General features: G+C 25.8%; 73 protein-coding genes and 2 pseudogenes (1 of these 75 only partly in view). 23 read left to right on the top strand and 52 right to left on the bottom strand.

The window, feature by feature from the left end; all coding sequences use genetic code 4:
- Positions 1-68: 68 nt before the first annotated feature.
- From AAHM98_RS07865 to AAHM98_RS07790, 16 genes are all read right to left on the bottom strand, one after another.
- Positions 69-866, bottom strand: a complete 798-nt coding sequence (locus AAHM98_RS07865; RefSeq protein ID WP_342276283.1) for a hypothetical protein — start codon at positions 864-866, stop codon at positions 69-71.
- A 24-nt stretch (positions 867-890) separates the two neighbouring features.
- Entirely contained in the window at positions 891-1538 is a 648-nt protein-coding gene (locus AAHM98_RS07860) for a nitroreductase family protein (protein ID WP_342276282.1), read from the bottom strand.
- A gap of 116 nt (positions 1539-1654) precedes the next feature.
- Entirely contained in the window at positions 1655-2899 is a 1245-nt protein-coding gene (gene tuf / locus AAHM98_RS07855) for an elongation factor Tu (protein ID WP_342276281.1), read from the bottom strand.
- A gap of 119 nt (positions 2900-3018) precedes the next feature.
- The gene (fusA, locus tag AAHM98_RS07850; protein ID WP_342276280.1) at positions 3019-5115 is read right to left on the bottom strand and encodes an elongation factor G; all 2097 of its coding nucleotides are present in this window, start codon (positions 5113-5115) and stop codon (positions 3019-3021) included.
- A gap of 21 nt (positions 5116-5136) precedes the next feature.
- Positions 5137-5604 carry a 30S ribosomal protein S7 gene (rpsG, locus tag AAHM98_RS07845; RefSeq protein WP_342276279.1) on the bottom strand — a complete coding sequence of 156 codons (468 nt, stop codon included), beginning with the start codon at positions 5602-5604 and terminating at the stop codon, positions 5137-5139.
- A 14-nt stretch (positions 5605-5618) separates the two neighbouring features.
- Entirely contained in the window at positions 5619-6038 is a 420-nt protein-coding gene (gene rpsL / locus AAHM98_RS07840) for a 30S ribosomal protein S12 (RefSeq protein WP_308150210.1), read from the bottom strand.
- Positions 6039-6342: 304 nt separating this feature from the next.
- On the bottom strand, positions 6343-6654 hold the full coding sequence (locus AAHM98_RS07835) for a hypothetical protein (RefSeq protein WP_342276278.1): 312 nt from the start codon (positions 6652-6654) through the stop codon (positions 6343-6345).
- A gap of 479 nt (positions 6655-7133) precedes the next feature.
- The gene (locus AAHM98_RS07830; RefSeq protein ID WP_342276277.1) at positions 7134-7643 is read right to left on the bottom strand and encodes a hypothetical protein; all 510 of its coding nucleotides are present in this window, start codon (positions 7641-7643) and stop codon (positions 7134-7136) included.
- 608 nt (positions 7644-8251) lie between these two features.
- Positions 8252-8494 carry a hypothetical protein gene (locus tag AAHM98_RS07825; protein ID WP_342276276.1) on the bottom strand — a complete coding sequence of 81 codons (243 nt, stop codon included), beginning with the start codon at positions 8492-8494 and terminating at the stop codon, positions 8252-8254.
- A gap of 210 nt (positions 8495-8704) precedes the next feature.
- A complete protein-coding gene (locus tag AAHM98_RS07820) occupies positions 8705-9478 on the bottom strand; it encodes a Dam family site-specific DNA-(adenine-N6)-methyltransferase (protein ID WP_342276275.1) in 774 nt (257 codons plus the stop codon).
- Positions 9479-9783: 305 nt separating this feature from the next.
- Entirely contained in the window at positions 9784-10041 is a 258-nt protein-coding gene (locus AAHM98_RS07815; RefSeq protein WP_342276274.1) for a DNA adenine methylase, read from the bottom strand.
- Positions 10034-10489: a DNA adenine methylase gene (locus AAHM98_RS07810; RefSeq protein WP_342276273.1), complete on the bottom strand. Its 456-nt coding sequence runs from the start codon at positions 10487-10489 to the stop codon at positions 10034-10036. The genes AAHM98_RS07815 and AAHM98_RS07810 overlap by 8 nt, the downstream gene beginning before the upstream one ends.
- The gene (locus AAHM98_RS07805) at positions 10473-11465 is read right to left on the bottom strand and encodes an AlwI family type II restriction endonuclease (RefSeq protein WP_342277260.1); all 993 of its coding nucleotides are present in this window, start codon (positions 11463-11465) and stop codon (positions 10473-10475) included. Before AAHM98_RS07805 ends, AAHM98_RS07810 begins: the two co-directional genes overlap by 17 nt.
- A 1493-nt stretch (positions 11466-12958) precedes the next feature.
- The gene (locus AAHM98_RS07800; RefSeq protein WP_342276272.1) at positions 12959-13099 is read right to left on the bottom strand and encodes a hypothetical protein; all 141 of its coding nucleotides are present in this window, start codon (positions 13097-13099) and stop codon (positions 12959-12961) included.
- 41 nt (positions 13100-13140) lie between these two features.
- Entirely contained in the window at positions 13141-13509 is a 369-nt protein-coding gene (locus AAHM98_RS07795; RefSeq protein ID WP_342276271.1) for a hypothetical protein, read from the bottom strand.
- Positions 13484-13729, bottom strand: coding sequence for a hypothetical protein (locus AAHM98_RS07790; protein WP_342276270.1), 246 nt, complete (start codon positions 13727-13729; stop codon positions 13484-13486). Before AAHM98_RS07790 ends, AAHM98_RS07795 begins: the two co-directional genes overlap by 26 nt.
- A 150-nt stretch (positions 13730-13879) precedes the next feature.
- On the opposite strand from AAHM98_RS07790, the gene AAHM98_RS07785 reads away from it, so the two are divergent.
- A complete protein-coding gene (locus tag AAHM98_RS07785) occupies positions 13880-14167 on the top strand; it encodes an HU family DNA-binding protein (RefSeq protein WP_342276269.1) in 288 nt (95 codons plus the stop codon).
- 64 nt (positions 14168-14231) lie between these two features.
- Here AAHM98_RS07785 and AAHM98_RS07780 read toward each other — a convergent pair whose 3' ends face one another.
- The 14 genes from AAHM98_RS07780 to AAHM98_RS07715 all read right to left on the bottom strand — a co-directional run bounded on the left by AAHM98_RS07780 (position 14232) and on the right by AAHM98_RS07715 (position 23009).
- Complete coding sequence (locus AAHM98_RS07780; protein ID WP_342276268.1) at positions 14232-15857, bottom strand: MATE family efflux transporter; 1626 nt, start codon at positions 15855-15857, stop codon at positions 14232-14234.
- A gap of 195 nt (positions 15858-16052) precedes the next feature.
- A complete protein-coding gene (locus tag AAHM98_RS07775; RefSeq protein WP_342276267.1) occupies positions 16053-16196 on the bottom strand; it encodes a hypothetical protein in 144 nt (47 codons plus the stop codon).
- Between the two features lie 117 nt (positions 16197-16313).
- Positions 16314-17210 carry a hypothetical protein gene (locus AAHM98_RS07770; protein WP_342276266.1) on the bottom strand — a complete coding sequence of 299 codons (897 nt, stop codon included), beginning with the start codon at positions 17208-17210 and terminating at the stop codon, positions 16314-16316.
- Positions 17210-17632 (bottom strand): alkaline phosphatase, encoded by a 423-nt coding sequence (locus AAHM98_RS07765; RefSeq protein WP_342277259.1) that lies wholly within the window; start codon positions 17630-17632, stop codon positions 17210-17212. Before AAHM98_RS07765 ends, AAHM98_RS07770 begins: the two co-directional genes overlap by 1 nt.
- A gap of 11 nt (positions 17633-17643) precedes the next feature.
- The gene (locus AAHM98_RS07760) at positions 17644-17928 is read right to left on the bottom strand and encodes a hypothetical protein (protein ID WP_342276265.1); all 285 of its coding nucleotides are present in this window, start codon (positions 17926-17928) and stop codon (positions 17644-17646) included.
- Positions 17929-17941: 13 nt separating this feature from the next.
- Positions 17942-18277: a hypothetical protein gene (locus AAHM98_RS07755; protein WP_342276264.1), complete on the bottom strand. Its 336-nt coding sequence runs from the start codon at positions 18275-18277 to the stop codon at positions 17942-17944.
- A 59-nt stretch (positions 18278-18336) separates the two neighbouring features.
- Positions 18337-18693: a hypothetical protein gene (locus tag AAHM98_RS07750; RefSeq protein WP_342276263.1), complete on the bottom strand. Its 357-nt coding sequence runs from the start codon at positions 18691-18693 to the stop codon at positions 18337-18339.
- Between the two features lie 17 nt (positions 18694-18710).
- Positions 18711-19091 carry a hypothetical protein gene (locus tag AAHM98_RS07745; RefSeq protein WP_342276262.1) on the bottom strand — a complete coding sequence of 127 codons (381 nt, stop codon included), beginning with the start codon at positions 19089-19091 and terminating at the stop codon, positions 18711-18713.
- A gap of 179 nt (positions 19092-19270) precedes the next feature.
- On the bottom strand, positions 19271-19954 hold the full coding sequence (gene rplA, locus AAHM98_RS07740; RefSeq protein ID WP_342277258.1) for a 50S ribosomal protein L1: 684 nt from the start codon (positions 19952-19954) through the stop codon (positions 19271-19273).
- Complete coding sequence (rplK, locus tag AAHM98_RS07735; RefSeq protein WP_342276261.1) at positions 19954-20400, bottom strand: 50S ribosomal protein L11; 447 nt, start codon at positions 20398-20400, stop codon at positions 19954-19956. The genes rplA and rplK overlap by 1 nt, the downstream gene beginning before the upstream one ends.
- 378 nt (positions 20401-20778) lie before the next feature.
- Positions 20779-21399 (bottom strand): transcription termination/antitermination protein NusG, encoded by a 621-nt coding sequence (gene nusG, locus AAHM98_RS07730; RefSeq protein ID WP_342276260.1) that lies wholly within the window; start codon positions 21397-21399, stop codon positions 20779-20781.
- A 35-nt stretch (positions 21400-21434) separates the two neighbouring features.
- Positions 21435-21866: a preprotein translocase subunit SecE gene (locus tag AAHM98_RS07725; protein WP_342276259.1), complete on the bottom strand. Its 432-nt coding sequence runs from the start codon at positions 21864-21866 to the stop codon at positions 21435-21437.
- 11 nt (positions 21867-21877) lie between these two features.
- The gene (gene rpmG / locus AAHM98_RS07720) at positions 21878-22027 is read right to left on the bottom strand and encodes a 50S ribosomal protein L33 (protein WP_342276258.1); all 150 of its coding nucleotides are present in this window, start codon (positions 22025-22027) and stop codon (positions 21878-21880) included.
- Positions 22028-22142: 115 nt separating this feature from the next.
- The gene (locus AAHM98_RS07715) at positions 22143-23009 is read right to left on the bottom strand and encodes a hypothetical protein (protein ID WP_342276257.1); all 867 of its coding nucleotides are present in this window, start codon (positions 23007-23009) and stop codon (positions 22143-22145) included.
- On the opposite strand from AAHM98_RS07715, the gene AAHM98_RS07710 reads away from it, so the two are divergent.
- Positions 22999-23322 (top strand): hypothetical protein, encoded by a 324-nt coding sequence (locus AAHM98_RS07710; RefSeq protein WP_342276256.1) that lies wholly within the window; start codon positions 22999-23001, stop codon positions 23320-23322. The genes AAHM98_RS07715 and AAHM98_RS07710 overlap by 11 nt on opposite strands.
- Here the strand turns inward: AAHM98_RS07710 and AAHM98_RS07705 are convergent.
- The 14 genes and pseudogenes from AAHM98_RS07705 to AAHM98_RS07635 form a co-directional block, all read right to left on the bottom strand.
- Positions 23319-24311, bottom strand: coding sequence for a hypothetical protein (locus AAHM98_RS07705; RefSeq protein ID WP_342276255.1), 993 nt, complete (start codon positions 24309-24311; stop codon positions 23319-23321). The genes AAHM98_RS07710 and AAHM98_RS07705 overlap by 4 nt on opposite strands.
- Before the next feature lie 348 nt (positions 24312-24659).
- Entirely contained in the window at positions 24660-25172 is a 513-nt protein-coding gene (locus AAHM98_RS07700) for a hypothetical protein (RefSeq protein WP_342276254.1), read from the bottom strand.
- Positions 25173-25642: 470 nt separating this feature from the next.
- Positions 25643-26248, bottom strand: a complete 606-nt coding sequence (locus tag AAHM98_RS07695) for a hypothetical protein (RefSeq protein ID WP_342276253.1) — start codon at positions 26246-26248, stop codon at positions 25643-25645.
- Between the two features lie 354 nt (positions 26249-26602).
- A pseudogene (locus tag AAHM98_RS09070) lies at positions 26603-27855 on the bottom strand (replication-associated recombination protein A).
- A 24-nt stretch (positions 27856-27879) separates the two neighbouring features.
- Positions 27880-28251: a hypothetical protein gene (locus AAHM98_RS07680; RefSeq protein WP_342276250.1), complete on the bottom strand. Its 372-nt coding sequence runs from the start codon at positions 28249-28251 to the stop codon at positions 27880-27882.
- A gap of 152 nt (positions 28252-28403) precedes the next feature.
- Complete coding sequence (locus tag AAHM98_RS07675; protein ID WP_342276249.1) at positions 28404-28958, bottom strand: hypothetical protein; 555 nt, start codon at positions 28956-28958, stop codon at positions 28404-28406.
- 66 nt (positions 28959-29024) lie between these two features.
- Positions 29025-29777 carry a 23S rRNA (guanosine(2251)-2'-O)-methyltransferase RlmB gene (gene rlmB / locus AAHM98_RS07670; protein WP_342276248.1) on the bottom strand — a complete coding sequence of 251 codons (753 nt, stop codon included), beginning with the start codon at positions 29775-29777 and terminating at the stop codon, positions 29025-29027.
- A gap of 12 nt (positions 29778-29789) precedes the next feature.
- Positions 29790-31124 (bottom strand): cysteine--tRNA ligase, encoded by a 1335-nt coding sequence (cysS, locus tag AAHM98_RS07665; protein WP_342276247.1) that lies wholly within the window; start codon positions 31122-31124, stop codon positions 29790-29792.
- 30 nt (positions 31125-31154) lie between these two features.
- Entirely contained in the window at positions 31155-31841 is a 687-nt protein-coding gene (locus tag AAHM98_RS07660; RefSeq protein ID WP_342276246.1) for a folate family ECF transporter S component, read from the bottom strand.
- Positions 31842-31862: 21 nt separating this feature from the next.
- Positions 31863-32975: a bifunctional folylpolyglutamate synthase/dihydrofolate synthase gene (locus AAHM98_RS07655; protein ID WP_342276245.1), complete on the bottom strand. Its 1113-nt coding sequence runs from the start codon at positions 32973-32975 to the stop codon at positions 31863-31865.
- An 18-nt stretch (positions 32976-32993) separates the two neighbouring features.
- Positions 32994-33938, bottom strand: coding sequence for a hypothetical protein (locus AAHM98_RS07650; protein ID WP_342276244.1), 945 nt, complete (start codon positions 33936-33938; stop codon positions 32994-32996).
- Positions 33939-34050: 112 nt separating this feature from the next.
- Positions 34051-34722: a uracil-DNA glycosylase gene (locus AAHM98_RS07645; protein WP_342276243.1), complete on the bottom strand. Its 672-nt coding sequence runs from the start codon at positions 34720-34722 to the stop codon at positions 34051-34053.
- A 39-nt stretch (positions 34723-34761) separates the two neighbouring features.
- A complete protein-coding gene (locus AAHM98_RS07640) occupies positions 34762-35214 on the bottom strand; it encodes a 23S rRNA (pseudouridine(1915)-N(3))-methyltransferase RlmH (protein WP_342276242.1) in 453 nt (150 codons plus the stop codon).
- Between the two features lies 1 nt (position 35215).
- Entirely contained in the window at positions 35216-36034 is an 819-nt protein-coding gene (locus AAHM98_RS07635; protein ID WP_342276241.1) for a lipoprotein, read from the bottom strand.
- Between the two features lie 227 nt (positions 36035-36261).
- Here AAHM98_RS07635 and AAHM98_RS09065 point away from each other — a divergent pair.
- The 4 genes and pseudogenes from AAHM98_RS09065 to AAHM98_RS07620 form a co-directional block, all read left to right on the top strand.
- A pseudogene (locus AAHM98_RS09065) lies at positions 36262-36401 on the top strand (IS30 family transposase); the annotation flags it as partial.
- A 143-nt stretch (positions 36402-36544) separates the two neighbouring features.
- Entirely contained in the window at positions 36545-36793 is a 249-nt protein-coding gene (locus AAHM98_RS07630; protein WP_342276240.1) for a hypothetical protein, read from the top strand.
- Positions 36794-36795: 2 nt separating this feature from the next.
- Complete coding sequence (locus AAHM98_RS07625; RefSeq protein ID WP_342276239.1) at positions 36796-37665, top strand: hypothetical protein; 870 nt, start codon at positions 36796-36798, stop codon at positions 37663-37665.
- Positions 37666-38001: 336 nt separating this feature from the next.
- Positions 38002-38754, top strand: coding sequence for an exonuclease domain-containing protein (locus tag AAHM98_RS07620; RefSeq protein WP_342276238.1), 753 nt, complete (start codon positions 38002-38004; stop codon positions 38752-38754).
- Positions 38755-39239: 485 nt separating this feature from the next.
- Here AAHM98_RS07620 and AAHM98_RS07615 read toward each other — a convergent pair whose 3' ends face one another.
- From AAHM98_RS07615 to AAHM98_RS07605, 3 genes are all read right to left on the bottom strand, one after another.
- Complete coding sequence (locus tag AAHM98_RS07615) at positions 39240-39497, bottom strand: IS3 family transposase (protein ID WP_342276237.1); 258 nt, start codon at positions 39495-39497, stop codon at positions 39240-39242.
- Between the two features lie 267 nt (positions 39498-39764).
- Positions 39765-40409 carry an IS3 family transposase gene (locus AAHM98_RS07610; protein WP_342276236.1) on the bottom strand — a complete coding sequence of 215 codons (645 nt, stop codon included), beginning with the start codon at positions 40407-40409 and terminating at the stop codon, positions 39765-39767.
- Between the two features lie 173 nt (positions 40410-40582).
- On the bottom strand, positions 40583-40744 hold the full coding sequence (locus AAHM98_RS07605; RefSeq protein WP_342276235.1) for a hypothetical protein: 162 nt from the start codon (positions 40742-40744) through the stop codon (positions 40583-40585).
- A 542-nt stretch (positions 40745-41286) separates the two neighbouring features.
- Here AAHM98_RS07605 and AAHM98_RS07600 point away from each other — a divergent pair.
- Together AAHM98_RS07600 and mnmG are read left to right on the top strand one after the other, a co-directional pair.
- Entirely contained in the window at positions 41287-41415 is a 129-nt protein-coding gene (locus tag AAHM98_RS07600; protein WP_308149844.1) for a hypothetical protein, read from the top strand.
- 256 nt (positions 41416-41671) lie between these two features.
- Complete coding sequence (gene mnmG, locus AAHM98_RS07595) at positions 41672-43555, top strand: tRNA uridine-5-carboxymethylaminomethyl(34) synthesis enzyme MnmG (RefSeq protein WP_342276234.1); 1884 nt, start codon at positions 41672-41674, stop codon at positions 43553-43555.
- A gap of 80 nt (positions 43556-43635) precedes the next feature.
- Here mnmG and AAHM98_RS07590 read toward each other — a convergent pair whose 3' ends face one another.
- From AAHM98_RS07590 to AAHM98_RS07575, 4 genes are all read right to left on the bottom strand, one after another.
- On the bottom strand, positions 43636-44139 hold the full coding sequence (locus AAHM98_RS07590) for a cation transporting ATPase C-terminal domain-containing protein (RefSeq protein WP_425289586.1): 504 nt from the start codon (positions 44137-44139) through the stop codon (positions 43636-43638).
- A gap of 95 nt (positions 44140-44234) precedes the next feature.
- A complete protein-coding gene (locus tag AAHM98_RS07585) occupies positions 44235-45299 on the bottom strand; it encodes an HAD-IC family P-type ATPase (RefSeq protein WP_342276233.1) in 1065 nt (354 codons plus the stop codon).
- Positions 45223-46311: a cation-transporting P-type ATPase gene (locus AAHM98_RS07580; protein ID WP_342276232.1), complete on the bottom strand. Its 1089-nt coding sequence runs from the start codon at positions 46309-46311 to the stop codon at positions 45223-45225. The genes AAHM98_RS07585 and AAHM98_RS07580 overlap by 77 nt, the downstream gene beginning before the upstream one ends.
- 65 nt (positions 46312-46376) lie before the next feature.
- Positions 46377-46502: a hypothetical protein gene (locus AAHM98_RS07575; RefSeq protein WP_342276231.1), complete on the bottom strand. Its 126-nt coding sequence runs from the start codon at positions 46500-46502 to the stop codon at positions 46377-46379.
- 593 nt (positions 46503-47095) lie between these two features.
- Between AAHM98_RS07575 and AAHM98_RS07570 the strand changes: the two genes are divergently transcribed.
- From AAHM98_RS07570 to AAHM98_RS07510, 13 genes are all read left to right on the top strand, one after another.
- A complete protein-coding gene (locus tag AAHM98_RS07570) occupies positions 47096-48214 on the top strand; it encodes a hypothetical protein (RefSeq protein ID WP_342276230.1) in 1119 nt (372 codons plus the stop codon).
- Between the two features lie 19 nt (positions 48215-48233).
- Positions 48234-49928: an ATP-binding cassette domain-containing protein gene (locus tag AAHM98_RS07565; RefSeq protein ID WP_342276229.1), complete on the top strand. Its 1695-nt coding sequence runs from the start codon at positions 48234-48236 to the stop codon at positions 49926-49928.
- A gap of 37 nt (positions 49929-49965) precedes the next feature.
- Positions 49966-51159, top strand: coding sequence for an ABC transporter permease (locus AAHM98_RS07560; protein WP_342276228.1), 1194 nt, complete (start codon positions 49966-49968; stop codon positions 51157-51159).
- Positions 51160-51161: 2 nt separating this feature from the next.
- Entirely contained in the window at positions 51162-52076 is a 915-nt protein-coding gene (locus AAHM98_RS07555; RefSeq protein ID WP_342276227.1) for an ABC transporter permease subunit, read from the top strand.
- A 615-nt stretch (positions 52077-52691) separates the two neighbouring features.
- Positions 52692-52892: a DNA adenine methylase gene (locus AAHM98_RS07550; protein ID WP_342276226.1), complete on the top strand. Its 201-nt coding sequence runs from the start codon at positions 52692-52694 to the stop codon at positions 52890-52892.
- A complete protein-coding gene (locus AAHM98_RS07545) occupies positions 52892-53422 on the top strand; it encodes a Dam family site-specific DNA-(adenine-N6)-methyltransferase (protein ID WP_342276225.1) in 531 nt (176 codons plus the stop codon). Before AAHM98_RS07550 ends, AAHM98_RS07545 begins: the two co-directional genes overlap by 1 nt.
- A 93-nt stretch (positions 53423-53515) precedes the next feature.
- On the top strand, positions 53516-53662 hold the full coding sequence (locus tag AAHM98_RS07540) for a hypothetical protein (RefSeq protein ID WP_342276224.1): 147 nt from the start codon (positions 53516-53518) through the stop codon (positions 53660-53662).
- Between the two features lie 360 nt (positions 53663-54022).
- Entirely contained in the window at positions 54023-54508 is a 486-nt protein-coding gene (locus AAHM98_RS07535) for a hypothetical protein (protein ID WP_342275892.1), read from the top strand.
- Positions 54509-54634: 126 nt separating this feature from the next.
- The gene (locus AAHM98_RS07530; protein WP_342275760.1) at positions 54635-54808 is read left to right on the top strand and encodes a hypothetical protein; all 174 of its coding nucleotides are present in this window, start codon (positions 54635-54637) and stop codon (positions 54806-54808) included.
- A gap of 13 nt (positions 54809-54821) precedes the next feature.
- Entirely contained in the window at positions 54822-55028 is a 207-nt protein-coding gene (locus AAHM98_RS07525; protein WP_342275759.1) for a hypothetical protein, read from the top strand.
- Positions 55029-55042: 14 nt separating this feature from the next.
- A complete protein-coding gene (locus AAHM98_RS07520; protein WP_342275906.1) occupies positions 55043-55228 on the top strand; it encodes a hypothetical protein in 186 nt (61 codons plus the stop codon).
- Positions 55229-55230: 2 nt separating this feature from the next.
- On the top strand, positions 55231-55389 hold the full coding sequence (locus AAHM98_RS07515; protein WP_342275895.1) for a hypothetical protein: 159 nt from the start codon (positions 55231-55233) through the stop codon (positions 55387-55389).
- Complete coding sequence (locus tag AAHM98_RS07510) at positions 55376-55795, top strand: hypothetical protein (RefSeq protein ID WP_342276223.1); 420 nt, start codon at positions 55376-55378, stop codon at positions 55793-55795. The genes AAHM98_RS07515 and AAHM98_RS07510 overlap by 14 nt, the downstream gene beginning before the upstream one ends.
- Positions 55796-55946: 151 nt before the next feature.
- Here AAHM98_RS07510 and AAHM98_RS07505 read toward each other — a convergent pair whose 3' ends face one another.
- Positions 55947-57050: an Mbov_0401 family ICE element transposase-like protein gene (locus AAHM98_RS07505; protein WP_342276222.1), complete on the bottom strand. Its 1104-nt coding sequence runs from the start codon at positions 57048-57050 to the stop codon at positions 55947-55949.
- 95 nt (positions 57051-57145) lie between these two features.
- Here AAHM98_RS07505 and AAHM98_RS07500 point away from each other — a divergent pair, with 95 nt between their 5' ends.
- Positions 57146-57529, top strand: coding sequence for a hypothetical protein (locus AAHM98_RS07500; protein WP_342275810.1), 384 nt, complete (start codon positions 57146-57148; stop codon positions 57527-57529).
- Between the two features lie 121 nt (positions 57530-57650).
- Positions 57651-57671, top strand: the 5' end (the start) of a protein-coding gene (locus tag AAHM98_RS07495; RefSeq protein WP_342275991.1) for a hypothetical protein. The gene runs 504 nt beyond the window's last position; 21 of the gene's 525 nt are visible here — the first part of the coding sequence; the start codon lies at positions 57651-57653; its stop codon lies off the right edge, out of view.

Genomic DNA, 57671 nt, shown 5'->3' with positions numbered 1-57671 from the left:
AATTATAAGAAATCTCATTTTTAAAATAGCAGCATTCTTAATTAAAAATAAAATTTAAAATTATTTTCTTACTTTTTAACAACTAGTTCATACAATAACGATAAAATAGCAGCACCAATTAATACATCATTTTGATTATGATTAGCAACTTGATTGCTAAAAGTAGGTAGTAAACAAAGATTATCAAAAAAATATTGATCAATAATACGACCAATATCATTATTAGTCATAATTGATTGTGGTTTTAAAATTTTTCAGTATTCATCATTATTTTTTATTAACATTCATGTTTTTTTAGTAGCGCCAATATCTTGATGTAAACCTTTTTTATATAAAGGTAAGTTCAACATATGATCTTTGTTTCAAATATCATACAAGTCAAATATTTTATGATGATGGAAAAAATAAGTGATTTTACTTTTGTTTTTAGCCTCATCAATATGATAGGCTAAATAATTTTTTAATAATAAAACTTCGGTTCTTGCTCCTAACACTACTAATGATTTAATGTGATATTTCAATAATTTGCTAATTAAAAATTTATAAAATTGGGCTTGAAAAACTATTAATTCATTATTATTTTTTAAAAAATTAGCATTTGGAATTAATGTTTTTATAAATAATTTTAGATTCTTTTGTTGAAGAATTTCAGGAGTTAAATCTTCTTTTTTGGTAATTACTAATATAGCAATTGAGAAAATTTTTTCAAAATCATTTGAATAAGTATTATTGGTCTTTTTTGGTAACAAATTACGAAAAGTTTCAAAATCAAAAATAGCAATCGGAAATTCAATTTTATCTAAAAATTTTTTAATACTAGTAATATTTACTTCAATATCCAAATCATTTATTTTAAATTTTTGCATTACAATTTCCTTATTCTCTAAACCTTATTTAATAATAACACTAATTTCATTAGGTTCACTTTTTATGATTTTAGTTTTTGAAGAGTGTCCATATCCAGCGCATACTAGAACAGCAACATGGTATTTATGAGGTTCGATTAATTTGTTAGTTTCTAGAAATTGTAATAATTGTTTTTCATTAAAACCGCCGAGCACGACATTATCAATTTCATGTGCTGTTAATAACAATAATAAATTTTGTAACAAAATAAAAGTTTGACATTGTGCTCAGTGACTGATTTGCGCTTTTTGTTCGACATCAAAGAAATTATTAAAAGTTAATTTATATGTTTCATATTGGGATTTGGTTAAATTACGGTTTTTCATAACAGTTTTCATGAATCAATCATTACTAGTATTAAAAGTTTCACCACTATAACTAAGTAACATAAATAAATGAGAACAATTACTCACTTGTTGTTGGTTATTAATAATTGGTTGTAGTTCTTTTTTAATTTTGGGGTTGCTAATAACTAAGATTTTTCATGGTTCTAAACCATAAGCAGAAGGAGTATGACGAACATAGTTTAAAATATCATTAATTTTACTATCGGCAATTATTTTTGTATTATCATAATTTCGGATTGATTTACGATTTAAGATTATAGCTTCTAATTCCTTAACATAAGGCATGGATTTCAACTCTTTTCTTCAAATTAATTTTACTACTTAAATGATAAAATATTTAAAAAATCTTTACTCTTTATTTTTAAGAGTAAAGATTTAATATTTTAGATTAGTTAAAGTAATTATTTAATAATTTCAGTAACTTGTCCAGCTCCAACAGTTCTTCCACCTTCACGGATTGAGAATTGTGTTCCTTTTTCAAGGGCAACTGGGTGAATTAATTCAACAGCAATAGTTACGTTATCGCCAGGCATAATCATTTCAGCTTTTTCACCTTTGTTTTTAAAGTCATCCATACTTCCTGTAACATCTGTTGTACGGAAATAGAATTGTGGGCGGTATCCAACGTGGAATGAAGTATGACGTCCACCTTCTTCTTTACTTAAGATATAAACTTCAGCTTTAAATTTAGTATGTGGTGTAACAGATCCTGGTTTACAAATAACTTGTCCACGTTGTACATCTTCACGTTTGATTCCACGTAATAATACTCCAACGTTATCTCCAGCATAAGCTTCATCTAAGAATTTTCTGAACATTTCAATATCTGTAACAACAACTTTTTTGTGTCCATTGTTAATACCAACAATATCAATTTCTTCATTTTTCTTTAAAGTTCCACGTTCAATCCTTCCCGTAGCAACAGTTCCACGTCCGGTAATAGTAAATACATCTTCAACCGCTAATAATAATGGTTTTTCAACATCTCTAACTGGAGTTGGAATTCATTCATCCATAGCAGTTAATAATTCTTTGATTTTTGTTTGTCATTCAGGTTTTCCATCAAGAGCCCCTCTGGCAGAACCACGAATGATTGGTGTGTTGTCTCCATCGAATTCGTATTTAGTTAATAATTCACGAATTTCCATTTCAACTAGTTCTAACATATCTTCATCTTCCATAAGGTCACATTTGTTTAAGAAAACAACAATGTTTTTAACACCAACTTGACGAGCAAGTAAAATGTGTTCACGAGTTTGCGGCATTGGACCATCTGTAGCACCAACAACTAAGATTGAACCATCCATTTGCGCAGCACCAGTAATCATATTTTTAATGTAGTCAGCGTGGCCTGGACAGTCAACGTGAGCATAGTGACGTTTTGGAGTTTCGTACTCAACGTGAGCAGTGTTGATGGTAATACCACGTGCTTTTTCTTCAGGAGCTGCATCAATATCAGCATATCCTTTAGAAACACCTTTGTACCCATCTTTTTCATGTTTTGAACAGTAGTCAGTAATTGCAGCTGTTAATGTTGTCTTACCATGGTCAACGTGACCAATTGTTCCAACGTTAACGTGCGGTTTACCACGTTCGAATTTTTGCTTTGGGCCTGTAGCTGCAGGCTTTTTCTTTACTTCTGCCATTTTATAATTCCTCCTTGAATGTACTAATTTTATTTTGATATTTTATTTAACATTATAATTAAACACTACAGTAATTTTAAAGTAAAGTTCCATTACTTGCAATTAAATTATCGTTATTTTTAAGAAATTCTTACTTTTTTGTACTTACCAACAATTGCTTCCGTAACTGATTTTGGTGCTTCTTCATAATGTGAGAATGACATTGTATATGTTCCACGCCCTTGGGTCATTGAACGTAATTCAGTAGCATATCCGAACATTTCAGAAAGTGGTACTTTACATCTAACAACTTTAGAATGACCTCTCATATCATCACTAACAATTGTCCCTCTTTTACCAGAGATTTTACCAACAATAGAACCGTAGTAATCTTCAGGGATAACTACTTCAACATCCATAATTGGTTCTAATAACACTGGTTTTAATAAGTCTTTATTATCTTGTAGTGCTTTCGAAGCAGCGATATTAAAAGCATTTTCTGAAGAGTCAACTGGATGGAATGAACCATCATATAGCGTTGCTTTAACATCAATTACTGGGTATCCAGCAATTAAACCATTAGCAAGTGATTTAATTAAACCAGCTTCAACAGGTTTAATATATTCACGAGGAACTTTACCACCAACGATTTTATCAACGAATTCAAATCCTTTATCAGGGTTTGGTTCAAATTTAATAACAACATGACCATATTGCCCTTTTCCTCCAGATTGGTGAATATACTTACCTTCGGCTTTTTCACAAACTGCTTTAATCGTTTCACGGTAAGCAACTTGTGGATTACCAACGTTAGTTTCCACTTTGAATTCACGTTTTAGACGGTCAGTTAAGATGTCTAAGTGTAATTCTCCCATTCCTGAAATAATTACTTGTCCAGTCTCTTTATCTGTTGCAACACGGAAAGTTGGGTCTTCTTCTGCTAGTTTTTGTAATCCTATCCCCATTTTTTCTTGATCGGCTTTAGTTTTTGGTTCTAAAGCTAGTGAAATAACTGGTTCTGGGAATACCATTTTTTCAAGAATGATTTCATGTTTTTCATCACATAAAGTATCACCAGTAGTTGTATCTTTTAACGCAGCAATAGCAGCAATATCACCAGCATATACTTTTTTAATTTCTTGACGACTATTAGCATGCATTTGAACAATACGTCCAACACGTTCTTTTTTGTCTTTTGTTGAATTTAAAATGTAACTTCCTGCATCTAATGTACCTGAGTATACTCGAAAGAAAGTTAATCTTCCAACAAAGGGGTCAGTCATAACTTTGAAAGCTAAAGCTGAGAATGGTTCACTATCACTTGATTTACGAACATCTTCTTTACCATTTGGTAGGATTCCTTTAATGGCAGGAACATCTAGCGGTGAAGGTAAGTAATCAATAACAGCATCAAGCATTAATTTAACACCTTTATTTTTAAAGGCACTTCCACATAAAACAGGGAAGAACTTAGCATCAATAGTAGCTTTACGAATCGCTTTTTTGATTAATACAACTGGTACTTCTTTTTCTTCTAAGAATAAATTCATTATTTCATCATCATACTCACAAAGCGCTTCAAGTAATTCATGACGTCTAATTTCAACTTCATCTTTTAAATCATCAGGGATTGGAATTTCTTTATAATCTTCATTAGGTTTACCGTCAAAGTGATAAGCTTTCATCTCGATAATGTCAATGATTCCGTCAAATGCATCTTCAGCACCAATTGGTCATTGAATAGCATGGGCATTGGCACCTAGTCTGTCTTTTAATGTTTGGATTGAATGTGCAAAGTCAGCACCAGTTTTATCCATTTTGTTAGCAAAAACAATTCTTGGAACATTATATCTCGTTGCTTGGTTTCAAACAGTTTCAGTTTGTGGTTCAACACCCGTTTGGGCGTCTAATACAGCAACTGCACCATCTAAAACACGAAGTGAACGTTCAACTTCAACAGTAAAGTCAACGTGACCTGGGGTGTCAATGATGTTAATACGGTAGTTTCTTCAAACAGCAGTAGTTGCTGCTGAAGTAATAGTAATTCCACGTTCTTGTTCTTGTGCCATTCAGTCCATAGTAGCTGCACCTTCGTGCACTTCACCAATTTTATGGATTTTACCAGTATGGTATAACACACGTTCAGTAGTTGTAGTTTTACCAGCGTCAATATGAGCCATAATTCCGATATTTCTAGTATGTGCTAGTGAATATTGGCGACCTGATATTTCTGACATTTAATTTTCTCCTTTATATTATTATCATTTATAATGAGCAAACGCTTTATTAGATTCAGCCATACGGTGAATTTCATCACGTTTTTTGATTGATGAACCATTACCTGTATAAGCATCCATAATTTCAGCTGCTAATTTTTCTTCCATACTTCTTCCGTGTCTTGCTTTTGAGTAAGCAACTAATCAACGGATAGCAAGTGTTCCTTTACGAATTTCACTAACTTCAATTGGAACTTGGTAGTTAGCACCACCAATTCTTCTTGTTTTAATTTCTAGTTGTGGTGTAATGTTAGCAATAGCTTTTTCAAATACTGTTAACGGTTCTTCTTTTGTTTTTTCGGTAACAATTTTAAAGGCATTGTAAACAATTTTTTGTGCTACACTTTTTTTACCGTCAGTCATAATTGAATTAATAAGTTGTGTTACAACTTTTGATTTAAATACTGGATCGGCAACTAACTCTCTTTTAATAGCTTGATTCTTACGCATTGATTTTTCCCTCCTTATTTTTTATCTTTTGGTTTTTTAGTTCCGTATAGAGAACGACTTTGGTTACGTTTAGCAACTCCTGCAGTATCAGCAACTCCACGTACTACGTGATATCTAACTCCAGGCAAGTCTTTTACTCTTCCTCCACGAATTAAAACAATAGCATGTTCTTGTAAGTTGTGTCCTTCTCCTCCAATGTAAGCAGTAACTTCCATCCCATTAGTTAAACGAGCACGAACGTATTTTCTTAACGCTGAGTTAGGTTTTTTAGGTGTCATAGTTCCAGCACGGGTAACTACACCTTTTTTTTGAGAACAACTAATTCCAAATGTTCTTTTTGATAATGAATTATATCCAACATTTAATGCTGGAGATTTTGATTTATACTTTTTAGTTTTACGTCCATTACGTACTAACTGATTCATTGTTGGCATTAATTGCAAGCCTCCTTCTAAAATGTAAAGATTAATTATATACACAAGTCCTAGTGTATCAAAATTTAGTCCAATAAGTATAATACCAGTTTTTAGGGGTAATAGTCAAATTATTTTTAAAAAAAGATTGAATATTATTTTTGTCACATAAAGAGTAATAAAGAAATATACTCCTTATCCCATTTAAGTTACCTATATTAAAACATAATTTTTAAAATATAACAATAAATTTGATTACTTATCGAAATTTAAGAAATACAAAAATTGATATAATTCAATATCAATAATAATAGTGTTTTTTATTTTAATAAATCTTAGTACCATTAACCAAATGATATAACATGGTACTGATTTGCGATTTCTTACCATTAATAATGGTAATTTTATATTGTTCTACTGGCTCAGTTCACTTATTATCTTTATCCTTAATTCACAAGTTCTCAGCAAAATAGTTTTTCTTAATTTCAGCAATTTCAAATACCTTATCACAATAAATATCAACTGGACTTAATTGATTAATGTAGCCCAATCTAAGATTAAGCAAATTAACAAAAGTTTTAACATTATAAAGTTTAGCACCATAGCCTTTAATAGACTTAACAAGATGAGAAACCATTGCTTCAGTTTGCGATCTAATGTAGTATGGTTTTTTATAGTTATTAATACCATCTTGACGATTAACAACATAAGTGATTAATTCATTAATTCTTTATTTAAAATCACTTAATGAAATAGATAAAATTAATGAATCAATATCACCCTTATTTAAAATTCATTACATCTTTCATAGATTCCTTTATGTAAAGTATTAGTTTCTTGTTTTTGAATACTTTTAATCTTAATTTTACTTTTTCTGCGGTGGGGGAATGTTTTATAAATAAAACTGGCAATATGATACTTATCTAAAACATAATCAGCAGATAAACATTTAGCTAACTCTTGAATTCAAGTAACACCACCACAAACAATAATTTTTTTATCACTAATATCACCATAAAAGACTGTTAATTGTTTATATACTTGTTCTGCATATTCAATTGTTGGGATACTACTTTTTGTTACAGGAATTTTAGCAATTAAGTAAAAGCCATGCTTTTATACTAACTCTTTACGTTTGGCATGGCTATCAACATGATCTAAATGACTAACAGCTAAGCGAATTCGGTATTCACCTTTAACTTTATTTTCTCGTAATGATGTAAATATATCATCAACATTAAGATAAATATATTGTTTTTTAGCAATTTCCTTGGGAATTTTATAATCTCAATAAAGGGATTCTTCATTTAAGTCTTTTGTATCAATTGTTCTTGCTAAACTTGAAATACTTGCTCTAGTAATTTCTGTTGCTTTAAACTGATCTACGATATCACGTTGGCGTTTTCTTGTTGATAGTTGATGCGTAATTGCTAGTCTTAAATGTAAATTCATTCTTTTATAACGCTCAATTTGAACATAATTATTCAATAAATAAGCTGTTTTATTTTTGGCTTCTTCTTGATTATAATATTGATATTTAGTTCTGATAATGCTAACTTCACCAAAGATAGTGATAATTTTTCTAGGAATATAGCCCTTAATGATATATCCTTTTTGTTTACGCATTTTTGAATTACGAATTTCTTGGTCTAATTGTTCATAATCTTTTTTTGTTTATGCTAATATTCTTTGATTTGAATCTTCTTCTTTATAATCAAAGTATTTAACTTCATTAAAATTTTGATAAGTATATTCATAATTGTTTAGAACACCTGGCATATATTATCAATCCAATCTTTACCTAACTTTAAAACCAATATAAAGTATTATAACTTTTGTTAGAAATAAGTCAGCGTAAAAAATCTAAAAACTATAACTAAATCAAGACTAACTACAAAACGGTTTAAAAATATATTCTGTTTTAATTGGATTATTATATTAATAAATAATATATTTAAAAACAAAAAATCACTATTTCTAGAAAATAGTGACCCAAAAATAATTAGATTTTTGTTACTGGGAAGTTTACCAGTTCTAATCTTTTGTAGTGTCTAACAATTAATTAATCATAGTAACTAAATGTTAGTGTTCCCCTTTATTACTTCCAAGGTAGCTTCATGTTTTAACACCATTAACTAAAGCCTAATTATTATAAGAAAATAATTATCTTTTTTCAATTAGAATTTCAAAAAATATTCAATCATTTTAATTGTTTGCTAAAACCAAAAAAATATTTATTTGAATCTGGAATGAAATCTTGCCTCTACTATCTTAATTATGAAATCAATAATTGCTTTATCATGGGTATCGTTGTATTTATTTCAGTCAATTTTCTCACCTGCAAAAGCTTTGTCTAAATCATGGACAATTAATTTCACTTCTTCAAGAGTATCATTAGTTATTTCTATTTTATTTCTCCTATCACGATTAATAGCTTCTTGTAATACATTATTACTAGCTTGGATTTTTTGTATCATAAAAATTTATTCCTTTTTGGTTTTTAAATAATTAAATTATATAATTAAATTATTTGTCAACACACAAGGGAATACAAAAAACACAAAATAGAATAAACCTACTTTGTGTTTAAATGTATCCAAGTTGTATACGGTGATATTATAATACAAATTAATAATTTGTTATTAAAACCTCAATACTTTTAGAGTTTTTATTTTTTTTTAATTCAATTAATTAATTAATTCAACATTTGTTTTTTCATCATGTTTTATGACATTAGACATTGCAAATTTTCTATTTTTTTTAGTTAAAAAATCACATAATTTCATTAATTCATTATCGTTTTCTTGTGTTCACATTAGATTATATTCTGCTTCAGTAATTAAATATGGTGGATCAAAATATATAAAGTCATTTTTTGCAATATTTAATTTGTTTAAATCTAAAAAATTTAGATTAATAAAAGTTGGTTTTATTTTGTGAATTCTTTCAATAAATAATTCTAAATTTCTTTGAATATTTTTATTATAATCTCTTTTTCCAACAGGAACATTATATTGTCCTTTAGAATTAAATCTGAAAAGATTATTAAATGAATAAAATAATAATACTAATAATTTAATTATACTTTGAGAAAAATTATAATCATTTCTTAACCGTATAAAATTATATGAATTTATTAGTGATAAACCTTTACTCGAATCAACACCATAATATATATAACCTTTTTCTCATGATTTAGTTAAATTATATTCTTCAACTATATCTGTAATCATTTTATCAATATCATTTTTTGTTCTAGTTTTTAAAAAGTTTAATAAATCAATTAATTTAATATTATTATCAATACCTACATATTTTTGAGCATTTACATTAATTAAAACATTCCCGCCACCACAAAATACATCATAAAAAGTATTAATGTCTTTAGGAGATAAATTTTTAATTTCATCAATTATTGCAAATTTATCTCCTGTATAATTTAAGGGAGATTTAATTTTCATTGTTTTTCACCTCACATACAAATAATTTTTCATTTATCTTTTTATCTAATGTTTTACCAGTGTTAAATGCATTAGTCTTAATGTCATAAAACTGAACATTTCCTCGCTTAGAGAGAATGTCAATAATATCAGAGCTACTCATGATTGCTGAAGAACGGGTTCTTTCTTTTTTATATGTATCATTATACGAAACAATTATATATTTAGCATTTATTTTAAATATTAATTTTTCAAATTCAATTTTAGCTGTGTTTAAAGAAAATTTACTATTTAAATTTTTAAATTAATTTTGCTAGCAGCTCCTACTACATCTCTTTTTTTCATTCTGTAATGTTTTCTAACAAATGGTAAGCTGAACTATACTGTCTAGAGTTATATGGAGGATCTAAATATACTATATCAGCATAAGGCAAATTATTTTCCAAAGTAATGTCAGCATTAGAAATAAAAAATTCTGAATTATTCATTAATGGTTCTACTAACTCTAAAAAAATTTTTTTATCTAATAATCCATTTTTAATATAAGCATCATAATGTCCTACAGTATTAGCAATTCTATCCATAGAAATATATTAATGAAGTTATTAGCGAACAAAATTCATAGTAGTTAATTTCTTTTTTATCATAAAATTCTTGAATCTTTTGCCTAATACCACCAATTTTATCAGCAGTTTCATTAGAAAAAAATTTATTTCCAAAATTAGACACAAAATAGTTATCAAAATAATCATTAGAATTAAAAGCTTTTATTAAATTATTTAATTTATTGTAATCGCATTTTCTATGTCCGAAAACAGCATTATAAATAATAAAATTTGAAGATAGAAAATCATTAATATACACAGTTTTTAATTCAAATTTTTTAGCTAGTTCATATGATACTACTCCAGTTCCTCCAAATGGTTCATAAAAAGTTGAAAACTCAATATTTAAATTGTTAATAATATTTATTATATGTGGAATGATTTTATTTTTACCACCCATATATCTACGATTATATATTTTTTTCATTATAACTAAAAATATTATTTTCAAACTTTTTAAATCAATCCATTTTATTATATGAACTATTTATAGTATCAATAGTTAAATCATACAAAAATTTATAATCTATATTATTTTGCAATATTTTGCTTAATATACTATTTGTAAGCGGCATAATATTAACCCCTTCTATGTTTTTATCTTTTATAAACATTGGAAATTTTGAATAATTTCTAAACATTTGATAAATTATTTCATCAATATTTGGTGAAATAAAATAAGTAAGCACCGTTTTATTTAAATTAATATTTTTAATAACTTGATCCAAAGTGTGTCTATGTACAGGTTCTAATTCCATTTTTCTTTGACCCTTGTTTTCACTTAATGTGACCTCAATAAGTAATGTGTGTGAAGGTACATCATACAATCCTTCAATTTCAAAAAATATATCAGCCTTTAACCCTGTTGTATGATGAATAGGCAAAAAGTTAGCATCTATCTTATTTTTAAATAAATCATATATTTTAACTTCTTTTTTTAATATTTTTCATCATACTATTGTAACTATATATTCATAAATTGCTGGAATAGTTGCTTCATCACTAATATTTTTTCATATTTTATCATCATTTTTTCTATCTTCAAATAATGTCATGACATTAATTAAAAACTCAGTTGTAAATTTTTCATTAATAAATTTTAGAAATTTTTCTTCTTTCTCATTATTTATTATTTGTGCAAATTTTCTCAATGAATTTGGTTCAGATTCAATAATATTATAATGTTTTAAAACTTTATTATTTATATCTTTAAACCATTCATTAATCATAACAATATCTATTATTTTTTCTAAATTTTTAGAGTCATTTAGTAAAGTAAATTGAGATTCAATTATTTTGAATACTTTTTCTACATTAGATACCAAAGATATTAATTTTAAGTCAAAATTAAATATATCGGTCATTCTTAAATGTCGACAATTTAAATCAAAATAATCCTCTAAAGTGCTTTTTATTCTTAAACAATGTAATGTTTTTATAAAATAATCATCAAACTGATTTCACGGGATTTTAGAAAGATAATCAGAGTTTACTTTTTTTCTTATATATAATAACTTTTTTTCATTTTTTAGCTGAATTTAAATCTTTATGTTTTAAAAAAGTTTTATCAATGCTTGTTATTTTTCCAGTTTTATAAAATTCTACCAATGAATTATATAAATCTAAATAAAATTGAGAACTAACCATAGATGATTTTCTATCTACAACAACATTTGAAAAAAGATTTAAATCTTTTATTTTTGTAAAAAAAAGTGTTTTGCAAGTTCTTTATAATTGTCTTCTAAAAAAATTAATTCAGTTAATTTTTCATTTATATATTCCTCTGACATGTCGACTTTTTTTAACTTATTAATCAGATTATACTTCTTGTTAGTAGTAATTAAAGGTAAAAAATATTTTGCAAAATCAAATGAAATAATCTGATTTTTTAATAGTAAAGAAATTAAAACATTTATAGGAGATATCTCTTCAAATTGCATTTTTAAAAATTGTAAAAAATAAAGATAAGACTCTGATGAAATACATAAAAAATTTTCTTCTATAATTTCTTCATTAACAATTCTAATTAGTTCATTTCCTACTTCTGTAACTTTTCTGTTCTGTCTACTGTTACTAAGCCAAATTGATAGAGAGATGATGTGATTTGTCTAGCATCTTTATCTTTCCTTTTTGCATTAATACTTCATAAAATTGCTCTTGAGAATAATTGTCTCATTTTTTAAACAAGGCTTCATTTCAAAATGAATTTAAAGCCTTCAAAATAATGATATTTTTTTCTTTCAATTGTTTATTTCTAAAAGATGTTGTACCAAAATTTCAATAAAACTTTTTATTATTAAACAAAATCCCCATAAACGCAACTCATTTCTATTATGTTTAAAATTACTTTGCTAAAATAAATTAAAATTATTTTTATCACTTAAAAATTATATCAAACATAATACTTAGTTTCTATAATTTTGGTAATTCATGAGTATGCATTTTATGAATTAAACATTTAAAATAGTTACTATCTATCAAATCATTTTATTATTATAATTTCTTATACATTAGAGTACTGTTTTTATTTTTCATACTTTTTTCGCTCTTGCTTACGGTTATCACATAAACACCATTTATCATGAATTAAAAAGAAATCAAACAATCGTTAATGACAACTTTTATTTAAATGGTCAAGGTATAGAACAAAATTATTAAAAATAGATATAAACAACCTAAAAAATAACTAAAAAACTAAAACATGCCCTTATAGAACCACTAATATCTTTTAAATAATTCATTATATTCTATTTTATATGTCCCCATCATATCACTCAAACTTATTTTTTAATTATTTAATTTTATTATAAAGTAAGTTTTCAAAAATTCAGGTAATATAATTTTTTTCTTTATATTACATTTACATTTTCTACGCTAACTGTTGTATACTTACAATTTACATTAAGACAAGCATAAAAAACCATTTACCTGTCATAATTGCTTCTATTTCACTATCAGTAATTTTATAATCTCAATAATAATAAGCAATAAAATCACTTCATCATTGACCAAATACAGAATCATTTAAACATTGCATAAAGGCTTCAGTTTGAGTATTTCTTATTTTATTTAATTGTCTTATTTTACACCAACAATGTTGGCTTCATTGATAGAACTAATTATAGTTTTAAGTGTAATGATAACTTGAATAGTACTATCACCTTTAACCAATGGTGTTGTTGCATCAGCCGGTACTGCTAGTGTTACAATAGCATCTTTATTAATAAAGTCTGCTGCTGCTTGGAATAAATCTAAAGCATCTTTTTGGGTACTAGTTCCACTAGTTAAATCTTTACCTTGGACACCTGATTTTAAAGCAGTAATAATATCATCAACATCATTTTGTAAGGTTCTTGCTTTATTACCACAAGCCACAACTGTTGTTAGTGACGCTGTTGTTAGTACTACAGCACCTAACAGTCTAATTATTGTTTTCATACTTTTCATGTTTTATTCCTCCAAGGTTTTTATAAGTCGTTGCCACTAATTTTAACATATAATCAATTGGTTGTATATGAAATATTTTACTAATAGGTACGAGGAAATGCTCATATTTAATCTTAATAAAAGTTTCATATTTCTCATATTTGATATCTCCAAAGATTTTTTGTTTAAGAAACATAATATCTAAAAAAATCTGAAAAGTAACGGAAAAAGTCATTTTCATGCTTTAGTTTATTACTATTATGGGAAATTCAGTTTTAGAATTTTCATTAACCATGGCTTTTTTGAAAAATGTTATATAATTATACTATCATTTAAGGTATTTTTTAATATATTTATGATGATTGGTTATGAGGAAAGGGTTGAAATTCTTATGCAAAAAAAACAAATTATTAAAGTGGTTCAAAAAGAATTACAAAGTTCAGAAGCAGATTATAAGGATGCTTTAGAAGCTATGTTTGAAAAAATTATTCTGACTTTAGAGCGGGGAGAAGATGTTACAATAAGAAACTTTGGTACATTTACAATTAAAACTCGTAAAGCCCGTAGAGGAGTAAATCCTAAAACAGGTGAATCAATTATGATTGATAAACAACGTGTTGTTAAATTTAATTCATGTAAGAAATTAAAACAAATGGTAAATGATAAAGGAAAAAAATAGTTTAAAGGCACTTTGTTAATCAAAGTGCCTTTCACTTAAGTACATAGAATCTAATATAATAAAACTATTCTAATACTATTGTTTCTACTATTTCCAATTCGGAATTATTTTCAAATTTACTAATAGTTCCCGTAGTTTGGTCTTTGGTAACACGAATAAAAGGTCGTGCTTTTCAAAATGTATAACCTAATAAAGGTAACAATATAAATGCTGCAAATAAATCAATAAAACCAATAAATAAATAAAAATAGAAACCATCAGCAGTACTTTTGGCAACAACATATCCTAATCCTGAACAAATAATAGGCATAATAATAGTACGTTGCAGACTAGCAAATAGAGAAATTTTACCACGATTAACTGATTGATAAAAAATAACAGCAATATAATGTAATGTTGCTAACGGATAAAATGCAAATTGCATAATGATATAAATCTTAAAATGTTCAGCCATTGCTAAATCAACACCAAAGAAATGCATCATATATTGACCTGCAATTACTACTAATAGAAATGAGGCTATTAATAGTAAGAGTAATAATAATGTTAAACGTCACATTAATTGTCAAACGCGATTAAAGTCTTTTGTTCCATAAACATAACCAACTAATGCTTGCGCTCCTTGCGTAATTCCAATAATTGGTGCATTAATTAAAATTAATCACGGCATAATTCCACCATATAATTGGACATAAACGGGAATACTACTATCACCAACATGATAATCTGGAGGTGGTAACAAATTTAAAATTTTAGTTGTAACCATAGCTAAGACACTTTGAGCAATATTTTGTAATAATGATGTGGCACCGATTAGTAAAATACCTATCACAAATGCTTTTTTTAATTTTAAATGTACTAAATTAAATCAGATGTTAGAACCACTACGTCAAATAATAGTAATAGCCATTAAATTAATACTTGCTCAAGCAATGATAGTAGCGTAAGCTGTTCCTTCCATTCCCATTTTACCAGGGATAACTAAAATAAAGTCTAATGATAAATTTACTAAACAAGCAAGGACATTAATTAAAATAGTTCACAACATCATCCCTTCACTACGTAGTAATGAAATTCAGAAGTTAGCAAAAAATAAAAACGGAGTTGCTAAAATTAAAATTCGTGAAAAACGGACTGCCTCTTTAATAATGATAACTCTAATAGCAGGATCGGTTGCTCCAGAAACACTACCTGCTTGAAATTCAATAATACTTTGACAACTAAAATACATAGTTATCATAAAAATAATAGAAATAATGAATGATAATAAAAAACCATTACCCAAATATTGTGACATGCGTTCACGTTTGTTTTTTCCATAGGCAATAGAATACTTAATTCCTGTTCCTGTGGAAATTAATAGGGCAAATGCTACCATCATCGATGATGGGACTGCTGCATAGGTTGTAGCAATATTAATAATTTTTAATGCTTGGTCAGTAGGAATTATTAAACTGGGATTACTGTAATTACTAATAATATTATTACCACCTCATTGGGTGGCGATTCATTTATCAAAAATTTGATAAGTAGAAAAAATAATAATAGCAATAATGGTCGGAGTTACCATCATAAAAATTGCTTTTCATGGTTTAGCTGTTGTAAAAATTGCTTGTCGTTTTAATTTTTTAGCTAAATTTTTTGTGGCTTTATTATTTACTGTTTCTTTAGTTTGTGTGATTTTATCCATAATTTCTCCTTTCTAATCATAATCAAAATAAAATTCTTATATTTTGACATACAAGAAACAAACAGTTTATTAATGTTCTTTGACGTAAACATCTCGCTTATAAGTATAACTCATTTACTTGAAATTATTGATGTATCTTACATAATTATTTTAAAAATTTTAAACTCTTTAGTTTACATATTAACAATATTAGTTTTAATTTTCTATTTTACTCATTGCTATACCATGTTTTTCTTTAACACTGATTTGTTTTTTAATTTTTGGTTTTAAAAACTCAACTTTAATTTTAAACAGTTTAAAATACTTAGGTGATAATCAACCACAAAATATTAATAACAAATAAGTTTTAAGTAATGAATATAATAAAGCAATAAAAAGATTATTGTTGACAAATTCTACTGTTCTTCGTGCTGTATTTAAACCAAAAATAACACGTAATAATAAACCTAATACAAACTAAACACCAATAAGTTTATTAAAAGCAATATTAAAGAAAGCGATGAAAATGATTCCATAAAATAGAAAATCTACACATTTGTAACTACTAATGCTTAACATGATAAAAGGTATAAAAAGAAACACAGCTTGTAGTTGCTCGGTAATATCTCAATAAATTAAAGGAAAATCAAACATCATCCGTAAAGTTGTAACAACAATAAAGCAAGAAAAACTAAGATATGAATATAAAACAACACGTTTAATTTCTCCTCAAACAATTCATCATCAAATATTAACTCCAACCATAAACATCATCATTCCTGGAATTAATTGTAAAAATCCACCTTCACGAAATGAAATATAAAGTAAATTTTCATTAAAATTATTATAAATATAAAGTTTAGTAATTACTTTAAAAACAATGCTAACAACTAATACTGTTACTATTAAAAAAATTAGTCTAACAATATCGCAAAGATTTTTATTATTACCATATTTATTAATAAGTAATTTAATAAAAGCACTGCCACCAACAATAATCCATATCATTCATTTCCCATAATCAAAAAATAATAATTTAAATCATGAACCTATCATATAACTTGTTGTGATATATCCTTCTTTAAATGCAAAGAAATCTAAATACATAAAACTAGTAATTAAACATAAAATTGCTAATGCTATTAAAAACTTACCATAATCTTTTCAACTAAAATTATTATAACAACTTAAATAACCAAAACCTAATAAAATAACATACATCATTGGTGAAGAAAAATAAGCATTGAAAGCATGTAAACTACCACCCGCATTTAATGTCACATTTTGCACATTAGACCAAACCATAAAACTTATGGCAATCGCAATTATTAATTTAATACCATTAATATTTACTTTATTTCCCATATTAGTCATTATTTAAAATCCTCACTATGTTCATACATATTAGTCATATCAAAAAATGGTGTTAAAATTGGTTCTCCATCCCAAATGGGTGGTTGATTTACTATATCTAATAATCAAGCAATAGTAGCTGGGATATCATAGATTTTAATTTTATCAGGAATAATACCATGTTTAGGGATACACTTTCCAAAAAATAATAAGGGAATTTCTTCTTCTGCATTAGCACCATGACCATGATATTGAGAAACTCCTCCATGGTCGGAACTAATGATTAATAATGTATCATCCCACATTGTTAAATCTTTTAAATCTTGAATAATTCCACCAATATATTTATCTGTTTGATTGATGGCTCGGTAATATTCTTCGCTATTTCATTCACGTGAATGACCTGCTAAATCAGGATTAACATAATAGAAAAAGGAAAATAATGGTTTGTTTTCTAATGTTTTTTAGTAACATCAAAGGTTTGCTCATCAGTTTCTGTTTGATTATAACTACCGTTAGCAAGCACAATATCCTTAATGCTTGTTTTACCCTCTGGTTTAAAATTAGCAATCATACTGCCTTCACTAGCAAATCCAAATAAATTTGATAATGAGTATTTATCTTTAATAGCATCAAAGATACTAATCTGATTTGAATTAACTTTATTATGGACAGTATGATTAAAATTTCATAAGTCTTGGTCAACAACTCCATGTTTAACAGGATCTGTAGCAAACATAACACTAGCTCAGTTAGCAAGCCAGAGGACATTGGTAATACATCACACGTGCTTGTAATGTATTGGGGGGGGCACCATTGTGCATTAAATAATTCATGTTAGGACTATAACCGCTTTTTAAAGCATATCCTGCCATACCATCAATACCAATCATTACTATATGTTTAGGTTTTTGTGCTTTAGACACATAAGAACTAATAGGCTTATTTTGCAAGTAATCTTCACTATGGGGTACATAGTTTAAAATTGGATTACGGTAGCTATTAGTTATGATAGTTACCGTAATCCAAAAAATAATTCATACAAAAGTTAGTAATAATATAAAATTAATTTTTTTAAATACAAACATATTAATGATTCCTTTATTTAAACTAATAATTAATAGTATACTTTAATTTTACATTGTTACTAAATTCTTGCTGTTCATCATCCACGAATTGATAAGATACTACCGATTCCAAAACAAATGGGAAAAATAATTATTAATAAAATAATTCCAAAATAAACTTGTTGAAAAGGATGATTAATGAATACATTGAAACCAGCATCATTATCAAATACATTTCAATTGTTAACCAAATTGATAATTCCGTAATGTTTTAAACTTCAAAATCCATCACCAAGAAACTTATTATTGGCATTGTTAAAAAAAGCCGTACCAAATAATATTAAACTAATTATCACTGAAATTATTGCCACAATAATTAAAAACAAACCAAATTTTTGTCTTCAATCTCAATGTGATGAATTTTTACTTTTATCCATGCTTATCACTTACTAAATTAAGAATATAGTCAGCGTTTAAAGTAGCCAAATATTAGTGATAAACCGCTAATTCCAACAAATGTTGAAGCTAGAATAATGGCAAATACAATTCCTGATGAAACTTGTGCAATTGGATAAGTTAAAAATTTATTACTAAAATAGAATATTTCCATTTCACTATGTCCATCAGCAGTTAAAAAATTATTAATACCCCAATCGGAAAGTACATTAAAACCATTACCACTATTAACAGTATCACCACCTGATTTCGGTGTAAAACTAGCTGTTGCAATTAAAATTAGTCCTATTGCCAAGCATATAATACTAATTACCAGTGAGTAAAAGCCAATTTTTATTCCTCAATTTTGTTTTTTAAAACTATTTATTAGTTTTTTCATTAAGGTCGTGCTCCTTTACCAATTTTTATTGTTTAACCAGCAAAAACAAAGTTACTGGAATTATCACAATAAATAAATTATATCGTAAAATATTTTCATTTAAAAATAAAATGTGAATCAAAATAGAAAAAAATCATTAATAATTTGTTTTTGCTAATGATTTTTTAGAATTAAGGTTATTATTCTTCAATTAAAACTTTAATACTTGGTCCCATTGTTGTTGTAATACTAATATTTTTAATATAAGTACCTTTAACAGCAGCAGGTTTGATTTTTTTTAGAGTAGAAAGAATTGTTGTATAGTTGTGTCTTAAATCTTCTGGTGTAAATGAAACTTTACCAAGAATAACGTGGATATTACCTTGTTTATCAACACGGTATTCCACTTTTCCTTTACGAATATCTGTAATAACTTTTTCAACATCCATTGTTACTGTTCCTAATTTAGCTGTTGGCATTAACCCCTTAGGACCTAGAACACGACCAATTTTTCCTAACTCACCCATCATTTCTGGTGTAGCAATAATTACATCAAATTCAAATCATCCTTTTTGGATTTTTTCAATCATTTCTTTACCACCAACAAAATCAGCTTGCGCTTCTAACGCTTCTTTTTGTTTAGTTGTAGTAATTACTAATACACGTTGGACTTTACCGGTACCTGCTGGTAACACGATTGAACCACGTAGCATTTGATCGGCATGTCTTGGATCAACATTTAAACGAAATGCTGCTTCAACAGTAGCATCGAATTTTAATGCTGATGATTGTTGTGCTAATTCAATAGCATGGTCAACAGGGTAATTTTTAGACTTATCAATTAAGTTTGCTAATGCAAGATATCTTTTACTTCTAGCCATAATTAAATACCCTCCTTTCCGTTTTCAACGGTAATACCCATATTTTTAGCAGTACCAGCAATAATTTTAATGGCATCTTCTAAGGTATAAGCATTTAAGTCAGGAAGTTTAATTTTAGCAATTTCAGTAATTTGAGCTAAAGTAATAGTTCCTACTTTTGTTAATTTAGCGTTAGCTGAACCTTTTGTTAGTTTTAACGCTCTTTTTAAAAGAAACGTTGTTGGTGTAGTTTTGATTTTAAAGTCAAAAGATTTATCTTTGTATGCAGTAATGAATACAGGGATTGGAACGGGATTAGCGTCATCTTTTAAATCTTTAGTTTTATCATTAAATTCTCTACAAAAACGAGGCATATCAATACCAAATGAAGCTAAACTAGCACCTGGTTTGGCACTACCTGCTGGTAATTGGATGATACCCTCACGATTAATATTTTTTTTCTCAGCCATGAGCAACTCCTCCTATAAATTGGGTCCTCACTGTGGTTCAAACGAATAATTTCTTCCACAAGTTTCAAACATAATTAAATACTACTTACTTGGATAAATAGCACTTTAAAGATAATAACATTATTATAAATAGTAGTCAATAAAATTTTAAAAATTGAAAATTATTTTTTATTCTCATTTTTAGCTCATGAATATTTAAGGTAACCAGTATTAAATTACAACTCAGGGTCTGATAAATTGAATTTAATTTTACAAAATCAAAAAGATGTTAAAAGAAAACAAAAAATAATCTATGTACCATAATGGTATTAAGTTATCCTAATTCGCAAGAAAGTTTTTTAGCATTATAGTAAATATAAACTTTCTAAAAAATAATTTTTAAGAATTAATTTTTTTACAACTATCATATTCTACTTTAACTTCAGTTTCACGACCAAACATATCAACAGCAACTGTTGCAACTCCTTTTTCGTCATCAACTTTAGTTACACGACCTTCACGGTCTTGTAAAGCACCAGAAGTAATATGAACAAATTCGTCAACTTTAAAGTCACGATTAACTTCTTTTACTTGCTTAACTTTTGGTTGTACAGGTGGTTTAGAATTACGGTATAACATTTCATTAACTTCTTTTGTTGAAAGCGGAGTTGGAGGAACACCCTTACCACTAGAGCCAATAAAACCATTAATTCCAGCAGTATTGCGAATATCATATCAAGTATCTTCTGTTAAAATCATATGAACAAAAATATAACCAGGAAAAATATTTTTTTCTGTTACTTTTTTTTCTTTATCAGTTGAAGTTTCATTAACAACGCGGACTTGAAAAATATTATCTTTTAGATTTAATTTTTTTTCAATTTTTTGTCTTAAACCAGCAGCTACTTTATCTTCATTACCTTTGTTGCAATTAACAATATATCATTGGGCTTGTGCAATTCTATTTTTATGTGTTTCTTCAACTGGTACAACTTTATTTAAAAGTTTTTCATTTTTCATTATTTTGACATCTCCATTTTTTGCTTTAATATTTTTTACATAATTTTTAGTAATGGTAATACCACTAGTAAAATACTTTCTATTGCATAGAAAAATAATGCTAGAATAGTAATGAATGCTACTGTGGTAAGGAATTTACTATTTAATTGTTTTCTTGGTGTTCAACGTGTTCTTCTTATTTCTCGTGATAAATATAGGAAAAAATATTTATGATAAGTTCTGGCTTCACGTTTATAATAATAGCGTTCTTCTAAAGTACGATTTTTACGTTCTTTTTCTCATATGGCACTAATATCAACTTTTTTATTTTTATCAGCGGTACGAGGGTTAAATGTTTCAGTAGTACCTTCAAAAGTTCTTTTGGTTTTTAATGGTTTAATTTTACGAAGAATATTAAACTTGTTTTTTAAAAGGGCCACTTTTTCATGATTAATTTTGGATTTCTTTGATTTATTTTCTTCACTCATGAAAATACCTCCTATCGTGATTCTTTGTGGACAGTGTGTTGATGACAATGTTCACAATATTTTTTTAATTCCATGCGTTCTTTGTTTTTAACCTTGTTTTTATAAGTATGATAGTTACGGTTCAAACAAATGCTGCATATTAAGATTATTTTTTCGCTCATTAAATTCACCTTGAAAACTTAACCATTTTTAATTATATTATTATTTAAAATAAGTGTCAATTTTTAAATGATTTTTTATTTTAAAAGAAATGGTTAGTTTTAATTCTTCCTTTAATTATTGTACAAGAAAAATAGCAATAATGAAAAAAAATAGTGACTTTTTTAAATAAATCACTATTTTTAATTTTATAATCCAGGATGTATTAGAATGACTAACTGCCATATTCTCTGTACTGATATTATCATATATTTTTGTTCCTTCTTTTACGATAATTTTTTTACCATTAGAATCAGAGTATTTTTCTAGTTTTAAAAAAATCTTAGCTTTTTCATTAATTTTATATGACATGATTTCATTAAACCTTTCTTTTCCTGACTTTTTTGCTACAATAGTAATTTTTTTAAAATCTTGATTTTGTAATTTTTCAATTATAAGTTCATTATCACTTTTTGTTAACTGAGCATTACGAGTAAAACTAAAGTTTGAAGCTCCATTTTCAATTTCAAATGAAACTTTAATACTAAAATCATGCTTCAAATCATCTTTTTTAAAAATTTCACCGAAATTAAAAAGAGAACCCACAATTTTTAAACTCCCACTAAGAATTTGTTGGTTAATTATATTTGAACTACCTGAAAGTATTCAACTAATAAAATTAGAACCTTTAAGTGCTACTTCTACTTTTTTAAAATTGCTATCTGATAATCAATTTGCAGCAGAAACAATCCTTGATGCACCTGTCAACATAATAATTGCTCCTGCAATTATTACTGGATAAAAGTAATAAGTATTTTCATCATCATTATTATCTTCATGAAACTGATTACTTAATAACAACCCATAACCTGTAGGTGTAGGATTAGTATAATTTCTAGGAGTTGTTGTACCATCAGTTTGAGTTGAAGTTGTAAAAGGTGGCACAGTAGTTGATGCATTATCAGGTGAATCATTTGCAGTAAGATTGTATACTATGCCTACCACTAAACAAGACCCACTTGCTATTTCTACTAGTCCTTTGATAATTGGTTTTTTACTAGGTATCAAACTAGATGCAAATTTCAAAGTTTTTCCTATTAATGATGTTATACCTGAAGTTGTTTTTATACCTAAGTCTAAAGATAGTGCTGCAGCATTAAATAAGGCTCCAGTGCTTAAAAATACTAATTTACTATTTTCTTTTATATTACTTTCATTTGTTGCTTCATTATATAATAAAGGTGTGCGTTCATTACTATTGTTGTTTCACTTGGCATATTTGTTTTTTCCTCTTTGTAATTTATTTTTTATATTTTAATTATTCAAAAAGTTGTTTATTATTCATTGATTTATATTAACTGAAAAATTAGCACCAATATCAAAATTATGAGATTGAGAAGTTGCTTGAAAACCTTCATATACATACTGCTCATCATGTCACATGTACATTCATAAAAGTAAACCTTGCACTGCAAATTTACTTGGTTCTGGTTCAACATCAATTTTTCAAATTGGTTGCTTTGAACCTTCTGGTTTATTTAAAATAACATTAGTTTGAAATGATAATTCAGTATTTCTAACTTTATAATTCTTATGAGCAACCGTGTAATTAATTTCACTTGTTTTATCAACTGTAAAACTAGGATATAAAAATATGAAATTATTTCAACTATCAGCATAATCATTTCATTTAAACATAGTAATTGCTGGAATACCAAATTCTTCACCACTTGATGGTGTTTCTTTGCTAAATGTATGATTAATATTCAAGTGTGCTTCTATATTTAAATTACTCTTGTCATATTGATAATAACTTACACTAATAATATTCTGATTATTATCTAGTAAGTATCTAACACTATAATCTTTACTACTATTAGTAATGGAACTATTTTTTAACAGACCATCAATATTGGTCTTATAATCAATAATGTTGTACATTATTTGCTTATATTGATTATCATTAAATGTTTTATTATCTTTTAAACTACTTTTACTAATAAAGTTTTTCGCAAACCCACTACATAAGATTTTACTATTCCCAGGATGAGATTGACTAATATTGTAAAATCCTAAACTTTCACTTAAATCTTGAAAATTAGGTATTAAACTAACATCACCCTCCCCTGCAGTAAGTTGAATATGCGTATTGGCACCACCAAATTGTAATAATGTTCAATGTAAATCTGAAGTTGAAGAAGTATAAGCTGATGTTACTATTTTACTCAAATTTTGTTTTTGTAAAATTTTAGTGCCTTCAGTAGCGTTTGACAACTTGTTTGTTTTTAATGTCTTGGGCAACAGCATTATTTCAGTCTTCCGAAATGGTATCTGGAATTTGCTTGCTATCAAATGATAAATTACCTTCATTATTAACAGTAAGTTGTTTTATATAGGGAAATAAACTGTTATTTGTTTTTATATTATTAATATCATAAATGTGGTAACTATCAGAACTATCTTTATTACTTAAAATAGTGCTGTTATTTAAACTTTGATATGAATTATTGCAAATAATGGTTTCCTAATTTGTTTGCTGTAAGTTACTACTAAGTTTATGATGGTTAATAATCCCACTGCTTGCTAATAAACTAACAGTAGTAATCATTAATAAATTTTTAAAATTTAACATGTATTACACCTCACATTTTATTTTTAACGAAATGATTTAATTTTAATTGTTGTACTAATACTATTAAATTTTAATTGACAATTAGAACTGAAATTATTATTCATCACTTTATTCATTTTTAATTCTTGTTCATTATTTTGTTTATATTTATATTTAATAACAATAGCGATGTTTGTTATATGTTCATAGTTACTGATTTGGTTGCAATCAGTAAATAATTTAACTTCATCAGCATTTTTAATAATAATTGGATCAATATCTGCTTGAAAATCAAGTTGAAAATTATCATCATCAATTGCAAAATTAGCATGCAATGCTAAACTAATAGTTGGCGAATCAAGTTTAGTAAACTTATTTAAATCATCTTGAGCGTTAGATAACAATGAATCAGTAACTGAATCATCATTAATTTTAATAGGATAATAAATTCCTTGGCCACCAATATCGTTTAAAAATGGAATTGGTTTTATTTTTGAACAATCAAATTTTTTATTAGTAAATGTTTGTTCATTAGAATTTTTATTATGACATTCCATAATAATAGTAATATTAATACTATCTTTTAACTGATTTTTACCAACAATAGTTATGTTAATTGATGTTTGTTTGCCTTGGTAATTGCCACCTTGAAAATTAGAAGTAATAATATAATCATCATTAGTAAAATTTTAATGTCACATTGTGTTACCATAATCTTTAATTCCTGTAGCAAATTATTAACATTATCTATTTGGACATTAGTATCATCATTAACTACCGATTTATCTTGTTCTAATCCTGACTTAAAACTATTTAAAGATTTAATTGTATTAATTCCTTTTACATTAACATTGATATTTAATGTCCCCGTAATAACATCACTGCTAGTAACTGCATTGATAATAATAGCAATGGTAACAGGTTCTTGATAATTGGTGAATTGTTTTATATCATCATAATTAATTGTAAAATCAGATTTTGTTATAGAACATCATCCAAGTATTTTATTAACTTTATTAATAAACCTTTAACTAATGTCACTATCAATGCCGTTTATAACTTCTGTGTTAGTACCTTTAGTAATGTCAGTCATTGCTACAGTTTCCTCAGGGATTCTTAAATCTAAATCATTAATATTTATCAAAACAGGTTTGTTGTCATTTTTTACGATAAATTTAAAATTTAAATCACTGGGCTCTAAATGGTATGAAATTCCAACATCAGTAGTTATTATTTCAATATTCATTGCTTTTTGTTCATTATATTTTGACATTGAAATTGTAAAATTTGATAACAGTGCATTGTTGCCATCAATTTTAATACTAATTGCAGGATTTAGTGGTAAATGATTAAAAAAATTATTTGGAATATTAACAGATGCTTTTACTAATTCACCATCAATTTCATTTAGTAAATCATTAATAGTAAATGATTGTTTTGGATTTTTACTAGTATTGACAAGAGTAATGTTTTTTAAATGATTTTGATAATCAGTTAACTTATAAAGTTTATTAGGTGGGCAATTATTTTTATAATAAGTATCTCAAGTATTAGTATCATTGGGATTTCAATTACTATTGCTATTAGTAATATCAGGATTGTTAGATGTGTTGGTTATTATTAACCCTATCATTCCTCCAATTATGGAAGCAACAATTATTAAAAATATCAATATTTTTCATATTCATTGTTTTTTAGGTTTAAGCGTTTTTAATTGCTTTAATTCTGATTGATTATTACGAATTTTTCGATTATTAACAATATATTTTTCATTTTTATTAACAGTTTTTTTAATTATTATTGCCTCCTTTTTTATTAAAAATAAAAAAACATAAAATAATATAAAAATTATTTTAAGGCAAAACCAAATATTTAGTTAACTTGATTTAACTGAACTTTAAACAGTAAACATTTATAATATAATTATTGTTAATTATATTATAAATGTTTACTGTTTAGATAATTTTATCACAATAGCAATGATAAACTATTTTTTCTTAGTAAATTTTTGATAAATTTCATTTAATTTTTTTTCATATATGTTATGGATTTTTGGTTGATAATATGTTTTATTTTTAATTTTAGTTGGTAAATATTGTTGTTGAACATAATCATTTTCATAATCATGAGGAAATTTATAAAGTTTTCCTTTGCCCATTGATTTTTTTAAAGACTTTGATCAACTATGTTTTAAGTAATCTGGAATGGGATAAACTTGTCCTTGTAAAACATCATTATATGCTGCTTGTGTTGCAAGATTGGCACTATTTGATTTTTCACTAAATGCCATTTCAATTACTACTAATCCTAAAGGAATTAAACCTTCAGGCATACCAATTTGACGGAAAGTTTCAATGGCAGTTTTTACCCTAATTCCTAAGGCTGGATTTGCTAGACCAATATCTTCATAAACAATAATCATTATTCTTCTTAAAATGCTTCATAATCACCACTAACTAATAAGCGTGATAAGTAGTGTAGCGCAAGCGCAGCATTAACGTCGCTACCGCGAATTGATTTTTGTAGCGCTGATTTTAAATCATGGTGTTCACTGCCTTCCTTGGCATTTCAATTACTAGCTTGTGGGATAATGGCATTAATAATATCTAAAGTTATAGTTTCTTTGGGATAAAGTTTCATTAGCAATTCTAAAACATTAATAGCTATCCGTAAATCACCGCTACTTAAAACACAAATTGTTTCTAATAATTGTTTACTAATAGTAAAATTTATTGCTTTATTTTTAGCAATTAGTTTTTGTAAACCAACTAACATTTCTTCATTGGTAATTGGTTTAAGTTCTAATAATAAGCAACGACTTCGCAATGCACGATTAATAACAAAATATGGATTTTCGGTTGTACATGCTATTAAAATAAAGTTGCCATGTTCTAAATATTGTAATAATAAATCTTGACGGTCACGATTCATACGATGAATTTCTTCAATAATGATAATATATGGTTGTGATTTTTCGGCATTTTTAATCAATTTTTCTAAATCTTCTTTTTTATCTATAGCAGCATTAAAGATACCAAATTCGTAGTTTAAATCATTAGTTAAAATTTGAGCAATTGTCGTTTTACCAGTGCCTGGGTTACCATAAAAAATTAATGATGTTAGATATTTTTGTTTCAACATGCGATTAATAACACCATTTTCATCATTTAACAAATGGGTTTGACCAATGATATCTTTGATAGTTGTTGGTCGTAAAATAGTTGCTAATGGTTTATTCATGATTAAACACCATCCTAAAGTAAATTATCTAATTTTGTTAAAGTCAAAGTTGCTATACAATCTCATATCAATATTAATTTTGTTTCATTTTAATAACTTTGTTTTTAAAACATTAAAAACATCGTTTGTATTTTGAAAAATAAAACTTTTATCATTAGTATTTAATACTAATAAAATATATTTATGTAAATTATTTTGATTATTTAACATCCAAGGTTTATTTTTATTTAAAAACATGTTATGAGATTCAATTAATAACTGTTTCATTAAAATTACTTCACAAGCAGTATCTAAAAATTCAATAAATTCATTTGTAAATCAATTTTTAAAATCAATAGCTTCAAAAAAGTAATTTAACTTTTTATTAGGCAGAAAATGTACTAGTATACTTTGCAATTTATCACATGATAAATCTTTATTTTTTAATAAGATTACCTGAAATGTTTCTAATTCTCTAATAGTAAATTTTGATTTTATTAATTTTTCTACAATTAAAGAAGTTAAATCAATAAATTTAAATTTTTGTTCATTTTAATCACCTACACAAATTATATATAATTTTTATAACTATTTTTTAGTTTTATTTTAACCCTAGTTCAGGCATTATCAACTTGTTTGTATGTTAACTTCTTCAGATTTTCCATAATCTCATTAATATTGTAACCATCCTGTTTTAATTGTAAAACTTGGTTTTCATTTTTGGTTAATCTAGCTGTATTAACAACATCTTGAATGCTTAAATGTTGATATTGTTCATTTACACCTTGAGTTAAATAATCATTATATACTAAAGCTGTATTAATAATACGATGATTATTGTTTAAAAATTTTTTAAAATATGCCAAGATTCCTCACTGTAATTCATTATATAAAAAGTTTTTAAATGATTTATTTTTACATTCTTGAAATTTAAAAACACTTTCTAAAAATATAAAATAAAAAATTGAAATTAAATCATTTATTTCTAATGGAATAGAAAAGAAACGTCGTAAAATTGCGCCTAACATCCATTCATTTTTAAGTTGATATTTTTCATATAAACATTTAAATGCTATTTCATTATATTCAATACAATATAAATAAATTAATTCATTATCTTCCATATTTGTTACCTCCCTTTTTACGAAGATACACTAATTATGAAAAAAGAAAAGAATAATCAAAAAAAGTTATGAGATATTAGTATTTAATTTTAAAGTCTGAATGTAAATATGATTGGCAATAATACCACAAGCTACACTAGCATTAAATGATTCGATTTTGTTAGACATCGGAATTTGGACAACAAAATCAGTATGAGTTAATAATTTGGGACTAATCCCTTCTCCTTCATTGCCAATAATCAACCCTAAATTACTATCACATTGCACATCAAGATAATCAATAGCTTTATCAGTTTTAGCTGCTGCTAAAATTCAAAAATTATGTTCATTTTTTAATTTAGTAATAGTTGTTGTTATATTATTAACTTGACAAATAGGAATAATACTTAAAGCACCTGCTGCAGCTTTAGCAACTGCACCATTAATTTCTGATTGATTACGGTTCAAAACAATTACACCATCAAAACCATTACCAGCAGCAATTCTTAACATTGAACCAAAGTTATGAGGATCGGAGATACGATCTAAAATTAAATAACGAACAAATTTATTTTCTGGTTGTAAACTTAATAATTCGTCTAAAGTAAAATAATCATAATTTTTAACATAGGCAGCAATATTTTGATGCTTTGATGTTTTTAACAAATTATTCATTGCTTCTAAACTAATAATCTCATAATCAATTTTACTTTTACTCAATTCTGGCTTTAATTCCCGATATTTATCTTGGACTAAAAAAACCTTTCAAACTTTAATTAATGATTGCGGATTAATTGCTGCAACAACGGGATGATAACCGTAAATGTATTCTAATGCCATATTTTTTACTCCTTAGATAATGTTAAGACTTTGTAGTTGTTCTCGAATTTTATCGGCTGCTTGATAATCTTTTTGTGATTTTAATTGTTCTCATAATTTAATTTGTGTTTTAATTTCTGGTGTATAGTTGCCAAATTTAAAATCAAATCCTAAGATTTTTAGAGTGAAAGTAAAGGTATAAAAAATATTTTGATTGATTTCACTAAATTCTTTTTTAACCATTGCTTCATTGATTTGTTTAACCATAGTTTCTAGCCAAGTTATAGTATTAGTTGTATCAATATTATTTGATAAAAACATAATGACTTGGTCATAATGCGGTTTATGATGTTTTTTATTTGTCTTAATGTTATTGATGAATAATTGATATGTTCATTGTTTTAATAGTTGTTCATATTTCTTCATTGAGGATAGTCCATTAATAATAGTTTCATCATTAAAATCTATGGGTTGTTGATGGTCACGATTTAAAATTAAGTAACGTAAAATATGAGGATGATATTGTTGACAAAAATCTTTTACTAAAACAAAATTGTTTAATGATTTTGACATTTTCACATTGACAATATTAACATGACCATTGTGTCATCAAATATTTGCTAGTTCTTGATTATGATATCCCATAAATTGAGCACGTTCATTTTCATGATGAGGAAATTTTAAATCAATACCACCACCGTGTAAATCAATCGTTTTTCCGTTAAATATAGTTTCAATAAAAGCAGTACATTCTGTATGTCAACCAGGACGACCTTTGCCTCAAGGACTATTTCAATTCATACCAATAGTTGTTGCTTTTCATAATACAAAATCTAAGACATCAGCTTTAATAGGATTTTGATTTTTAACGCGAAAATTAGGAATTAAATCAATAATTTTTTTATGTGCTAGTGAACCATAATCTTTAATTTTATTAACTTTAAAATAAACATCATTATTAGTAACATATGCATAGTCCTTAATTATTAATTGTTCAATAAACTTAATAATGCTGTCTATATATTGGCTTACCTTTGGCAAACTATTAGGCAACATAATATTTAATGTTTTTAAGTCATGCAAATAAGCGCTACTATACTTACTAGATAATTGTGATTCTGTAGTTTTTAATAATTCTGCTTGATTAATAATTTTATCATCAATATCAGTGATGTTATGAACATAATTAACTTGATATTTTTGATGAATTAATAGACGATGTAAAACATCCATGACAATCACACCACGAACGTTACCAATATGTACATAATTGTAAACGGTAGGACCACATAAATATATATTAACTTGGTTATCATTAGTTACTAGTGGTTTTAATGTTTGTGAAAAACTATCATAAACTTTAATCATATTGTATTTTCGCTCCTTAATAGATTAGTATTAATTATTATCTATTATATTAGATTCTAAAGTTTGAGGATTAGTAGCAAATTGACGATTTTGAAATTGGTGTTGTAAATTTAATGATTTATAACAACTTATAATTAAAGTTGCATTCACAACTAAATTAATAGGATATTTTATAACTCTTAAAAAATACATTGGTAATATTGGCATTGCATACATTTCACCTAAAATAATAGGGTCGGTACTAGTAATTAACAAAGAAGTAAGACCATAAGCAAATGGTAAATAACAATAAATTGTTCATTTACGATAGTATATTTTACTTAAAATAGTAACAATATAATATGGTAGTACACATCATAAAATACTAGTAAAAGTAAAGAATAAAGCAGGTGTAGCATTACCAGCAAAAAGAAGACCTAAAAAGTCAGAGGCAATACCACTAATAAATCCTAACATGCCACCACAAAAAAAACCGATTAATACTAGTACAAAGTCACCAATTTTAATTTCAAAAATTTTAAATGGTAAAATAGTGCTTAAAACAGCACCACTAATAAAATTTAAAATAACAGCTAATGAAACTAACATGCCACTTAAACAAATTAAATTAATTTGTTTTAATTTAATTTTATTATTTTTAAGATCTAAAATAGCAATTAAAGCAAAGGTGCACAAAATCAACATTCCACTTATTGCATTAATTAATACTAATACCATTATTTACTTTACCTACCTTTTTTAATATTTATTCAAAACATCTATTCTGCATAAATAATTATAAACATCTGCTAAAAAATAACAAGAACCTGTAATTAAAATAATTTTATTTTTACTATTTTTTATCATATTCTCATAAGCAAATTGGATTGCATTAATACTTTGTACATGACTATTTTGACAAATAATGATATTATTAGAGATTTTTTTTAAAAGAAGAATTAATTGATTAGGGTACTTATTTTTTAAACAAGAAAATATAATCTCATCAGGAACGATATTGTTAATTTTTAAAGTTTTGACTAAAGCATTAATACCTTCACGATTGTGAGCCGCATCAAAATAAACTATTTTATTATCAATCTCATATTTTTCGAAACGAAATTTAATTTTAAGATTTTTAATAATAAAACTAGCACTAACAATAGCAATGTTAGGAAAAGCATTTTTAATAACAGTTAATGCTAACGATTTATTTTCTTCATAATAGGTTTGATTGATTAATTTTGACGAATAACACGGTTGATATCCTTGTTTGCAAATTTCATATTTTAAATTACTATTTAAATTTCCTGACACAAATAGAATCTTGGTGCTTGGTTTAACAATTCCAATTTTTTGATGTAAAATCTTTTTTAATGTACTACCTAATATTTCTTGGTGGTCTTTACCAATCGAAGTAATAACAGCATATGTAGCATCAATAACACTAGTAGTGTCGTATCTGCCACCAATTCCTACTTCAATTATTGCTCATTTTACTTTTTGTTCTTGAAAATAAATTAAAGCAATTAATGTCAAAATGGCAAAAAAACCTAATTGATAATGCTCAATATCATCATTAATTAGATTTTTAATGCGAATTAAATCGTGATTACTAATCATAGTATCATTAATAATAATTCTTTCGTTTATCACAGTAATATGTGGTGAAGTAAAAAGACCAACTTTAATATTACTAGTTTGTCATAATACAGCATGAATCATTCTCGAAACAGAACCTTTACCATTAGTTCCTGTTACTTGAATATATTTAATATTATTATTTAAATATTTAGGGGAAAGTAACTTTAATTTAGTTAAACTCTCAGTTCCTGGATATTTATATATATCTTCTAAAAATTCATCATTCATAGTTAACCAACATCTAATTTAATAATTATTATTATCAATATTAATTAATGGACTTACTGTTCTTCATGTAATGTAAATAATAATTGAGTTAACAATAATTTTAAATGGTGCCATAATAATTCGCGCCATTGCTGTTAAACCATATTCTTTGACATTAGAACTAAATAATGTCATATCAGCATATGAAGCAATTAGTACAGTAATTACATATTCTGCTACAACTGCTAACAAGATAATTGGTAATATTTCTTTAATTCTTTCAGACTGTCTTTTCCATAAGTAATAAAATAAAACACTATAAATACTTAATAACGCAAAGGCACCACCACCACCAATAATGCAAGCAGTAGCATATTTATTAAAGTTCATACCTGAAACAGAATATGAAGATTGGTCACCACATAAAACAATATAAGCTCCACCACCAGCAAATAATAAAATAAAAATATTAATTAAAATAAAGATAATTCATGGATAATTTTTCAGTTTAACATTTAAAATGCCAGCGATACCAGCTAAAAATCCAGTGAAAACAATACAAAACATGTAGACTGGACTAATATAAGATGGGACAAATAAAGTTACTAAAATATCAGTTACTGCAGCACAAATAATCCCGATGACAGGACCAAAAAGATAACCAGTAATCTTAATCATTAACCCTTCAATGGCAATCCTAATAGGAGGCAAAACAGTAAGTGGAATAGTAATAGAAATAATAATAGTAGCTACTACAGATACTGAAGACAGCATTGTAATATAGGCAATATTTTTAGTAGTAAAACGAACACCTTTATACTTATCTTTTTTAAATAATTTTCAGAAACTATTTATTAAAATATAGGATAACATTGTAGCGCCCAAGGCAATAATTAAATAAATAGCAGTGTTTTTACTAAACAAAGGTAGTGTTTCTATTGCTGTTTTGGAAACTAAGTTATTTATTATTAAATTATTTGGCATTTAAATAACCACCATTCCCATATTATTATTTAAAAGTTAGATTAATTTTAACAAATATATCATAACATTGTTTGTTCATTTACACACAAATAATATTAGCAAAAAGATATTTTTATCATAATATAGGTAAATTAGATTTTGATATTAATCAATTATTTGTTTTACTGAAAGGCTTAGAATTAAAGAATCCTCCATATGCGCTTAAAGGTGAGGGGTGAACACTCTCAATAATATAATGTTTAGCAGTATTAATTAATATTTTTTTACTACGAGCATTTTTACCTCATAGAATAAAAACCAAATTAGAACAATTCAGATTTAAAAATGATAAAACATGATCAGTAAATATTGTTCATCCATATTGTAAATGACTATTTGGTTGACCTTGTCTAACTGTTAAAGTTGTATTTAATAAAAGTACACCTTGTTTAGCCCAACTTGTTAAATTGCCATTATTACCCTTTTCAATATTTAAATCATTTTTTAATTCTTGAAAAATATTTTTTAAACTTGGCGGTAAAGGGGTTTTATCTTTTACACTAAAGGCTAAACCATGAGCTTGTTGTGGCTGATGATATGGATCTTGTCCTAAAATAACTACCTTTACTGTTTCTAAAGGGGTTAGTTTAAAAGCAGTAAAAATTTCTTCTCACATGGGAAAACAAGTGTAAGTTTGATATTCATTTTTAATGTCTTTTAATAATTTTGGAAAATATAATTGATTATTTTCATTTTGAAAAAGACTCATTCATGATGTATCAACAAATAAAGTTTTATTATACATAGCTTTCACCTGCGCTTTTACTTATGATAGGGTTGATTATTAATAATTTGTAACGAACAATAATATTTGTTCTAACAATACTACATAACACAATTGATGTGGTAAAGTGATTTTTCCAAATGCAATTTTAATTAATTTAGAATTAGTTTTTAATTCTTGGTTAACACCATTACTACCGCCAATGATAAAACCAATTTTACCTTGTTGATAATTTTGATTTTTAACAATGATTTGTGCAAGTTGTTCACTTGTTACAAGATTTCCAGTTAAATCTAATAGCATTCATTGATAATCAATATTTTTATCTAAATATTCAATGATTTTATTTGGTTCAATATTAATATTAGAAGAAATTAAGTTTAGTTTAGATTCTTTTATATTTTGAATAATAATATTTGCTTGTTTTTTAACTCTTGTTAAATAATCATTGGCAGCTAATCGTCAATATTGTTGTGATAAATCACCAACACAAATAATTCTAATACTTAACATTTTAATTTTTAGAAATAACCATATCGCTAATGCGACCTGCTTTACCATTATAGTCATCAAATGTTCATTCTGGATGATAAAAATCAACATGCCCTAATGAATATTGAATAGTATCTGGATCCATGCGAACTATTTTTTGACTATTTTTATCTGAATATAAAACAAAATCAAAATCAATTCTAATATTAAAATCAATTCTAAAGTTACCCATTGTTAAATCTAAGTGAATTCATCCTTGACGAAGAATTTTTTGATTATCACTTGTAAATTTATCCATTGTTGGTGCTATGATACTAGTAACAGCGTTTGGATCAGTTGGTGCAACATTTGCTTGTGCTGCTGAATTAAAAGTAACGAATCAGTAGACAAATTGTGGTTTCTTTATGTCATTATCAACTAATTGTGCAGCAATTGGTGCACCACTTTTATCAGCAAAAGTAAATGGATGGACTAATTTATTTCCACCTAAATAATTGTTATATTCAAAACTATCAAAATGTCCTGATTTATAGTTCTTGCTATTATAAAATTCTTCGGCAACACCAGGTGTTTTTAACATTTTTTCATCAATTCTAAGTTTATCTGCTGCTAATTGTTGGTATGTTTCTAAGGCGGCATATATTCCATTTGGTTTTTCAAAAATATAGTTATCGTTATAAACATAGTTTGTTAATGGATCTTCATTGGAAACTTGTTTTTTTGGTTCATTAATAAGATTAACCTTAATTTGAGTACCATCTCCAACACCACAGGCAACTATAGTACTACTTGAAGTAGCAAGTAACCCAACTGCTGAAAAAAGACTAATTATTTTACGCATTTATTTTTATGCTCCTTACATTAAGAAATTATTTATAATAATTAAATATTCAATAGGAATTGTAACTTATTTTTGATGAAAAAGCAAAAAGTAATTTTGAAAAGTTAGAATTATTCTTGCGCCCTAAAATGAGACATTATTATTGTACTCTAAATTGATTCATTGACGGAACGTTAAATTTACTACAAATTCGTTTATTATTGAAAAAGTGAATATATTTAGTAACATCATCAATTCCTTTATTTACTAAGACACATAAAAGTGAAGATATAGAACACAAAGCTTAATAAACTTTATCGCCAGTTTGCCAAGTGGAACAGTTAAAACCATTACATTTGATTGTGGCAAAGAATTTGCTAAACTAAAGTGATGTTAATTATTCTAATAACTAATTTTTTGATTTATTTCATTGTTTTTTATATGCAGAAAGGAGGTTAAATAATGATAAAATATTATTAATAATTTTATTTATTTTTTAATTTTATTAATGAGATTTAAAAGGAAAAATGTATGCCCGAACTACTTAAAAACAGGTATAATTACCAGTTAATTCAAGATTTGGCTTTGAGCATTAGAGCCGTATATTCTTTGTTTAAGGTTGATAATTTTATTAATGACATTATAGATAAAACATGAGACAAGTCAGAACTGAAAACTCGTATGAGGAAAATTGCTATAAATTTAGAAAGATATTTGTCAACTGATTATGAACAAGCACTTGGATGAAAGAAACTAATAATGTATTTCTATACAACCTAAAAATGGCAATTAAAGATTTCACTAACTTTATTACTGTTAAGCCCATTAAAGAATATGAAGTAACAGATACTATTTCTGGTGACATGATTGGTTTTTATAATAGTTATACTTATTTAAACTATGCTATCAATGTTATTTATAGCAAAGAATTTTATCAAGGTCGTTTTGAAATGGAAAAACTTATATTAAAATATGACTTTGCTTGAAGTAAAGACCAAGAAAAACTTAATACTATATATTTCTTACTTTCTAATTTAATTAGAATTATTGAAGGCAATATTTTTTACAGTAAGTTCGCTATTGAAATTTTACAAGACCCTGTTCAACTTCCAGTTGAAATAATAAATTATAATTTTAAATTAAAAAACTTAGAGTCATATGAACTAGCAAATTTTTTAATGCTCATAGTTTATGAACCAATGATTAACTATGTTGAAAGTCAAGAAGAAATTTTAAAATCTATTTTTACTAAATATGATAATGAGCAATTAAATAATATGTTTTATGATTTAGACTACTTTTCACGTAAGATTGTCCCTGCTGTTTGCATGGGCAAACAAACATATAGTACTGACTGCGATTATGATGATGATAACGTTTACATGAAGGTTAGCGCCATTAGAATGTCTGATAAAAAGAGTAAAGAACTATATCAGAATTTAAGAAATATTATTGTTCAAATTTTTCCTAAACAAAAAGACGTTATTTTTCCTATTAGTAATCAATCATCTCTTAGTTCTTTCATGTTTAGTGATAACAATATTAATTTTAAAGACTTTATAAAACTAATTATTAAAAATAAAACTTGACCTGATTTTATTAAAAATGTTAGACAAAAAGGCAGTGAGTTTATGACACTTAGATATTGATAATCTAAGATTATGTCTAACATTGGTAACATGATTTTAATGCATTTAGAAAGAGATAAAAATTCTGATTTCTAATAAAACTAGACTACACCCCAAGTAAGCAGTAGATAAGATGAAAAAGATTTGAAATATTAGTTCATGCTTGTAGGAGGAATCACAATTTAGATATTGGATTTCCTTTTTTATTTTAAATAAATAACACTCTATAATGTATAAATATTTTACTATAAAATTATTAATTAATTTTGTTTTTGTTTGTATCTTAGATGCTATAATTTATCCGTATGAACAAAGAAATTTATAGTTTAAATTATTATAGAAAGGAAATATCATTCTATCATGTCTTTAAAAATTCCAGATAGTAATATTATTAAAGATGAAAAAGAAAAAGATTCAAAAAACGTGTTGTCTATTACTAAAGCAGCAAAACCAAAATTTAAAGCAGAAAATACTAATTTATTTGCAAAAACAATGTTATTAAACCACAAACAAGCAATATTAAATAATAAAAAACAATTTAGTACCAACCCATGAGGAGTAGATAATCATATTTATGTTTTTATAAGTTTTGAAACAGCAAATATTGAAAAAACAAGTGCCTGTCAATTAGCCATTATAAAAGTTCAAAAAGGAAAAATTATTGATTCTTATGAAACTTTTATTAAACCATATCCTTATGAATTTACATTCTCTCATATTAATAAGATTACTGAAAAAAAGGTGGAAAACGCTCCTATTTTTAGATATATTTGGGAAAAAGTTTCATCTTTTTTTGAAGAAAAATATATAATCATTGCCCACAACGCTAGTTATAATATTAATGTTTTAAGGTCATTATTGCAACATTATAAATTAGAATGCCCTAATTTTCTTTACGTTTGTTCAATAAAATTATTCAAGAAAGCTTATAATTATCCTAATAATAAATTAAATGCTTTAGCACACAATAATAAGATTAAGTTTAATCATAATGAAACATTGGCTGGTGTTAAAACTTTACATTCATTAATTAATGTTCATTTTGGTAGCCATTATCATATTAAAAATTTATCTGAGAAGTTAAATATTAATCTAGGAAACTTGTTTGAATAGAGATAATTAAATAGTATTTTTAGTCCACATTGGACGTATAAAATATAACTACTTCAACTGTACAAGTAGGTGAATATGAACGAAAAAAGAAAGAAAAGGAAGATACTAAACACTATCAGGAAAATTTTAGACATCAACAAAACTTGCAACTTGAAAAAATTAAGGAACAAAATACTTAAAAAAGAGCATTTATAACATGAGTTTTAAGTTCAATTGCAATAATAGTTTCCATAGTAGTTTTAGTTATTTCTTTAGTAAAATAAAATAAGATAACGACAAGTTTATTCTAACACCGTTTGATAAAAATATTGACATAATCGTTGTATATGGTATATAATATATACATCAGTAATGATGCCTAGTTTACTAGGAGACGAAGTCATCCACAAGGATATGCCTTACGAGAAAGTAAGGAGAGTAAAAGAATGAACTTGTCAAGTAAAGTGGACAATAAAAAGAACCTTATATAATTATTATTATAAATGTTACATTAAATCTAATTTCATAGGAATAAACTTAATATTTGTTTGGGGATGAGATAATCGATATTCTATTGGACTCATTCCTTTTAATTTTGGTTGTGGTCGATGATTGTTGTAAAAATAAATATACTTAGGTAAATTTTCTTTAATTCATTCAATAGTTCGTTTTTTTCTTGGAATCTGATATAAGAATTCAATTTTCATAGTACCAACCCATGATTCTGTTGCTCCATTATCTGGAGAATTTTCTCTTCTGGACATTGATATTTTTATAAGAAGGGTTGGTATAATGAAAACCTTGATCTGATTGTAAAATTCATGTTTTATACTTTCCAACATTAACTCAAGCTTGAATAATATTTTTTGTTACAAATGACATATCTAAACTTGAACTTATTTTGTAATCTAATATTTCATTATTGTGAAAATCCTTAACGATTGATAAATAATACGTTTTACCATTAGTTAGTAAATAGGTTATATCAGTGCCTAATTTTTGATTTAAACCAGTAGTTGCAAAATTACGGTCTAATTATCATATCTTAAACTGCCAGATTTTAACCTATAATCAAACTTCTTTGTTCTAATTTTGGATTTTAAACCCATATTTTTCATATACCTATAAACAATATGTGGTTGTATGTTTAACTTATAAATTTTCTTTATTCAACAACAAATCATGTTATAACCATAAATTTCTTTGAACGCATAAAATGTACTTTTAATTATATTAGCAATAAATGGAATCCATTTATTAAACTGTTTCATACCATTGTTAAGTCATTTATAATAACCAGATTTTGAAACTTTTAATAATTTACAAAGGTAATTAACTGGATTTTTTGTTTGTAATTGAGATATCGCCTGGCACTTTCCCTTTTTCGATATCTCTAAATACTTTTTTAGATGATTCATTACCTCAATATATTGAATTAGTTCTTCTTTAGTCATTTCATTTAAATCAAGAGTTTTAGGTCTACCTTGCCGTTTACCTTTTGATTGGATACCTTTTCCTGGAATAAGACTATCTTCACCTAAAGTTCTTATAGATTTGCGTCATCTTTTAATACTACTTTTATCAACATTTAATATTTTACTTGCAGTAATACAACCTAAACCTTCTACTTTTTTTAACATTTCTATTTTTTCTTCTTTTGAATATCATTTATGCATAAAATGAACATCTCTCTCAATAAAGTTTTACCACAAAATGGTTCTTTTTTGTGTCTACTTTATTATAGGTGATCAGACCTATTTAGATCTTTTTTTATTATTCTCCTTCATGTTTTAGAATTAATCAATAATTCAATTAATTTATCTTTAATTTCATTTTGTAACTAGCTTAGCTAAAATTTGCGTTGTAACGTAACGTAAGTATAATTATTTTCTAAAACTATACAATTGATATCGCTTAAGTTAAATAATGATTCTTTTTTATCAGTAGTAATACAAAGTTGATTTTGTTTTAATGATATTTTTCTGATTTTTTTATAATCACTGCTTTTCATGAAATATTAATCTACGTCCCTTTCTTCTCTTAGGATAATTAATCTAATATACGACACTAATTCATTTATACATTTTTTTAAGTTTTTGTCATGATTTTATATAAAATTGGAAATAAAATTTATTTTTTTGTTACAAGGGATAGGGGGATAATTCACAACTTTTAACTTTTTTCAAAATCTATGTTGTAAGATTATAGAAAAAAATTTGACGTTAAAGTAAAATACACCTACGAAATTAAAAACGAAGTCGTAAAACACGATATCGGCATGAGCTAAGATGGTTAGCGACAATAATATGAATTATGAAATATTACAACCAAGAAAAATAATTTCTGATGGTAAAAAATTAGCAAAAAGAAATTATGTATTAAAAAAATATTTTTATTCCATAAAACCCTTTATATTTAAAATATTTTTCCCTTAAATGAAACTCAATAAGTGTATTTAACAATAAAACTTATTTGCAAATTATAAAAATAGTAATATAATTATTATGTATAGGGATTAAATGAAAAATTTTTAGAATACAAGAGGATAAAATCATGGAAAAAGATGTGAATTACCGTGTTGCTATTAAACTAGAGTTTACTGAAAATCTTGATAAAAAAAATAAAAGTATTTACTCAATTAAAACTCATCTTGATTTAATTAATAAATTATTTGAAAGTTAAGACTTTATTTTAATTGTATAAAACAAAATGTTTCACTATGTAAATAGCATAGTTTTTCTTATGTTAAAAATTATACTCTATCCAATCTTATTTTTTATAAAAAACACCGATAATATTAATAAATTCTTAAATAACCATCTATTATATTTTTAAACTTTATGATAGCATTACTATTGAAATTTATTATTAACAGTAGTTAATTTTAATATTATCAATTTTTTTAAAACATTAACTCATCTAATTGGAGGTGAAATATATGAAACATGATTATGAAATCATTGTGATTGGTGCTGGTCATGCTGGTGTTGAAGCTGCTTTAGCTGCTGCTCGAACTGGACATAAAACAGCAGTAATTACCCTTGACAAAACTAAAATTGCTTTAATGCCTTGTAATCCTTCTATTGGTGGCCCTGCCAAAGGAATTGTTGTCAGAGAGATTGATGCCCTAGGTGGTGAAATGGCTAAAGCAGCAGATGCTACTGCTTTACAAATGAAACTATTAAATAATTCTCGTGGCCCTGCTGTATGAGCTATTCGTGCGCAATCTGATAAAATAGCTTATTCACAATACATGCAAGAGGTTACTAGTAACCAAAAAAACTTAACTGTTCTAGAAGTAATGGTTCAATCATTAATTATTAATGACGGTATTGTGCAAGGTATTAATTTAGAAAATGGAAAACAAATTACAAGTAAAATTGTTATTTTAACAACTGGCACTTATATGACTGCTTTAACATTACAAGGTCATAATAAAAAAACTGAAGGTCCAGATGGTCAAAGAACTAGTAATGGTATTTCAAATCAATTAAAAACCTTAGGGTTTAATATGATTCGTTTAAAAACTGGAACTCCACCTCGTGTTAAAAGAGATAGTATTGATTTTAGTAAATCAAGTATTGAACTAGGTAGTGATTTACCATTAGCCTTTTCTCATGAAACTGCTGACTTCTTACCATTAAGTAAACAATTGCCTTGTTATTTAATGTATACAAATGATAAAACCCATGCTCTCATTAATAATAGTTTAGATAAATCACCAATGTACAACGGCGAAATTCAAGGGACAGGTCCTCGTTACTGCCCAAGTATTGAAGATAAAGTAGTTCGTTTTTCTGATAAACCACGTCATCAAATTTTTTTAGAACCTGAATCAATTCATTTAGATTCTATTTATGTTCAAGGTTTCTCAACTTCAATGCCAATTGATATTCAAGATAAAATGTTAAGAACATTACCAGGTTTAGAAAAATGTGAAGTATTAAAATGAGCATATGCTATTGAATATGATGCTTTTGAACCAACACAACTATGACCGACTTTAGAAACTAAAATTATTAAAAATTTATTTAGTGCTGGTCAAATTAATGGCACTAGTGGTTATGAAGAAGCTGCCTGCCAAGGTTTAATGGCTGCTATTAATGCCCACTTAAAATTAACGAAACAAGAACCATTAATTTTAAAACGTGATGAAGGATATATTGGTGTTTTAATTGATGACTTAGTAACTAAAGGTACTATTGAACCATATCGTTTATTAACCTCATTAGCCGAACATCGTTTATTATTACGTAATGATAATGCCCAAACTCGGTTACTTAAACATGGACATCGTGTGGGTTTAATTAGTGAACAACGTTATGCTAAATTTCAATCACAACAACAATTAATGAATAGTATTACTGAAGATTTAAAAAATACTAAAATTAGTCCTGATTCACAATTAGCACAATTTTTAGTAAATAATAATTTAGGGACAATTCCTCATAATCATATTGTGGCTTATGAATTAGTAAAACGTCCCGGTATTAGTTTAAAAATGTTAAGTGATGAATTACCACAATTAAATGATTTATTATACCATGAACTTATGGAATTAGAAATTACTATTAAGTTCTCAGGATATATTAATCAACAATTAAAAATGGCACAACAAGCTAATAGTTTAGAAAAAAAACAGATTCCTAGTGATATTAATTATGATTTAGTAGAAAGTATTACTGGTGAAGCACGTGAAAAACTAAAACGTGTTCGACCATTGACCATTGCTCATGCCACTAGAATTTCTGGTGTTAGTCCTGCTGATATTCAAGTTTTATTATTTTTCTTAAAGCGTAAATATCCTCATTTAAATAGTTAATAAAAAAGTTGTAATCATAGATTACAACTTTTTTGTTTTTAGTAGGTTGATGTTGATACATAAAAGTCATTATTGTGTTATTATAGTCATTTTTTAAATATTTTAATATAACCCATTTTTACAATTTGACTTAATAAACAATAACTTGCAACTATTCCTAAGGCAATAGGAATATAAATTGGTGGTGGTCCTACCATATTAATTTGATTACCAATATAAGTATATGGGAGAACTAAACCAATTATACAAATGGTCATGGCCATGACATTAACAGGTCATGTTGCTCGGCTTTGAATAAATGGAATTTTTTCAGTTCTAAACATTTGTACAACTAATGTTTGTGTTAATAAACCTTCTATGAATCATCCTGAATTGAACATATTAATATTAGCTTCACTAGGATTAGCAAATACTCCAAAGGCAATTCCTAAAATGGCAAAGGTAGTAAGATCAAAAATACTACTTATTGGTCCATTAACAAAGGCAAATGGCAACATATCTTTGGCATTTCAACGCTGTGGTTTTAATAAAAATGAATCATCAACACGATCAAAAACAATAGCAAATTGTGAAATATCATACAATAGATTTTGAAATAATAATTGAATTGGAGAAATGGGAATGAAACTAAATCATGCTAACGCTGTTAATATACTAAATACATTTCCAAAATTAGAAACTATCGTAATTTAATGTATTTTAAAATATTACCAAATATACGACGACCTTCAACAATACCATTTTCTAATACTAATAATGATTTTTCCAATAAAATAATATCAGATGCTTCTTTAGCAATATCAGTAGCATTATCGACAGAAATACCAACATCAGCATGACGTAGTACTAAAGCATCATTAATACCATCACCCATAAAGCCAACAACATGGTCATTACTTTTCAATACTTCGATAACTTTTGCTTTTTGTAATGGGTTCAGTTTAACAAAAATATTATTATTTTCAACAATCTGTTTTAATTCATATTCTGCTAATCCTATTAATTGTTCACCTGAAATTAAACCTTTAATTTCTAAATTAACACGATTACAAATAGCACGTGTTACTAATTCATTATCACCAGTTAAAATTTTTAAATCTACACCATGTGCTTTTAGGAGTTTGATTATTTTAACTGCTGATGGCTTAGGGATATCTAAGAAACTTACAAATCCATAGAAAATTAAATCTTTTTCGTTTTCTTCATTATATTTGTCAGCAGTGAGATTTTGATCCTCATAAGCCACTCCTAATAATCGTAGTCCTTTTTGATTTAAGTTAGTAATTGTTGCGTTAGTCATTCTTAGTAAATCTGCTGTTAAGGGCATAATTTTACCTTGGTAAAAAATACGATTGCAGCTTTTGATAACTTCTTCAACAGCTCCTTTGCAAATTAATTTTTTATTATTAAGTTTATCTTGTAGAACAATTGTTAGTTTTCGACGATTAAAATCAAAAGGAATTTCATCAATTTTTTGATAATATTTATGTAAATCGTTTAAGTTATGCTCTTGACCAAATTTAATAATTGAACTATCCATTGGATTTTTAATTCCTGTTTGAAAATAACTATTTAAATAAATTAATGATATTAAATCCTTATTTTCTTGATTATCTAATGTTATATAATTAACTACTTCAATATTATCATTGGTTAATGTACCAGTTTTATCAGTACATAGAACATCAATGGCGCCTAAATTTTGAATGGCAGCTACTATTTTGCTTACTCATTTTGTTGGCACCACGTGCTAAATTTGATGTTACAATCATCGGCAACATCTCCGGAGTTAAACCAACAGCAACCGAAATTGAAAAAATAAAGGCATTTGCTCAATCATTTTTTAAGAATCCATTAACAATAAAGACAATGGGTACCATTACTAGCATAAAACAAATTAACATTAAAGTAACACGTTTTATTCCTTTAGAAAAGTTAGTTGTTGGTCGTTTTTTATTTATTGTTTGAGCAATAGTGGCAAAATAAGTATTAGCACCTGTTGCTAAAACGATGGCAATGGCACTTCCTGAAATCACACTTGTTCCCATAAAACAAATGTTTTGCAAATCAAATAAATTTTGATACTTAGGATTATTATCAGCATGTTTTTCAACAGGCAGTGACTCTCCTGTTAGTGAAGATTGGTTAATAAATAGATCATTGCTTAATAAAATTTTTACATCAGTTGGAATTAAATCACCTGGTAATAATTCACTTACATTTATTTCTTGAGCTTGTTTAATAATAGCAATTGAGTTTTCTTTATTGATTAATTGTCCTGCATTAACATTACGAATGACAGTTACAGTGTTATTTACTAAAGTTGTTAAATGTTTAGTAATAAAGAAAGCACGCATTGCTTGAATATAAATTAATGTTCCACTTAATATAATCATTGTACCAACAATAATAGCAGCAACAAGTGAATAACTTGAAGCATCATCATCAGTAAAGTATGAAAATAAATTATAAACAGTAATAATTGATAAAATAATATTGAATGGACCAAAATATGCTTTTAAAAATTCTAAAAACCAATTGAATTTTGCTTTTTTTAAAACATTATTGCCATATTGTTTTGTTTTTGTTTCAATTTGATCATTATTAAGACCAAAATTTTCTAGTTCTAATTTATTTAGTAATGTTTTTTGATTAGTTTGGGTCATTGTTTTAATATGGTCACCATTATTGTATACTAAATCTTTCTTAAAACTAAATTGTAGTTTAAAATGAATTTTATTTAAAAATCTTTTCATAATTTTTTACCTCCTTATTTAAAAGCAAAATAAGGAGTAAGTTATTGATACAATAAAAAATTATTTTATATTAATAAAAATTTAAGAGGATATTTAACTGGATCTTTATCTAAAAGCATATCTTTAATATTACTAATTATCATATTAGTAATATTGTCTATATTATTGCAGACGGAACCTTCTTCAGCCATGATATCACTCTCCTTTACTCTTTGAGAGTATAACATACTTTTTTAAAAATAAAAATAATTTTTTAACTCGAGAATTTAACTATAATAAAAAATTTAATGAAAACCAAAAAAGCAAAGAAGAATTAGAAAATTTCAAAAAAGAAGTTGTTCTTACTAAAAAAATGATGATAAGAAATGAAATTCAGAAAAAGATTTAAGTAAAATTATTAATAATAAAGAAGTGAAAATTCACATTGAGAAAATGACCATGAAAGGGTAAACTCTAAGTGAACACCTATACTAAAGTAGACTTAGAAAAAATATTAATTGAATCAACAATCTACTCTTATTATTAACTATTAAGACATTATCATAAGATAACGACAATAAATGAGGATATCGGTCCTGAGTAAGGCAAAACCCATTTTTGTGTGTAATTTATTTTATAAGACCATTGCTAACACCCAAAATGAATTTAGTTTATTAATTAATAATTTATCATGGTTTAAGACTTTTTAATTTTAAAATTATTATATGAGTAAATAAAGTGCTTCATTTCTTTTAAATTGAGTTTTCTAGTATAATGTTAATAAGTAATATTTGGTGGTGTTAACATGTTTCGTCGGTTTTTAATATTAACAATTATTTTACCAACATTAACTACTACTGCTAGTAGTATTTCTGCTTGTAGTTGGAATTTAGAGCCCACTGTGTTGGTACTAACCAGTTATGAACATGCCCAACACCAAAATAATAATGATCAAATTATTTTTAAAGAATTACAAACAATTTATGGAAACAATCATGTTGCAACTTTATTTACTTCCCAAGATGATAATCAATATGCAAATATGCTAAGGAATTTTTTAACAACTTACAATATTAAAAAAGTTTTTGTTTTAAATCCTAGTTTCCAGAAATATATTCCGCACAGTAGTGATACAAGTGTCCATTACACTAACAATATTGTTCGTATTATGCAACAATTTCAAGATGTAAAATTTTATTTTTTCAACAACATCATTGCTGATACAGTAAAAGTAAACAATAATATTTATGACATTAGATTTAACAGTGCTAATGGCACTAGTTCTGCCAAACCAGAGTATGGAAAACAATTAGCACGACATTTTGTTACCAATGTTGAAGCAGGTATTACTAATAGTGAATATAGTTTTGATAGTGATTTAAATACTGGACGTCCCATTGTTAAAATTGGAGTTATTAATAATATTGGTATTACTTATGACCAAACAATTTTAGAACAATTTAAAGCCGAAATTAAGATTATTAATACTGCTAGTAGAACTGTTGTCTATAAAATTATTGAAGTTAATCCTCATGATAGTTTTGTTACGAGTAATGTTCATAGTTCCGATGGTATCCGTGCTGTGGGACAAATTGCCCAAGAATTATATGAACATCAGGGCGTTAATTTTATTGTTAATCCTAATTCTTGATATAACAACATTATTTCTTATTCTGCTAGTTTAATTGCCACAAGACCAACATTTAGTAAAACTATTAAATTCATTGGTTGTGATGTTACTAATAAAAATGATTATGTTTATGATAATAATAGTTATTTAGCATTTAGTTTTAGTGCAGGATTAGAAATTATCGATGAAACAGTAAAACCTGAAATTGATGTTAAATACAAAATTACTCCTGATTTGGGATTACCAGAAAGTAAAAATAAGACTTATGGTGTTAGTATTATTAATTTTTATTAAGTAAGACAAGGATGTAATTATGGGAAAAGCAATATTGAAATTAACTAATCTTACTAAGTACTATGATAACCGTGCTATTTTTAAAGATGTTAATTTAGAAATTGGTCAAGAAGTTCATGCCATTGTTGGCAGCAATGCTGCTGGTAAAACATCATTACTTAGAATGTTTGCTGGATTTGATAGCCCCTCCAAAGGGAAAATTATAATTTCAAGTGTTAAAAAAGGAACACCATATCCCCGAGACCCTAGTGAAATGTCAAAGTTTAAAATGGCATATGCTGGCCAAGATGATTTTTTCTTAAATGATTTCAATGTTAAACAAAACATTGTTTTAGGCAATGAACCATTAGTTGCTAAAATATTTCCTAATTGAAAAGAAGCAGAGTTTAGGATTAATAGTTTAATGACCAAATATAAAATTAAACTTAATTTAGATAAAAAAGTATCAACACTTGCCATTGAAGAATTAAAAAAACTATCATTATTACGTGCCCTATTTAAAGAACCAAAAATCTTATTACTAGATGAACCAACTGTTGGCTTATCAGATAGTCAAAAATTAGAATTTTGAATGATTTTTAAAACATTACGCAGTGAAGAAATAACGGTCATATTTACAACTAGAGATGAAGAATTTGCCAAAGCTGTTTCTGATCGTGTTTCTTGGATTAAAGATTATCAAATTATTAATACCAAAGTTATGAAATTGAGTGAAAACACTAAAATGTTTGCAACTGATTATTGAAGCAATGTTATTAACTATCATAAACCACAAGCAGTTACTGGTGTTCCATTATTGTATGTTGATAATTTAGCAGAAAATAATCCTAATCTTTCTGATTTTCATGACATTGAATTGGTAATTGCTCCTGGTGAAATTTATGGAATTTATGATTTCGAAAACCTTTATAGTGAAGTGTTAATTGATAGTTTAGTGCGAATTAACAAAACTAAAACGGGACGTATCTTTTTTAAAGAATCAGAAATAACTAAATTGAAACCACAAGATATTAGTAATTTAGGCATTGATTGAGTATCAGGTCGGTATATTCATAAAGGAGTTATTCCTGATGCAACGTTATTTGAAAATTTTACATTTTGAAATTATAATAAACCCAAATATGTAACTAAATCAGGAGTTGTTAAAACTACCATTGTTAATAAAAAAGTAAGAGAAATTATTAAAGAATATCAAATTTTTGATGAAAATGATATGTATATAAAAGTTCAAAAGTTATCAAAAGGTGAATTACAAAAATTTGTATTAGCTCGTAGTATTGAAGAAAATCCTCAACTATTAATTTTATCCAATCCATTTTGTGACTTAGATGAAAAGTCAGCAAAATTAATTATTAAAAAATTAATAGCATTACGAGAAACAGGTGCTAGTATTTTAATTATTGATACAGATCCTTATTTATTACAATTATTATGTCAGCGTGTGGCTGTTATGTATCATAAACAATTTGTTTGTAAACTAGCAAATAATAGTGTTAAAGTGGAAATTATGAATAATCCAGCACGATGACAAGAATTTCCTATCACTAATGAAATAGTTATTAAAACTGATAAAATGTATCACTTACCACAAACAAAATGGTCAGTAAAAAAGGAAAAATTAAAAAAGTTTATTAGTTATATTAATAAGCCAATGATTAAATTACGTAATTGAATTAATAAGAAATTGGCAAATATTAAGTCAAGGTTAGGTTAGAACTATGCTAGAGAATCTTAAAAAATGGAAATTTTGATTGGTAGGTGGATTATTATTTATTACCACGATTTTTGTAGTTAGTTTAATTTTATTAATATCTAAAGTTAATCCCTTATCATTTTGAAATACCATTTTTATTCAACCGTTAAGCAATTTAGTAATTTTTAGTAATTTAGTGGAAACATTTTGCGTGCTCTTGCTGGCAGGATTAGCTGTTGCTATTACTTTTAAATACCGAATTTATAATTTAGGTGTTTCGGGGCAGATGATGTTCAGTGCTATGGTTGCGTATGTCTTAGCTGTTGCGATTGCTAAAAGTGGTGGTCATACCCAATGAATTACACCTTTCTTAATACTAGTTGCGATTGTGATTGGTGGTTTATCAGGATTACTGATTGCTGCTTTAAAAGCTTATTTTAAAGTTCATGAAGTTATTAGTACCATTTTATTTAATTTCATTGCTTGAGAAGGATATAAAGGGATTATGAGTAGTAAGATATATGAAGATTTAAAAATCCCTACTGCTATTACTAATTTACGGTTTTCATTAATTAGTGGTACGTTTAGTGTTACTAATTTATTTTCGGTTGCCATTATTATTTCCCTATTAATTTTCATTGTGGCGGTTATTATGTTTAATAATCGTACTTTAGGTTTTAAACTTAATGCGATTGCTAAAAATCCGATTGCTGCTAAACAAGCAAGATTAAATCCACAATTCCAAGGATTAATAATTTTACCAATTTCAGGAGCAATTGCTGGTGTTGCTGGTTACTTATATTTTTTAGGAATGAATAATCATCTGCCAGTATTATCAAGTCCGATTCAAGAAGGATTTTATGGTATTGTTGTGGCAGCCATGGCAGGTTATGCGCCATTGTTTGTTTTACCTTCTACTTTTTTTGTTAGTTTATTTGTTAGTCCTATTGAACATAATGCTTTTATTTATTTGAAAAATCCTGAAATGGCATTAATTATTTTAGGAATAACAATCTATTTAGTGGGTATTTATCCATTTATTTGACATTATTTATGGCATTCAATTTTTATTAAAGAACGATGAGAACAATTTAAGAAAAAAATATTACGACATAAAATACCTCAAAAAAAAGTTAGTAAAAAAGAAAAAATACCAGTAATTCACTTACAAACTGCAGATGAAAAACTTTCTAAAAATAAATTAACAACATTAAAAGATAAAATTATACGTAAGAAAGAAAAGGAAAAATAATTATGGATTTCTCATATACCACTGTTTTAGTTAATACCCTTCTATTTGCTTGTCCATTATTATTGTTATGTACAGGTGGTATTTTAAATACGCGTGCTGGAATTGTTAATTTAGGATTTGATGGTATCATGTGTGTTGGTGCAGCATTCTATTGTATTATTGTTTCTCAATTAAAGAGTAGTATGGGTGGTTCTGTTGCGATTCTAGCTTTTTTTGTTACTATTATTGTCGGTATGATTTTTAGTTTATTACATAGTTTGGCCACATTGATTTTTCGTGCAAATCAGTTTTTAGTTTCTATGGTTATTAATTATTTAGGATATGGTTTAGCAGTAGTTTTACCATTATCTTTTACAGGAACAATTAATTATTCATTATCAAGTATTTATATTCCTTTATTTTCGTGACCATCATTTTTAGTAACATTGATAGTTATTTATTTATTTGCTGCTTTGTTATTTTTAACAAAACTGGGACTATATATTAGGGGTATTGGTGAAAATCCCACAGCAGTCGCTTTGAACTATATTCATGTTAGAAGGTCACGAATGTATATTTCTTTAATTTCTAGTTCATTAGCATGTTTTGCCGGAGCATTCTTTGTTTATATACTACCTAGTAGTTTTATTGATACTAATAATTTTAATGGAATTGGGTTTTTATTAATTCCGCTATGAATGATGGCACGTAGTAGATTTGTTTTAACAACTATTATTTGTTTAATTTTTTCTTTTATTTATCAAATTGGTAATGCATCACAAAGTTTTAGTTTGATTAGTAATAATATTCCCTCTTGACTATGAGGGATGTTACCGTACTTAATTGCTTTATTGGCACTGATGATATTTCGACCTGATACAATGTTACCACCATCTTGAGGTGTACCATATGTTAAAACTGGACGGAGATGACAATAGTAGGTTATTGAATTTAAAGATTAGGGAGTGTTTCTTAATCTTTTGATTGAGTAAAATAGTTGGTTCAAAAGTTTGGTTGTACATCTATCATTTACTTCATAATATTGGTTTTAATGACTATGATATTCTTGCCCAAAAAACAGGTGCCTTTCTTTGAGAAAAAACAAAATTAGATACCTGAATTGTAGTAATGGTTTTATGTTTTAGCAAAAGCATTTTTTCACGGTGAAAGCATTAAAACCTTATTCCATTCGTCTATACAAAGAATAGAAAATATCCAAGTATTATTACAACAAGTATTAGAAAATAATAATTAGCACGCTAGCTAAGTATCATTAGAATTTATTAATAATTACTCTAATTAAGTTTGACTGACCACATGCTCCTGATACTATAACTGTTATTGCTAGTTTTCTAACAAAAATTAAAGATGGCATTATCCTACTAATTATTATTAGTTTCATTTTTGTTGGTATTTAGTTAATCATAATTGTCTTAAAAATGTAATGTAAATCAACTTTTATAACTAATAATGTTAATCTATTATATAATTAAGATAATAATTTATTATATTAAAAATCATATGTTAAATTAATTTAAGAAAGTTGGTGTTTTATGAAAATTAGACCTTTTTTAAAGTGAGTTGGAGGAAAAACACAGTTGCTAAAAGAAGTTGAAAAAAGAATGCCAAAAGATTTTAAAAATTATTTAGAACCATTTATAGGTGGTGGGGCATTATTTTTTAATATACATAATGGTAATAATAATTTTATAATTAATGCGTATAAAGCAATAAAAAAAATCCACAAAAATTAATGAAATTATTAGATGAACATGAACTAAATCATGGTTTAAATTCCAAAGAATATTATTATCTTATTAGAAAGCAAGATCGGGATATAAACTGAAATGAAAAAAATATTTTTATTAAAACTGCTAGATTAATTTATTTAAATAAAGCGTGTTTTAATGGTTTGTATCGCGTTAATAAATCCGGACATTTTAATGTTCCCTGAAATAAAAAAGAAAAAGTTAAATTATATGAAAAAAATAATATTTTAGGTTTAAGTAAAATCTTAAATAGCAATGTTGATATTTTAAACAGCGATTTTGAGAACGTTTGTAATTATGCACAAAAAGGAGACTTTATTTTTTTCGATCCACCATATGATTTAATAAAAAAAGATACTTTTGATAATTATACAAAAGATAAATTTGGTATTGAAGGTCAAAAAAGACTATCTAATTTCGCTCATAAGTTAAAAGAAAAAGGCTGTTATGTTATGATAACAAACCATAATACACCATTAATAAATGAGTTATATAAAGTTTTACTATTGATGTAGTTCCTGTAAAAAGAATGATTAATTCTAATGGAAAAGGCAGAGTGGGAATAGAGACTATTATATATAATTATTAATGAAGGGATAATAGTAGATATGAACAGAACATTTACAATTATTATTGATAATCTTAAAACCACAATAGTTGACTATGAATATTATGTTAACTTTGAAAAAATTTACTATCAAGTTTGAAATTACCTTGTTGAATTAAAAAAATATCTTTGGGCGTATCCAAAATAGGTATAGATTTAATAAAAATATAAATGAGAGATAATACTCTCATTTTTAATTGTTAAACAATTATAATTAATTATTTTGATAAATCTGTACTTTATTAAAGTAATTAATTATTACATAACTTAATAAAAATTATTAAAGGCTATAGTGCAGATATAACTAATAGTAATTTTTGTGTTGGTCTTTTATAACTTTATATTTTTTTTTGGTTCCCTTCCCCCTAGAACCCCCTACCCTCCGAGGCTTATTGCTACTTACAGTAGCAATAAGCCTATACGTAGTAGATAGTAAATATTTAGTATATAAGCCTTATCACTGTAAGTGATAAGGCTTATACATAATAGAAAGGTTAGAAAGGAATATATGACAACTATTAATTTAGAATTAAAAAGTAAAATTAAAGAAACAGATAAAGGTATATTATTAGAAATTGGTGAATATGAAACATGATTTTCTATTCAATATACTAATATTGATAATAAAAATAAAAAAATATTAATAAAAATTTTTGAAGATTGAGATTATAAATTAGGTAAAAAATCTATTATAAATGATATTTCTACTATTAAAGGTAGTGAAATTTTAAAATATATAAAAAATATTCCAAATGTTACTGCTAATGAAAATGAATTAATATCTTGTGAATTTTATAAAAAATATAATGGTTATTATATTGGACAAATAAAAAATGAAGAATGTTTTAAATATAATATTACCTGAGAAAAAGATAGAAAAAGTTTTAAAATAAATAATCCATATAATCATAATGATTTAGTAATAAATTATATAGTAACATCATTAAAAGATTTAGTAACTCATAATAATAAAATATTTTATTTAAAATATTAAGAAAGGAATTAATATAAATGCTTAATTGAAATATTATTACTCATAACTGTGATATTTGTTATAAAAAATCTTCATTTGCTAATAGAACATGTAATAACTGTTTTTATAAATTAATAGGTAAAAATAATGAAATGTAAATTACATAATAAAAAATATATTTGAATTAGTGAAATAGATAATTCTTATTATTGTAATAAATGTATTAATAATATGATTGAAGAAGATATATATTTAACAAGTGATAACTATGATAGTTTATATAACTATTATATTAATGAATTACAATTAGAAAATTTTTAAAGGAGAAAAGATAATGAATCAATTAGAATTACAAAATGCAAGAAAATTAATAGATAAATTTGAAGAATTACAAGAAGAATTTAATAGTAAATATGAAGAATTAGAATTTGAAATTGATAATGATGGTGATTTAAAAATTATGAAAGATTATTTTTCATATGAAAAAATAAATAAATTAGAACAAGTAATTATTCATTATAAAAAAATTATTAAAGGTTAAAGGAGAAAAATAATATGCAATATAATTATTTATTAAAATATAAAGTAAATTATACTAATAAAAGAAAACAAAAAATATTTTCTACAATTGAAAATGCTATTAATTTTCATAAAAATTATAAACATCATATATTAGAAAATGCTTATATTGAACATTATGAAATATTAGTAATGGAATTAGATATTAAAGGAGTTGAATAATAATGCCAGCACATAAGAAAAATCAAGAAGATTTAATTATTAAACAAATTCATATTTGAGTTAATAAAACTGATTATTATAAATTAAAAATAATTTGTGTAGAAAAAGATATTACAATTAATAAATTTGTAAGGAATTTAATTAAAAATGCAATTGAATAATAATTTAATTTTTAAAAAAGATACACATCAATATTTTATTAAAAATAAAGAATTAATTTCAGTTTCTAAAATTATTCAATATTATTTATATGAAGATAAAAATCCTTATGAAAATATACCTTTTGATAGATTAGAAAATGCTAGATTAAGAGGAGAAACTGTTCATAAAGTAGCAGAATTATATTTTAAAAATATAAATATTAATAATATAAAAGATAAATTATTAAATAATATTCAACATTTATTTAATAAAAATTATTTACAATATTGTGAAAATTTATTAAATAATTTACAAGAATTTAAAGTAAATACTAAATATATATGTGAACAAGTATTTACTTATGATATTATTGCTGGAACACCAGATTTAATTTATAAATATTGGGCGAATAAAATATACGTATAGATACTTTCAATGAGAGAAATATATCTTTAATTGTTAGTGTAATTATACCATATATTATCATTCTTGTAAACAATAATATCACTTTAATTTTACTATTTTAATCTAAAAATTCCTAACTATTTAGGTAAATATTTATTTAATTTTATATTAACTAAAAACTAATATTTTGTTTATTAAGATATGCTACTCTTGCATTTAACATATTAATAAATGTTTTAGAATTATATGCTTTTGCACCATTTCCTTTTAATGACTTTACTAAATGAAAAACAGTACTTTCAGCATAACAACCAATATTTCAATCTGCTCCTTGATTAATAATACCTTGAGTATTATTTTTAAAATAATTAAATGTTTTTTCATCAACATTATTTTCTAAAATATTAATAAATTGATTATAATTACCGTTTTTAAAAGAAGCAGATGAATCTATATACTTAGTTCAATCAGTAGATTCTTTTTTCTTTCCCCTTTTACCAACAAATGATTTTCAAAGATAACTAAAAGCATGAAATTTATCTAATATATAATAACCACCTAATAATTTAGCCATTGCTCTTATTGATAATGCACCATCACCTGCAATTATTAAATTAAGATTTTGAGATTCTAAATCTTTTAAACTATTTATTTTAATATCATAATTATTATTAATAGTTTCAAAAACAAAATTATATACTTTATCTTGTGACATATTATCATCATTTTTATATAATAAAAATGCTGTTGTTTTATTTAATAATTTATTTCTATTTTTACTAATATTAATTTTATGAGTATAAAGATTAAAAATTTTAATACAATGTTTTTCTATTATTCCATAATCATTTCTTAAAAATTCATAACAATCATCAATATCAATATGAAGTTTTTGATTATCTAATACTTTAATTTTTTCTTTTAAAGGTTGAATAGTAAATTTACTATTTTTTATTATATTACTAATAGTTTGATTTGAAATAGGACAATCGGGTAACATATCTTTAATATCACATTGTCTTTTACCTTTATGTATTTGTTTTAATATAAAATTTAATAAACGATTAGTACAATTTTTATATTTTAGAATTTTAATAAAATTTTTTACTGGACATATATTTTCATTAGTTTCTAAATTTTTATATATTCTTAATGGAAGATAAGATTTTCCAAAAGGATTAATAATTAATTTTTGTCTTCTTTGTATATATTTATATTTATTTTTATCATAAGTTTTAAAATAATTATAATCATATTCATTATTAATTAAAGTCATAATATTAATTCCTTTCTTAATTATTAATCTAAAATGATTATATATAAGAATAATAGTAAATGTTATAATATACATAAGGATAAAAGGTGAATAATATGCCAAAACAAAGAAAAGAATTAGGTAATTATAAAGAAAAAATACAAGAATATTTAAGAACAAATAAAGATAATCTTAAAAAATGTACTAAACAAGAATTAAATTATATTTTAAAGGTTGATAATAAATACATATTTGATTGCCGAAGAAGACCGACAAAATGACAAAAAGATTTTATTAACGAATATGATAAAGCATGCCTTAAAATAGGCATTGCACGATTAAAAAATGTAACTAAAGTTGCACAATATGAATGATTATATTTAAGAACAAATCATAGAGATATGTTTGATGATTTAATAGATAATCAAGATGTAGAAACAAATAATAGTAATATAATTATTAATATTACTGAACCAAGAAAAATTGAAAATAATAATTAGAAAATCTATATTTAATATAGATTTTTTCTTTATTTTAAAGGGTAAAAATGATATAATTATTATGAAACATGGCGTGACTATTTGCCTAATAATAGGAATTATTATTAATAAGGAGTTTAAAATGGAAAATTTTAAATGAGAT

This window comes from Spiroplasma endosymbiont of Nebria brevicollis (genome assembly GCF_964030895.1).
Classification (GTDB): Bacteria; Bacillota_I; Bacilli_A; order Mycoplasmatales; family VBWQ01; genus Spiroplasma_E.
This window is presented reverse-complemented; position numbering and strand designations above follow the sequence as displayed.